The sequence below is a fragment of the Streptomyces sp. Ru71 genome, from assembly GCF_002920535.1.
In the GTDB taxonomy this organism is placed as follows: domain Bacteria; phylum Actinomycetota; class Actinomycetes; order Streptomycetales; family Streptomycetaceae; genus Streptomyces.
In genome coordinates this window covers 1-57,671 of record NZ_PQSS01000023.1, presented here as the reverse complement: position 1 = coordinate 57,671, position 57,671 = coordinate 1, and the positions used below count along the sequence as shown (strand labels likewise).

General features: G+C 73.2%; 42 protein-coding genes and 1 pseudogene (1 of these 43 running past the window's edge). 14 read left to right on the top strand and 29 right to left on the bottom strand.

What is annotated here, in order from left to right; genetic code table 11:
• The 3 genes from C3489_RS16420 to lysX form a co-directional block, all read right to left on the bottom strand.
• Window positions 1-4,636 carry the 5' portion of a DNRLRE domain-containing protein gene (locus C3489_RS16420; protein WP_181139696.1) on the bottom strand. Its footprint begins 1,631 nt before the window's first position, so the window shows 4,636 of its 6,267 coding nt (coding positions 1-4,636); it begins with the start codon at window positions 4,634-4,636; its stop codon lies beyond the left edge, outside the window.
• Window positions 4,637-5,434: 798 nt separating this feature from the next.
• Window positions 5,435-6,271 carry a polysaccharide deacetylase family protein gene (locus tag C3489_RS16410; protein WP_103782571.1) on the bottom strand — a complete coding sequence of 279 codons (837 nt, stop codon included), beginning with the start codon at window positions 6,269-6,271 and terminating at the stop codon, window positions 5,435-5,437.
• Between the two features lie 114 nt (window positions 6,272-6,385).
• Entirely contained in the window at window positions 6,386-9,667 is a 3,282-nt protein-coding gene (gene lysX, locus C3489_RS16405) for a bifunctional lysylphosphatidylglycerol synthetase/lysine--tRNA ligase LysX (RefSeq protein ID WP_103782570.1), read from the bottom strand.
• A 91-nt stretch (window positions 9,668-9,758) separates the two neighbouring features.
• Between lysX and C3489_RS16400 the strand changes: the two genes are divergently transcribed.
• Window positions 9,759-10,235: a universal stress protein gene (locus tag C3489_RS16400; RefSeq protein WP_103782569.1), complete on the top strand. Its 477-nt coding sequence runs from the start codon at window positions 9,759-9,761 to the stop codon at window positions 10,233-10,235.
• Here C3489_RS16400 and C3489_RS16395 read toward each other — a convergent pair.
• The 3 genes from C3489_RS16395 to C3489_RS16385 form a co-directional block, all read right to left on the bottom strand.
• Window positions 10,171-11,364, bottom strand: coding sequence for a YncE family protein (locus C3489_RS16395; RefSeq protein ID WP_258054715.1), 1,194 nt, complete (start codon window positions 11,362-11,364; stop codon window positions 10,171-10,173). The genes C3489_RS16400 and C3489_RS16395 overlap by 65 nt on opposite strands.
• Window positions 11,361-11,984 (bottom strand): ankyrin repeat domain-containing protein, encoded by a 624-nt coding sequence (locus C3489_RS16390; protein WP_103782609.1) that lies wholly within the window; start codon window positions 11,982-11,984, stop codon window positions 11,361-11,363. The genes C3489_RS16395 and C3489_RS16390 overlap by 4 nt, the downstream gene beginning before the upstream one ends.
• Before the next feature lie 149 nt (window positions 11,985-12,133).
• Window positions 12,134-12,694: a heme-binding protein gene (locus C3489_RS16385; protein WP_103782568.1), complete on the bottom strand. Its 561-nt coding sequence runs from the start codon at window positions 12,692-12,694 to the stop codon at window positions 12,134-12,136.
• 280 nt (window positions 12,695-12,974) lie between these two features.
• On the opposite strand from C3489_RS16385, the gene C3489_RS16380 reads away from it, so the two are divergent.
• Window positions 12,975-14,387, top strand: coding sequence for an amino acid permease (locus C3489_RS16380; protein ID WP_103782567.1), 1,413 nt, complete (start codon window positions 12,975-12,977; stop codon window positions 14,385-14,387).
• Here C3489_RS16380 and C3489_RS16375 read toward each other — a convergent pair.
• Complete coding sequence (locus C3489_RS16375; protein WP_103782566.1) at window positions 14,384-15,214, bottom strand: alpha/beta fold hydrolase; 831 nt, start codon at window positions 15,212-15,214, stop codon at window positions 14,384-14,386. The two genes, C3489_RS16380 and C3489_RS16375, sit on opposite strands and share 4 nt — an antisense overlap.
• An 89-nt stretch (window positions 15,215-15,303) precedes the next feature.
• Between C3489_RS16375 and C3489_RS16370 the strand changes: the two genes are divergently transcribed.
• On the top strand, window positions 15,304-15,777 hold the full coding sequence (locus C3489_RS16370) for a MarR family winged helix-turn-helix transcriptional regulator (protein WP_103782565.1): 474 nt from the start codon (window positions 15,304-15,306) through the stop codon (window positions 15,775-15,777).
• A 15-nt stretch (window positions 15,778-15,792) separates the two neighbouring features.
• On the opposite strand, the gene C3489_RS16365 is transcribed toward C3489_RS16370, so the two are convergent.
• Window positions 15,793-16,944 (bottom strand): CapA family protein, encoded by a 1,152-nt coding sequence (locus tag C3489_RS16365; protein WP_103782564.1) that lies wholly within the window; start codon window positions 16,942-16,944, stop codon window positions 15,793-15,795.
• 392 nt (window positions 16,945-17,336) lie between these two features.
• Between C3489_RS16365 and C3489_RS16360 the strand changes: the two genes are divergently transcribed.
• Window positions 17,337-17,840, top strand: coding sequence for a hypothetical protein (locus tag C3489_RS16360; protein ID WP_103782563.1), 504 nt, complete (start codon window positions 17,337-17,339; stop codon window positions 17,838-17,840).
• Window positions 17,841-18,024: 184 nt separating this feature from the next.
• Window positions 18,025-18,675 carry a zf-HC2 domain-containing protein gene (locus tag C3489_RS16355; protein ID WP_103782562.1) on the top strand — a complete coding sequence of 217 codons (651 nt, stop codon included), beginning with the start codon at window positions 18,025-18,027 and terminating at the stop codon, window positions 18,673-18,675.
• A 19-nt stretch (window positions 18,676-18,694) separates the two neighbouring features.
• Here C3489_RS16355 and C3489_RS16350 read toward each other — a convergent pair whose 3' ends face one another.
• The 4 genes from C3489_RS16350 to C3489_RS16335 are packed head-to-tail and all read right to left on the bottom strand — an operon-like array spanning window position 18,695 to window position 23,448.
• Window positions 18,695-19,135, bottom strand: coding sequence for a universal stress protein (locus C3489_RS16350; protein ID WP_103782561.1), 441 nt, complete (start codon window positions 19,133-19,135; stop codon window positions 18,695-18,697).
• Window positions 19,136-19,151: 16 nt separating this feature from the next.
• The gene (locus C3489_RS16345; protein ID WP_103782560.1) at window positions 19,152-20,408 is read right to left on the bottom strand and encodes an SLC13 family permease; all 1,257 of its coding nucleotides are present in this window, start codon (window positions 20,406-20,408) and stop codon (window positions 19,152-19,154) included.
• A gap of 57 nt (window positions 20,409-20,465) precedes the next feature.
• On the bottom strand, window positions 20,466-21,329 hold the full coding sequence (locus tag C3489_RS16340) for an Fpg/Nei family DNA glycosylase (RefSeq protein WP_103782559.1): 864 nt from the start codon (window positions 21,327-21,329) through the stop codon (window positions 20,466-20,468).
• 31 nt (window positions 21,330-21,360) lie between these two features.
• Window positions 21,361-23,448, bottom strand: coding sequence for a SpoIIE family protein phosphatase (locus C3489_RS16335; protein ID WP_103782558.1), 2,088 nt, complete (start codon window positions 23,446-23,448; stop codon window positions 21,361-21,363).
• Between the two features lie 187 nt (window positions 23,449-23,635).
• Between C3489_RS16335 and C3489_RS16330 the strand changes: the two genes are divergently transcribed.
• Complete coding sequence (locus C3489_RS16330; protein WP_103782557.1) at window positions 23,636-25,066, top strand: lipase maturation factor family protein; 1,431 nt, start codon at window positions 23,636-23,638, stop codon at window positions 25,064-25,066.
• A gap of 135 nt (window positions 25,067-25,201) precedes the next feature.
• Window positions 25,202-26,548 (top strand): serine/threonine-protein kinase, encoded by a 1,347-nt coding sequence (locus C3489_RS16325; protein ID WP_103782556.1) that lies wholly within the window; start codon window positions 25,202-25,204, stop codon window positions 26,546-26,548.
• 42 nt (window positions 26,549-26,590) lie between these two features.
• Here the strand turns inward: C3489_RS16325 and C3489_RS16320 are convergent, their stop codons facing one another.
• The 6 genes and pseudogenes from C3489_RS16320 to C3489_RS16295 form a co-directional block, all read right to left on the bottom strand.
• Window positions 26,591-29,611, bottom strand: coding sequence for a glycoside hydrolase family 38 C-terminal domain-containing protein (locus tag C3489_RS16320; protein WP_103782555.1), 3,021 nt, complete (start codon window positions 29,609-29,611; stop codon window positions 26,591-26,593).
• Window positions 29,612-29,639: 28 nt separating this feature from the next.
• A complete protein-coding gene (locus C3489_RS16315) occupies window positions 29,640-31,652 on the bottom strand; it encodes an endo-beta-N-acetylglucosaminidase (protein WP_103782554.1) in 2,013 nt (670 codons plus the stop codon).
• Window positions 31,649-32,904, bottom strand: a pseudogene (locus C3489_RS16310) (glycosyl hydrolase). Before C3489_RS16310 ends, C3489_RS16315 begins: the two are co-directional and overlap by 4 nt.
• A 38-nt stretch (window positions 32,905-32,942) precedes the next feature.
• A complete protein-coding gene (locus C3489_RS16305; RefSeq protein WP_103782553.1) occupies window positions 32,943-33,848 on the bottom strand; it encodes a carbohydrate ABC transporter permease in 906 nt (301 codons plus the stop codon).
• Window positions 33,845-34,738, bottom strand: coding sequence for a carbohydrate ABC transporter permease (locus C3489_RS16300; protein WP_103782552.1), 894 nt, complete (start codon window positions 34,736-34,738; stop codon window positions 33,845-33,847). The genes C3489_RS16305 and C3489_RS16300 overlap by 4 nt, the downstream gene beginning before the upstream one ends.
• A 6-nt stretch (window positions 34,739-34,744) precedes the next feature.
• On the bottom strand, window positions 34,745-36,037 hold the full coding sequence (locus tag C3489_RS16295) for an ABC transporter substrate-binding protein (protein WP_103782551.1): 1,293 nt from the start codon (window positions 36,035-36,037) through the stop codon (window positions 34,745-34,747).
• A gap of 281 nt (window positions 36,038-36,318) precedes the next feature.
• Between C3489_RS16295 and C3489_RS16290 the strand changes: the two genes are divergently transcribed.
• Together C3489_RS16290 and C3489_RS16285 are read left to right on the top strand one after the other, a co-directional pair.
• Window positions 36,319-37,329 (top strand): LacI family DNA-binding transcriptional regulator, encoded by a 1,011-nt coding sequence (locus C3489_RS16290; protein ID WP_103782608.1) that lies wholly within the window; start codon window positions 36,319-36,321, stop codon window positions 37,327-37,329.
• 89 nt (window positions 37,330-37,418) lie between these two features.
• Entirely contained in the window at window positions 37,419-38,762 is a 1,344-nt protein-coding gene (locus C3489_RS16285) for an amidase (RefSeq protein WP_103782550.1), read from the top strand.
• Window positions 38,763-38,770: 8 nt separating this feature from the next.
• Here the strand turns inward: C3489_RS16285 and C3489_RS16280 are convergent, their stop codons facing one another.
• Window positions 38,771-39,190 carry a DUF4440 domain-containing protein gene (locus tag C3489_RS16280; protein WP_103782549.1) on the bottom strand — a complete coding sequence of 140 codons (420 nt, stop codon included), beginning with the start codon at window positions 39,188-39,190 and terminating at the stop codon, window positions 38,771-38,773.
• A gap of 24 nt (window positions 39,191-39,214) precedes the next feature.
• On the opposite strand from C3489_RS16280, the gene C3489_RS16275 reads away from it, so the two are divergent.
• Complete coding sequence (locus C3489_RS16275) at window positions 39,215-39,661, top strand: helix-turn-helix domain-containing protein (RefSeq protein WP_258054714.1); 447 nt, start codon at window positions 39,215-39,217, stop codon at window positions 39,659-39,661.
• Here the strand turns inward: C3489_RS16275 and C3489_RS16270 are convergent.
• Window positions 39,658-40,644 carry a helix-turn-helix domain-containing protein gene (locus tag C3489_RS16270; RefSeq protein ID WP_219821956.1) on the bottom strand — a complete coding sequence of 329 codons (987 nt, stop codon included), beginning with the start codon at window positions 40,642-40,644 and terminating at the stop codon, window positions 39,658-39,660. The two genes, C3489_RS16275 and C3489_RS16270, sit on opposite strands and share 4 nt — an antisense overlap.
• A gap of 57 nt (window positions 40,645-40,701) precedes the next feature.
• Between C3489_RS16270 and C3489_RS16265 the strand changes: the two genes are divergently transcribed.
• A complete protein-coding gene (locus C3489_RS16265; protein WP_103782547.1) occupies window positions 40,702-42,006 on the top strand; it encodes an MFS transporter in 1,305 nt (434 codons plus the stop codon).
• Between the two features lie 40 nt (window positions 42,007-42,046).
• On the opposite strand, the gene C3489_RS16260 is transcribed toward C3489_RS16265, so the two are convergent.
• On the bottom strand, window positions 42,047-42,529 hold the full coding sequence (locus C3489_RS16260) for a GNAT family N-acetyltransferase (protein ID WP_103782546.1): 483 nt from the start codon (window positions 42,527-42,529) through the stop codon (window positions 42,047-42,049).
• Between the two features lie 56 nt (window positions 42,530-42,585).
• Window positions 42,586-42,759 (bottom strand): hypothetical protein, encoded by a 174-nt coding sequence (locus C3489_RS16255; RefSeq protein ID WP_103782545.1) that lies wholly within the window; start codon window positions 42,757-42,759, stop codon window positions 42,586-42,588.
• 460 nt (window positions 42,760-43,219) lie between these two features.
• Between C3489_RS16255 and C3489_RS16250 the strand changes: the two genes are divergently transcribed.
• Window positions 43,220-43,699, top strand: a complete 480-nt coding sequence (locus C3489_RS16250; protein WP_103782544.1) for a hypothetical protein — start codon at window positions 43,220-43,222, stop codon at window positions 43,697-43,699.
• Window positions 43,700-43,733: 34 nt separating this feature from the next.
• Here the strand turns inward: C3489_RS16250 and C3489_RS16245 are convergent, their stop codons facing one another.
• The 6 genes from C3489_RS16245 to C3489_RS16220 form a co-directional block, all read right to left on the bottom strand.
• The gene (locus C3489_RS16245; RefSeq protein ID WP_103782543.1) at window positions 43,734-45,227 is read right to left on the bottom strand and encodes an SDR family NAD(P)-dependent oxidoreductase; all 1,494 of its coding nucleotides are present in this window, start codon (window positions 45,225-45,227) and stop codon (window positions 43,734-43,736) included.
• A gap of 103 nt (window positions 45,228-45,330) precedes the next feature.
• Window positions 45,331-46,680 carry a wax ester/triacylglycerol synthase family O-acyltransferase gene (locus tag C3489_RS16240; protein ID WP_103782542.1) on the bottom strand — a complete coding sequence of 450 codons (1,350 nt, stop codon included), beginning with the start codon at window positions 46,678-46,680 and terminating at the stop codon, window positions 45,331-45,333.
• 201 nt (window positions 46,681-46,881) lie between these two features.
• Complete coding sequence (locus C3489_RS16235; RefSeq protein ID WP_103782541.1) at window positions 46,882-49,503, bottom strand: PA14 domain-containing protein; 2,622 nt, start codon at window positions 49,501-49,503, stop codon at window positions 46,882-46,884.
• 201 nt (window positions 49,504-49,704) lie between these two features.
• Complete coding sequence (glgC, locus tag C3489_RS16230) at window positions 49,705-50,925, bottom strand: glucose-1-phosphate adenylyltransferase (RefSeq protein ID WP_103782540.1); 1,221 nt, start codon at window positions 50,923-50,925, stop codon at window positions 49,705-49,707.
• 51 nt (window positions 50,926-50,976) lie between these two features.
• Window positions 50,977-52,149: a glycogen synthase gene (gene glgA, locus C3489_RS16225; RefSeq protein WP_103782539.1), complete on the bottom strand. Its 1,173-nt coding sequence runs from the start codon at window positions 52,147-52,149 to the stop codon at window positions 50,977-50,979.
• A gap of 41 nt (window positions 52,150-52,190) precedes the next feature.
• On the bottom strand, window positions 52,191-53,045 hold the full coding sequence (locus C3489_RS16220; RefSeq protein ID WP_103782538.1) for a (2Fe-2S)-binding protein: 855 nt from the start codon (window positions 53,043-53,045) through the stop codon (window positions 52,191-52,193).
• A 229-nt stretch (window positions 53,046-53,274) separates the two neighbouring features.
• Between C3489_RS16220 and C3489_RS16215 the strand changes: the two genes are divergently transcribed.
• Window positions 53,275-54,501 (top strand): DMT family transporter, encoded by a 1,227-nt coding sequence (locus C3489_RS16215; RefSeq protein WP_103782537.1) that lies wholly within the window; start codon window positions 53,275-53,277, stop codon window positions 54,499-54,501.
• On the opposite strand, the gene C3489_RS16210 is transcribed toward C3489_RS16215, so the two are convergent.
• Window positions 54,491-55,684: a transglycosylase family protein gene (locus C3489_RS16210; RefSeq protein WP_103782536.1), complete on the bottom strand. Its 1,194-nt coding sequence runs from the start codon at window positions 55,682-55,684 to the stop codon at window positions 54,491-54,493. The genes C3489_RS16215 and C3489_RS16210 overlap by 11 nt on opposite strands.
• A 333-nt stretch (window positions 55,685-56,017) precedes the next feature.
• Between C3489_RS16210 and gndA the strand changes: the two genes are divergently transcribed.
• Window positions 56,018-57,457 (top strand): NADP-dependent phosphogluconate dehydrogenase, encoded by a 1,440-nt coding sequence (gndA, locus tag C3489_RS16205; protein ID WP_103782535.1) that lies wholly within the window; start codon window positions 56,018-56,020, stop codon window positions 57,455-57,457.
• The last annotated feature ends 214 nt before the right edge of the window (window positions 57,458-57,671 follow it).

Here is a 57,671-nt window from a genome sequence, read left to right as displayed (position 1 = left end):
TGTAGGTGGTGGTGGAGGGGGCCGAGTCGGAGGTCTTCACCGGCCTGCCGAGAGCGTCGTACTCGGTCGTGGTGGTGTTGCCCTGGCCGTCGTCGTACGAGATCTGCCGGCCCAGCTTGTCCTGGACGTAGGTGAGGGTCTGTCCTGCCGAAGTGACCGTCGCCACCTCGCCCGTGTCCGGGTCGTAGGTGGTGGTGGTCGGCGGGACTGGCGTGCCGATTCCGCCGGTCGTCTCGACCGCCGTCACACGGCCGGCGGCGTCCCTCGTGTTGACCGTCGTACGGGTGACACCGTTGGCGGTCACCGTGACGGTCGCCGGGTCGCCCCAGCGGTCGTACTCGGTGGTCGCGGACGGCAGGGAGGCAGGGTTGCTTCCACCCCCGGTGATGGCTCCGGCCGGGCCCACGGAACAGGTCAGGTCGGCCCATTCGGGGCGGCCCGAGCACGGTCCGGTTCCCGTCGCGGTCCAGTACGAGGTGAGCGTGGTGCCCGCGTCCGCTCCGTTCGACATGGGAGCGGTGACCTTCTTGATGCGGCCTTCCGCGTCATAGGCCATGGTCTTGACGATGTTCTTCCCACCCGGGTCGTCGATCGTCTTCACGGGGAGACCCGTCGCCCAGTCGTACTCCATCTTGGACGTCCGCACGTCCGCGTCGGAGGGAAACCCGCTCAGCCGCGCCCCGACCTTCACGGTCGTGGGCAGGTCGGAGACCGCGGCATCCGCCGGACGGCCCTCGTCGAAGCTGGTCACGGTGTGCTCGCGCACCGGAGCCGGCGTCCCGGCCGGCACGGCGATCGATCCGTCGGCCGCTCGGACGTCGGCGGTCACGACGGCCATGTGGAGGGGCTCAAGGGACTCCAGTTCACGCTGCCCGTCCGCGCTGTACACCGTGACCGTGGCGAGCTGCTGGGCCCGGTCCGCGGTGGCCAGGCCCCCGATGCCGAGCTGGTTCAGCCGGGTCAGCGCACTGCCCGAGGAGGCCAGCGCCAAGGACCTGTTGGCCGCGGTGAGTTCCCGCACCTCGTTGCCGTACCGGTCGTACTCGGTGGCGTCGATGTGGCCACCCGGGTCGGCGCTGTTGACCTCGCGTCCGGAGGCGTCCGCATAGGTGATCGAGGCCCGGGCATAGCCGGTCGCCGGGACGGCGGTGCCGTCGTGCGAGGCGGGAACGGAGTCGGCCGGGAAGACGGCGGTGGCATCGGTGGGAGCGTCGACCTGGCCCCACTTGGCCACATCCGTCGCGCCCATCTGGTACGGAGCCCCGGATCCGGCGAGCGGCACGTCGTAGACGATCGTGGCGCTGGCCGTGCCGCCATCGGTCTCCGTGGCGGAACCCTGCTTCAGGGTCGGCCGGGAGACGGACAGCAGCATGCCGTCGCCGGCGGTGGCGGCGTTCCCCGCCTTGCCGTAGCTGAACGTCCACGGCAGCTCTCCGGGCGGAGTGAGCGTGGTGACCCGGCCCGCGCTGTCGTAGCCATAGCTCGTCTTCAGCGCCGGAGTGATCCGCGGGTCCCAGGTCTCCCTGAGCCGGCCCTCGCTGTCGTAGGAGTACTGGGCGACGGCCACCGCGGTCGCCGCGGAGGCTCCCGGATCGGTGGCCCACACGCGGACCTGCTTCACCTGGTTGGCGAAGTCGCCCAGGGTGGTGGCGGTGGCCGTGGTGGAGGTGGCGTACACGTACTCCAGGACCCGGCAGCCCTTGGTGACCGGTGCCGTCTCGCAGGTCGTGCTCGCGACGGCGGAGGTCGGGGCGATCATGTACTTGGGCCGGGCGAGCAGCTTGCCGCCGACCGTCACCTGCTCGTACTTGATCCTCGTCGTCGAGTCACCGGTGGGCAGCGCCGTGCTGACCACCTGCCACGTCGTCGCCGACGGGTCGATCTTGGCGAACGTGGCAGTGGTGCCCTCGGTGTCCTTGAGGGTGAACGATCCGCTCAGTGATCCGGTGAGCGTCAGGTCCTCGGCGCCCGGCTCGGGCTTCCAGCCGCCGGACGCGGTGGCGGTGAAGCCGGTCTGGTCACCGTCGATGTCCACCACGGCGACCGAGCTGGAGGAGATCTTGCGCAGATACGCCCAGTCGCTGTCGGAGACGTCCGCGGTGCTCGCGTTGGTCCACTGGGGACCGAAGATCGCCGCCTGCCCCTCCTGCGCGCTGCCGTTCGTCGGGCGACGGGAGGAGGCGGTGCGGGAGACCGACAGCTCGAACTCCGACGCGTCGTCCTCCGCCAGCGTGTAGTCACCGGTGAGGAGATTCACCTCGCCGGGCCCGACGTCCTCGGAGGGCGCGGTTCCGGCACTGCGGTCGACCAGGACGGTGTTCGTCTGGGAGTGCCCCGTGACCGTGCCGGCGGTGAACGTGGCCCGCACGTCCACGGGTCCGTCCTCGCTGAGCGAGGTGGTGATGTTCCACGTCAGATCGGGCGGAAAGCCGTTGCTGACCGGTACCGGCCAGGTCACAGCGGACCCGTCCGAGGCCTTGGTGACGTCGCTCTGCGGCACGGTGTGCCAGGTGTCGGTCTCGCCCCGCCGGTACTCGTAGGTGACCCCCGTGTAGGAGGACTTGGACTGCGCCGACAGGCGGAGCCGGCGAGCGGTGTTGGCCCCGGACTCCGGGGCGATCAGTGCGGCGCCGTCCGCTCCGACGGCGAAGCTGTAGACGGTCGTCGTGGTGGAGACGTTGCCACCCGAGTCGACGGTCTTGGCGTACAGCGTGTGCTTGCCCTCGTCGGGATCGATCGTGACGCTGAGGGCGTCACCGCCGGTGCCGTCGGTGGAGTCCTCCACGAGCTTCGGGGTGTTCGGGTCGTCCAGACCCCAGGAGAAGCCCCTGCCGTCGGTGGAGGAGGTGTCGAAGGTGCACTTGGCCCCGCCCGAGGCCTTCGCCGACCACGCGTCCTTCGCGTAGGCGTCACAGGTGACGGTCGGTGCCGCCGGAGCGGCCGTGTTCAGGACGAAAGGCTGGTAGCCCGACCAGGCTCCGTACGCTCTGCCGTTGTACCCGCGCACGCGGAACCTGAGATGCGAGCCGGCCGGGAAGGCGTTGGCCGAGGGCACCGGGAGCGAGGCCGTCTCGCCGGAGGTCACCGATGCCGAGGTGCCGGTCCAGGTGTACGAACCGGCGTCGTTGTAGGCCGGGTCGGGGGTCACCTCGAACTGCCCCTGCACCTCCGCGCCGCCCGGGTCCCCCACCTGCGCCGAGAGAGTCGGGGTCAGGGAGGTGACGTACCGCTTGCCGTTGTAGGCGTTGACCGACGACGGCGCGACGGCCTGCGCCGAGGCCCACGGGAGGCTGTTGTAGGTCACCGAGAGGTAGGGCGTGTTCGAGGCCGCGTTGCCGGAGTTGAAACGCTTCCAGCCGTACGCATCGGTCTCGTCCGACGCGCGGATGCCCAGGGTGTTCGAGGTCGTCGTGCCATCGGCCCACTTCTGCGCCAGCGCGGTCACGTCCGCGGAGACCCAGCCGGCCGCGCAGGAGGACGAGTATCCCTTGGTCTGCGTGGAGGTGGCCCACTTCTTGTTCCAGGCGGGCTGAGCGGTCCATCGCGTCGCGGTGGTGGCCTTCCCGGTCTCCCACACGTCCCACGATCTCGCCGCGCACGACCACGAATGCGTCTCGTACAGCTTCAGGGAAGCGGAGTCGATCTTCGCTCCGGTGATCGCGGAGGTGTTGAACTCCAGGAACGAACGGGCCACCTGCGAGGAACCGTTGTTGCCGAGCTTCAGCTCGGTACTGGTCGACTCGTCGACTCCGTAGCCCTGCTGGACGAAGGTGTCGAAGGTGCTGGAGAGGTCGACCGCCGGGTCGACCGTGACCGGGAACCTGGTCCCCGGATCGTCCAGGAAGCTCCGATCGGGTATCAGGGACAGGTCGATGGAGCTCCCGTGCTGGGAGACCTGGGTGGCGACCTTCGCCCGGTGCGGATGCTCTCCCGTACGGGCGTTCACTGCCGCGTCCCACATCACGGGTGCCGGCAGTGTCCCCGCGCTCCTGCCCGACTTGGCGTCGGTGAAGACGACCGAGCCGTCGGGCCGGGCGGATGCTTTCAGGCCCTTGGCCCGCAGGGTCAGGGTCACCCGGCCGGAGGCGTCCACGGCGGCCCGGTTCTTCAGCACCAGGAACTGCTCGAACCCGGTGCGGGTCGCCTCCACGACCAGGTCACCGCCGGTCAGCACGTCCCGGTAGGTCGCGCGGGTGCCGTCCAGGGACGGTGAGGGCAGTACACCCCGCCACGACATGGCCAGTTGCCGGTCACCACGTCCCAGCGTCACCAGCGACGACTCCGGGGCCTGCACGTCCCCCGGCTTGGCGTGGGACGACTTCAGCCGCGCCGCCACGGAGGCGGGAGACCGTCCGCCCAGTTCCAGGCCCAGTGGATGCGCCCGGGCCGCGGGCGTGCCGTCCGCCCCGAGGACCAGCGTGGGATCGACGCCCACCCAGGCACCGTTCTGCTTGAAGCGCACGGGCCCCGACGCCACGTCGGTGGTGAGGGTGCCGTCAGGGTTCACCCAGGTCGTCGACGACTCCGTCCGTGCCGACTCGACCTCGACCCGTCGATGCCGCAACCGCGCCGTCAGACGCGCCGACGCCAGGTCGGCCGCGGACGCCGGGGTCTGGGTCTGGGTCTTCGTGCCCACGGACGTCTCTTCCGGCAGAACCTGTGCCCCGGCGACGCCCTCCCCGGCGACGCCCAGGCACTCCGCGGCCATGAACAATGCCACGGCCCCCGCTATTCGGCGCACAGCGCGCCGACGTTTCCGTCTTGTCAGCAATCTCTCCAACTTTCCTTGCCGAATGGGTACAGGAAATGACCTGTTCCGGGGATGCCAACAGCCGGATCAGGGTCAGAGGTGAAAGGGAATCAACGCATGGGAAACGGCCGGAAGAGTGCGCGCGATGAAGGAGGCCTTGAGGGCATGTGCGTTCTGATGTGAACGTCACCGGGGGCGTGAATCCGACGCCGACAACCGCGTAGACACAACGCCACCCCTCACGAGATTCCGAGTTGAGCACTCAGCCTGTTTCTCCGGTGGGCCACCTTAACCCCGGCCGACCCCAATCCACCATGGACTTCGGTCAGTTATCCGGCCGAGCTGCTCGGAGGTATGGCAGGGCGCGAGGGCACAATAGACATGTGGAGCAACTCACACCATTACAGGAGGGCATATTGCAAGGGGAGTTGAGGCATAACAAATACAGCGGGCAGGACGGATGGACTCCGCCCTGCCCGCTGATCCGGGCGAGACCGCCTAGGCCCTGGCGTTTGGATCAGGCCGGCTGTGAGAAACGGCGCCTCTCGGCCGGCCCGAGCGGGGTCTGGTGCATGCAGCTGCAAGGCGGAGGAGGGCGACAACGCGGTGGGGGTGCCCCCTGCTCGCAGAGCTCGGGGGAGCGTGCCAGGCCCCGCGACGCCGGGATGATCCAAACGACAGGGCCTACGCGTACGGCCGGCTCGGCACGGTGAGGTGGTAGCCGGAGTCCAGCAGTTGCGGCAGGTAGCTGCGCAGCGCGCGCACGCTCTGGGAGCGGTCGCCGCCGGCGTCGTGCGAGAGCACCACGACACCGGGGCCGGCGCCGTCCTCGACGGCGCGGACGATGGCCCTGGTGCCGGGGGTGGTCCAGTCCTCGGTGTCGACCGTCCAGGCCAGCGGCTCCATCCCCATCGCGGCGCCCAGTTGGAAGGCGGCGCGGTTCCAGGCGCCGTACGGGGCGCGGAACCAGCGCGGGCGCTCGCCGTAGGTGTCCTCGATGATGTCGCTGGTGCGCTCCATCTCGTCGCGGATCTCCGCCCGGTCGAGCTGGGTGAGCAGCGGGTGGGTCCAGGTGTGGTTGCCGACGACATGGCCCTCGTCGGCCATGCGCGCCAGCAGGTCCCTGTTGTACGAGGCCATCTCGCCGCACACGAAGAAGGTGGCCCGCACGTCGTACTCGCGCAGGGTGTCGAGGATGTCCGGGGTGTAGCGCGGGTCGGGTCCGTCGTCGAAGGTCAGGTACATGGTGCGGCCGCGTGCGGGCATGCTGAGCAGCGGTTCGCTCCGCACGGGCGTGCGCGGCGGCAGGGCGCGCGGCGGCTCGTCTCCGGTCAGGGGCTGCAGCCGGTAGGCGGACGGCTTGCGCGACGGCTGCACCGGGGCGCCGGCGGCGGGGGCGGCCGAGGGGGCCGGCTCGTCGGCGCCGCCCAGGGCGAACAGCCCGGCGGTGCCGGCCGCCCCCAGTGCGGCGGCGCCGGCGAGCAGCACCCGGCGCCGGGTGAGGAACTGATCCTTCTTCATGACCAATCAGTCGCCCGGCAGGCGGGCGGCGCACCACGGTGACACCGGAGCGGCGGCAGAAAAACACCCGCTCAGCGCAAGCAGCCGGGTGGGGGCCCGCAGCGGCCCCGGCCGTCAGCGGCGGCGGACCAGCGGGAAGGGAAGGGTCTCGCGGATGGTCAGACCGGTCAGGAACATCACCAGGCGGTCCACACCGATGCCGAGCCCGCCGGTGGGCGGCATGGCGTACTCCAGGGCGTCCAGGAAGTCCTCGTCGAGCTCCATGGCCTCCGGGTCGCCGCCCGCCGCCAGCAGGGACTGCTCGGTCAGCCGGCGGCGCTGCTCCACCGGGTCGGTCAGCTCGGAGTAGGCGGTGCCCAGCTCGGTGCCGAAGGCGACCAGGTCCCAGCGCTCGGCCAGGCGCGGGTCGGCGCGGTGCTGCCGGGTGAGCGGGGAGACGTCGGTCGGGAAGTCCTTGTAGAAGGTGGGCAGCTCGGTGCGCTCCTCCACCAGCCGCTCGTACATCTCCAGCACGACGTCGCCTCGGCCGTCGTCCTGGGTGTACGGCACGCCCGCGCGGTCGCACAGCCGGTGCAGCCGGGCCAGGTCGGTGCCGGCGTCGATCTCCTCGCCGAGCGCCTCCGAGATCGCGCCGTGGACGGTCTTGACCGGCCACCGGCCCGAGATGTCGTACTCGCGGCCGTCCTTGCGGGCGACGGGCGTTCCGAAGGCGGCCGTGGCCGCGCCCTGGATCAGCTCGCGGACCAGGTCGAGCATCACGTCGTAGTCGGCGAACGCCTGGTAGGCCTCCAGCATCGTGAACTCGGGGTTGTGCTTGTAGGAGACGCCCTCGTTGCGGAAGGTGCGGCCCAGTTCGAAGACCTTCTCCAGGCCGCCCACGCACAGCCGCTTCAGATACAGCTCGGGCGCGATGCGCAGGTACAGGTCGAGGTCGTAGGCGTTGATGTGGGTGGTGAAGGGGCGGGCGTTGGCGCCGCCGTGGATCTGCTGCAGCATCGGCGTCTCGACCTCCAGGTAGCCGCGCTCCAGCAGGCCCTGGCGCAGCGCCTGGACGGCGGTGGAGCGGGCGCGGACCACCTCGCGTGCGGCGGGGCTGGTGGCCAGGTCGAGGTAGCGCATGCGCACCCTGGTCTCCGGGTCGGCCAGGCCGCGGCGCTTGTCGGGCAGCGGGCGCAGGCACTTGCCGGTGAGCTGCCAGGCGGTGACGAAGACGGTCGGTTCGCCCTTGTCGCTGACGCCGGCCCGGCCGCTGGCGGTGATGTGGTCGCCGATGTCGGTGTCGGCGCGGAAGCGCCGCAGCGCGGCGCCGGTCCGCTCGCGGGTGAGGGCGAGCTGGTGGTCGCCGGACCAGTCGCGCAGGACGACGAAGACGATGCCGCCGAAGTCGCGCACCAGCATGATCCGCCCGGCGACGGTGACCTCCTCGCCGTCGCGGACCTCGGCGAGGGTGTGGGTGCGGGCCGGGACGCCGACCGGGTAGGGGTCGGTGCCCTCGGCGCGCAGCCGCTGAAGGGTGCGGTGCCGGACGCGGACCTGCTCGGGCAGGCCCGCGTCCGGGCCGCCGGCCCCGGTCTCGCCCCCTCCGTCGAGACCGAGTGCCGCCAGCGGCGGCAGGCCCTCGGTGGTGGCGGGCCGCCGCACCCCCCTCGGGTGCGCCTTGCCCCAGAGCTTGCGCAGCGACGGCACGGGGACGAAGCCCTCGGCGATGCCTGAGGCGAGGCCGATCCGGGCGAGGGCGGCGGCGTCGCCGTAGCACAGGAAGCGCGGGTACCACTCGGGGTGGTACTTGGCGTTGGAGCGGTACAGGGCCTCCAGCTGCCACCAGCGGGAGAAGAACAGCAGCAGGCGGCGCCACAGCCGCAGGACGGGTCCGGCGCCGATGCGGGCGCCCTCCTCGAAGACCGAGCGGAAGACGGCGAAGTTCAGCGAGATGCGGCGCACGCCCAGCTTGGGGGCGGCGGCGCACAGCTCGGCGACCATGAACTCCATGACGCCGTTGGGGGCGGTGTCGCGGTCGCGGCGCATCAGGTCCAGGGAGATGCCGTCGCGGCCCCAGGGCACGAAGGAGAGCAGGGCGATCAGCCGGCCGTCCTCGCCGAACGCCTCCACCAGCAGGCAGTCGCCGTCGGCGGGGTCGCCGAGGCGGTCCAGGGCCATGGAGAAGCCGCGTTCGGTCTCGGTGTCGCGCCAGGCGTCGGCCTTGCCGACGATCTCCTCCATCTCGGCTTCGGTGAGCGCTTCGTGGCGGCGGATGCGGCAGGTGGCGCCGGTGCGGCGGACCCGGTGCACGGCCTGCCGGGTGACCCGCATGTCGCGGCCGTCCAGGTCGAAGCAGGACACCTGCACGATGGCCTCGTCGCCGAGCTGGAGGGCGCCGAGGCCGGCGCGGGCGTAGGCGGTGGCGCCCTCCTCGGAGGCGCCCATCACCGCGGGCGCCCAGCCGTAGCGGCGGGCCACGTCGAGCCAGGCGGCGATGGCGTGCGGCCAGGCCTCGCGGTCGCCGACGGGGTCGCCGCTGGCCAGGCAGACGCCTGCTTCGACGCGGTAGGTGACGGCGGCCTTGCCGCTGGGCGAGAAGACGACGGCCTTGTCGCGCCGGGTGGCGAAGTAGCCGAGCGAGTCCTGGTCGCCGTAGCGGCCGAGCAGGGCGCGGATGCGTTCCTCCTCGTCGTCGTGGAGGGCGGCTTCCAGGCGCTGGGAGCGGAAGAGGGTGGCGGCGGCGTTCAGCAGGGCGAGCGCGCCGAACAGGCCGAGCAGGAAGAACAGGGCGCGGGGCGGGCGCCCGTCGAAGGAGCCGGCCGAGACCAGCCCGCCCAGGACCCGGTTGGCGGCCCAGGACAGCCGCTGGCCGTGCGGCAGTGTGCCGGGGAAGGCCTCGACCAGGCCCCAGCCGACGAGGATCGCCACGGCCAGCCCGGCCAGCAGGACGGCGAGGGCGCGGCGTACGGCGGCCTTGCGGGAGGCGGCGTAGAACTCGCGGCGGGCGACGACCAGCAGCGCCAGGGCGAGGGCGCACACCACCAGGGAGGGCACGGACTCGGCGTACAGGCCGACGGCGAGGCCCAGGACGTCGGTGAGGACCACCAGGCCCAGGTAGACGACGACCAGCCACCAGGCGATCCTTTTGCGGGCGGCGGTGGCGGCGGCCAGCAGGAACAGGAAGACGGCGTAGGCGAGGTTGGCGCTGATGGGGACCAGCAGGAGGTCCAGAAAGCGCACGACGGGGCGCAGCAGGCGCCGCAGGGGCGGTATGAGGGCCAGCAGCACGCACAGCAGGCCGAGGGCGCCGAAGAAGGTCGCGAAGCCCTCGGGCACCCGGCTGAGCAAGCGGCTCCCGGAGGGCCGTGCCGGCCCAGGGGTGTCCCGTCGGGCGGCGGCCTCCGCGGTGGCACTCATACCATCCGACTGTAGGAAGGCCGCGGCTCGTTCGCCCGTCGAGCGGTCCCCGGCCGGCTTGCGGAGCGGGCGGCTCCGATAGCCTCGGGTCGTGACGGAACAGCACTCGCACCAGTTCGACCCCCACCAGTTCGAACGGGGCACCGACGGGCCGAAGGTCATCGTGGCCGGGGTGGACGGCTCCGAGTCCTCGCTGCGCGCCGCGGCCTACGCGGGCGGTCTGGCCAGGCGGCAGCGGGCGCTGCTGGCGGTGGTCTACGTGCAGCCGGTGCTGGCGGGGGGCGCGGCCCTCGGCGCCCCGGTGGCGGACACCACCGACGAGATCGCCGAGGACATCGTGGCGCAGATCCGGGAGGCGACCGAGCGGGTCAGGGGGATATTCGACGTGCGCTGGGAGTTCCACACCTTCCGCGGCGACCCCTACAACGGCCTGGTGAAGGCCGCCGACGAGCTGAAGGCGGACGCGGTGGTGGTGGGCGCCTCCGAGCAGGCCGGCCACCGGATCATCGGCTCGGTCGCGGTGCGCCTGGTGAAGGCGGGGCGGTGGCCGGTGACGGTGGTGCCGTAGCCGCCGGCAGGACCGCGATCCCCAGCGGGCGCCGGCCGGCCGGGACGCGGGTCACCGCTCCGGTGCGGGTGTCGACGACGCTGAGGCCGTTCCAGTACCCGTCGCGGGTGAAGCCGCCCGAGACGTAGGCGGTGCGGCCGTCGGCGGACAGGGCGGCACTCTCGTGCGGGCCGTCCAGCGGGATGACCCGTTCGGTTCCGGCCGGGGTGCGCACGGTCAGCGAGGGTCCCTCGTCCCGCGCGGGGTCGGCGGGGCCGGTGCCGACGGCGTAGAGGGTGCCGTCGGCGGCGACGGTGACGCCGTGCTGGTGCGTGTCGGCGGTCATGCGCTCGATGCGGACGTGGCCGGTGGTGGGGTCGACGACCGCGAGGCGCTCGCCCTCGAAGGGCAGCAGCAGGGCGCCGTCCGTGGGGCGTACGGCGGTGTAGTGCGGCTTCAGCCAGGAGCCCAGGCCGCCTTCGGTGCCGTACGGGGCGACCTCGATGCGGCGGGCGGCGAGGGTGCGCGGGTCGACGACGGTGACGTCGAAGGAGTCGTGGCCGGTGACGTACACCTGGCGGCCGTCGCGGGAGACGTCGACGTCGAAGGGGCGGCGTCCCACGGGCACGGTCGCGACGACCTCGGCGTTTCGGGTGTCGACGATCTCCAGGACGCCGTCGCCGCCGGGCACGTTCACGCCGACGTACGCGCGCGTGCCGTCCGGGGACAGGGCGATGCCCATGCCGCCGCCCCGGTACTCCCCCGTCGTCACGGGCCCCGTGTCGGTGGTGTACGGGATCAGCGCGGTGCGCCGGCGGGCCGCGGTGTCCACGGCGGCCACGCCCTCGGCGGTCGCCACCCAGGCGGTGCCGCGGGCGTCGACGGCGACGCCGTAGGGGGCGGTGCCGACCTTCACCGAGCCGAGGGTGCGGCGGTGGGCGGGGTCGAGGAAGGTGACCGTGTCGGCGCCGAAGTCGGTGAGCAGGAGGGTCTCACCGGGGGTGGTGGCCGGGGGCGCCGGTGCTGAGGCCGAGGTCTGTGGGGCGGAGGGGGTGACGCTGGGGTTGCCGGGGCCCGCGGTGCAGGCGGTCAGGGCCACGGCGGCGGCCAGCGCGGCGAGCGGACCGGCCGCCGCTGTACGACGGCTCATCGGCGTCCGCCCTCGGCCCGGCGCAGCACCGCCGCGATGCCCGTGAAGCCGCGGCGCTCGGCGTGTGCGAGGGCCGTGGTGCCCTCACCGTCGGGCAGCGACGGGTCGGCGCCCGCGGCGAGCAGGACCTCGACGACCTCCTGGTGGACGCGGCCGCCGTCGCCGAGGATCACGGCCTCCAGCAGCGCCGTCCAGCCGAGCCGGTTGACGTGGTCGACGTCGGTGCCGGTCTCGGCCAGTACCGCCCGCACGTAGTCGACGTGGCCGCGTTCGCTCGCCGGGATGACCGACACGCCGCCGAAGCGGTTGGTCAGCGTCACGTCCGGGCCGCCGGGCAGCAGCGCGCGCATCATGGCGACGCTGCCGGTGACACCGGTGACCAGCCACGGGCTGTCCTGCCGGTCGTCGCGGGCGTCGACGTCGGCGCCGGCGGCGACCAGCGCGCGGGCCGCCTGGACATGGTCGGCGAGGGCGGCGCGCAGCAGGGGCGTACGGCCGTCGGCGTCGCGGGTCTCCAGGCGGGCACCCCGGGCCAGCGCGGCCCGGACGGCGTCGGCGTCACCGCGGCCGGCGGCCCGGAGCAGGGCGAGATCGGCGGCGGACGGTTCCTCTCGGGGCACGGCGCGACTCCTCCACAGGGCGGCGACGGACGACAGTACGGCGGTCAGGCGGGTGCGCCGGCGGCGCGCGGCCGGGGGGAGGCCGCGCGCCGCCGGTTCGGGAGCGTGCCGCCCGGTCAGGGTGGCGCTCACGCGGGTGGCCCGGGCGGTCAGCGGCCGTTGCTGATCGCGTCGACGCCGGCCTGCGCGAACTTCTCGTCCAGGTCGCCGGACGGGGCGCCCGCGACGCCGATGCCCGCGATCGGCGCGCTGTTGTACGCGACCGGGGCGCCGCCGGCGAGGAACAGGGTGCCCGGGATGTCCTTCAGGTTGGGGGCCTTCTCCAGGCGCTTGGCCAGCTCCGAGGTGGGCGCGTTCCAGGAGACCGAGGTGTACGCCTTCTTGATCGCGCTCTCGTAGGACTGCGGGCCGGCGCCGTCGCCGCGCAGGGTCACGATCGTGTTGCCGTTGCGGTCGACGACGGCCACGGTGACCCGCTGGCCGTCCTTCTCGGCGGCGTCCAGGGCGGCCCGGGCGGCGTCGGTGGCGGCGTCGACCGTGAGGTGGGTGGAGGTCGTGGTGGTCTTCTCCTTCAGCGCGGCGGGGGCGGCGGCCGGGGTGTCGGCGGAGGCGGACACCGCGCCGGCCGCACCGGCGCCGACGGCGGCGAGGAGGGCGGCGGAGGTGACGACCTTGGCGCGGGTGGAGAACTTCTTTGCCTTGTGCTGCATGCCGGACGGCTCCCTGTCGTGTCGCACAGGCGCGGACCGCGGCCTGGTGCCGGGTCCACGCTCAGCGCTTGGTGCGCTGTGCCTCCAGCCTCCGCCCGGAACCGGCCCGCTCCCCTCGACGGCCCGGCTCGTCCCGCGGCGCGCATCGGATGACGGTCGTGTCGTCCGATCGGACGACCCTCGCCGTGCCGGGCTCGTGCGTGGCGTCTTCCCAGGGCGAGGGGACTGGGACATCATGATCCGCCGTCAGCCGTTTGCCGATCGCGAAGAGGTGAGACGCGTGGCCGGGCTCCGGATGGGCGAGGGCATTCTCCGTCGCAAACCGATCGAGCACATCGAGGAGACGGAAGTCGCGGAGGGCCCGAGGCTGGAGAGATCGCTCGGGCTGTGGCAGCTGACCGCGATCGGCGTGGGCGGCATCATCGGCGCGGGCATCTTCACCCTGGCCGGCACGGTGGCCAACGGCACGGCGGGTCCGGCGGTGGTGGTGTCCTTCCTCATCGCCGGCGTGGCCAGCGCCTGCGCCGCGCTGTCGTACGCCGAGTTCGCGGGGCTGATCCCGAAGGCGGGCTCGGCGTACACCTACGGCTACGCGGTGCTCGGCGAGTTCGCCGGCTGGTTCATCGGCTGGGACCTGCTGCTGGAGTACACGGCGATCGTGGCGGTGGTCGCCATCGGCATCTCCGGCTACTTCAGCTTCCTGGTGGAGGAGATGGGCGCCGATCTGCCGCAGTGGATGCTCGGCGCCCCGGGCACCGGTCACGGCCACCGGGTCGACCTGTTCGCGGCGCTGCTGTGCCTGCTGATCGCCTATCTGCTCAACCTGGGCATCAGGAACGCCGCCCGGTTCGAGACGGTCGTGGTGGTCCTGAAGGTGCTGGTGGTCCTGCTGGTCATCGGCGTCGGCGTGTTCCACATCGACACGGACAACTACCACCCGTTCTTCCCGTACGGAATCAGCGGGGCGTTCACGGGCGCGGCGACGGTGTTCTTCGCGGTCTTCGGCTACGACGCCATGTCGACGGCGGCGGAGGAGTCCAAGGACGCCCAGCGGCACATGCCGAAGGCGATCCTGTACTCGCTGGCGATCTCCATGGTGCTGTACGTGGCGGCGTGCCTGGTGCTGACGGGCATGCAGAACTACAAGGACATCGACAAGGAGAGCGGCTTCTCCACGGCGTTCAAGTCGGTCGGGCTGAGCGGGCTCGCGGACGTCATCGCGGTGGGCGCCATCATCGGCATCCTCACGGTGATGTTCACCTTCATGCTGGGCGTCACCCGGGTGTGGTTCTCCATGTCCCGGGACGGCCTGCTGCCCCGCTGGTTCGCCAAGACGCACCCGACGCGGCACGTGCCGACGCGCGTGACGTGGATCGTCGGGGTGGCGTCGGCCGCCATCGCGGGATTCGTCCCCATCGGCGAGGCGGCCGAGTTGACCAACATCGGCATCCTGCTGGCGTTCGTGGTGGTGTGCACGGCGGTGATCGTGCTGCGCTACCGGCAGCCGGAGCTGCCGCGCACCTTCCGCACGCCCTGGATGCCGTTCGTGCCGGCGCTGGGCGTGGTGTTCTCGATCTGGCTGATCACCTTCCTCCAGTGGCAGACCTGGGTGCGGTTCGCGGTGTGGTTCGTGATCGGTCTGGTGATCTACTTCGGCTACTCGTACAAGCGGTCGGCGCTGGCGGGGCGTTAGAGCGTGCCGAGGAAGCCGGTGAGCAGCGTCAGATAGGCCTCGGGCCGCTCCATGTTCGGGTAGTGGGCGGTGCCGTCGACGGTGGCGGCCCGCCCGTCGCGCACCGTGGCCACCAGCCGGTCGGCCATGCGCAGGTGGTCGTCGGCGTCGATGCCGCCGTGGATCGCCAGCACCGGCACCTCGATGCCGGCGGCCCGCTTCCAGGTGTCCGTCACCGGGACCCGCCAGTCGGGCTCGTCGGCGGTGTGCTTGGTGATGGTGCCGAGCTGCATCTCGCGCAGCCGGCGTACGACGTCGGGGTCGATCCGGTCGAGGGTGCGGTGCGGGCCCGCCACCCAGCGCAGGGTCGCCTCCAGCCAGCCCTCGATGTCGCCGGCGGCCAGGGCGCCCGTCCATTCCGCAAGCAACGCGGTGCTCCAGGGGTCCTGGAAGTCGGGTTCGCTGGTGCCCGCGCCGGTGACCACCAGGGCGCGCACCAGGTCCGGGTGTTCCAGCGCGGTGTCGACGGCGATGCCGGCGCCCATGGACAGACCGATGAGCACGGCCGGTCCGGTGTCCAGCCGGCGCAGCAGTTCGGCGACGTCGTCGGTCTGCCGGAACGGCCCGGTGGCGTTGGACGAGGCGCCGTGGCCGCGGGCGTCCGGGGCGAGGACGCGGTGTCCGGCGGCCAGGGCCGGGATCTGGGCGTGCCACATGCGGTGGTCCAGGAAGCCGCCGTGCAGCAGCACCAGGGGCGGGCCGGAGCCGGTGTCGCGGTAGGCCAGGCGGCCGCCGTCGGCGAGGTCGAGGAAGGACAGGCCGGAGAGGTCCCGCTCATTCGTCGTCATGACAATCAAGGTGTCATGAGGGGCGCCATGATGACAACCCAGGTGTCATTCTCAGGGCGCTATGACACCTCGGGTGTCATGATGGGCGGGTGAATCCCGCCGACGAACCCCTCGCCCCCGACGTGCTCGCCCACCGCCTCACCGAGGTCTTCGACGTGGTCGGCCCCCTCTACCGGCGCGTCCAGCGGGCCGTCGAACAGGGGGAGGCCGTCGAAGGGCTCTCCGTGGGCGTGCGCGCCGTACTGGACCTGCTGCACCGGCACGGCCCGCTGACCGTGCCGCAGATGGGCCGCGCCCAGGCGCTCAGCCGGCAGTTCGTGCAGCGGATGGTGAACGACGCCGCCGCCCGGGACCTGGTCGAGAGCATCCCCAACCCGGCGCACCAGCGCTCCTCGCTGATCCGCCTGACCGCGCGGGGCCGGGAGGCGATCACCGCCGTGCTCGCCCGTGAGCAGGCGTTGCTGCGTGAGGTCGGCGGCGGCCTCACCGACGCCGACGTCTCGGCCTGTCTGCGCGTGCTCGGCGAGATGCTGAGGATGTTCGAGCACGTGGACGTGAACTGACCCGCGCCCGCCGCCCTACTGCCCCATCACCAGCCCGGCCGTGGCCGCGCCCCGGCTCTCCACCACCTGGCGGATGCGGTCGCGGACCCCGCGCACCCCGGCGCCCTCGGCCAGGGCCCGGTTGAGGTTCACCACCCGGCCCGCGTCCACGTCGAACAGCAGCGGGACGAATTCCGCCCTGACCACCTCCCACCGCCCGCCCGGCCGCCGCGGCGGCGCGAAGGTGAAGCGGCTCAGGGTGGACTGGTTGCCGCGCGGGTCCTCGGCGCCTTCGAGGTTGTACATCTCGCCGGCCACCTCGTCGCCCATGCCGTAGACCACCCAGGTGCCGTTGACCTTCTCGTACGGCTGCGGGACATGGGCGTGGGTGCCGAGGATCAGGTCGATGTCGGGGCGGCCGCCGTCCCGGGAGGCGGTCAGCCGGCGGGCCAGGTCGAGCTGCCTGTCGTCGGGCCCGTCCTGCCACTCGGTGCCCCAGCGCAGGGACACCACGACCACGTCCGCCCCGGCCTTCCGGGCGGCCCGGGCATCCGCGATGATCTTGCCCTCGTCGATGAGGCCGACGGCCCACGGCTGCCCCGACGGCAGCGGGACGCCGTCGGTGTCGAAGGTGTAGGCGAGGTGGGCGACCTTGGCCCGGCCGGCGCGCAGGAGCGTCACGGAGTTCGCCTCCGCCACGGTGCGCGCCGTGCCGGCGTGCCGCACGCCGGCCCTGTCGAGGGTCTCCAGGGTGCGCCGCACGCCGTCCGCGCCGCTGTCGAGGGCGTGGTCGGAGGCGGTGGCGCAGCTGTCGTAGCCGGTGGCGGCGAGTCCCTCGACGACCTCGGGCGGCGCGGCGAAGGGAGGGCTGCCGGCGTCGTCGCCGTCCGTGCCGCGCACGCCCTCCATGTGGCACAGGGCCACGTCGGCGGGCGCCACCAGGGGTTTGACGCCGGCGAACAGGGGGCGGAAGTCGTAGCCGATGCCGCCGGAGTCGAACTGCGCCCGCTCGATGACCGAGCTGTGCGGCAGGACGTCCCCGGAGGCGACGAGGGTGAAGCCGCGCGGGCCGGCCGGCGGGGCGGCACGCCCGGCCTGCTCGCGCTCGTGGGCCTGGCAGGCGGCCCCCGCGGCGAGGACGGCCGTGAGAGCCAGGGCCAGCAGTCGTCTGCGTGCGCGTGCGTTCATCACTCACCCCTGCCATGGTCACATTTACCTACGAATAGGTATGTGGGGTCCGGCTCTCGCAAACGGCCCGGGCGCCGCATTGACCCGTCCGGTGTCCGCCGACCGGGCGGGCTGTGAACACACTCACTCCATGCCGGCATGACGTCCGGGCACTGATGCGTCTCCCGGGGCCAGTGGGGCGAAAGCGGCGTCGGCGCCCCGCCCGGCGCCCGGTACCGTGAATTCCCGCGTCCTCGTGCCGCTCGCCGACCTGCGGTGAAACCGGCCACTGGGTCAAGGCTTCGCAAAGCGCCTTGCTGCTGACCATGGTTGAGTAATCGGCTGTCTTCATCCGTGTTCCGGACGGGGGCCCGCACCGGGCGACGCGCGACACCGGAGGAAGGCAGGAAGGAATGCTGCACAGAGGTCACCAGGGCACGGACGGCGCCGACGGCGGAGAACTCACCGTCCCCATGGCCTGGCTGTACGCCGAATACATCGCGGACGAGCTGCTGCGCACCGGCGATCTGATGCCGCCGACGTCGTTCGAGTTCCGCGCCGGGCGCGACGCGCTCGCCCTGACCATCTTCCTCTCCGACACCGAGGGCGAGCTGTCCGGCATCCGGGTCGTCACCCAGCTGGAGACCTGGCTGTCACTGACGGCGTACGACCAGCCGTGGCAGGACTGGGTGCGCGAGCGGCTGGCGGCGCTGGACGCCGAGGGCTGCGCCACACCGGACCTGGAGCTGGCGCGGGCGGCGTGGCGCTGGCTGGAGGAGACCGAGTTGCTCGCGCCCGACCTGAACGCGGTGCCGGGCGGGGCCGGGGTGTTCGGCGAGGACGACGGGCCCCAGGTGTGGACGCCGGCGTGGCAGCTCGGGCTGCCGCTCGGTCACCTGGCCATCCACCTCTTCTGAGCCGGCCCGGCGGACCCACCGGCCGCTCCGGCGGAAATTTCCCCGACCGGACCAATCCGCGGGCCCTGCCGCTCCGAATCCCCGGCGGCGATTTGTGTGCGTGGCTTGAGTCAATCGGTGCCGTGGTCCGTACCGATGGGTGCAAGGAGTGACCCCACCCGCACCCTACGGCACGAGGATTCGCATGAGGTCCCTGGAACGGCATCGCGACGTCGCCGCTTACGCGCTCGGCGTGCTGGACGAGGCGGAGGCCTTCCGCTTCGAGGACCACCTCATGGAGTGCGCCGGCTGCTCGGCGCGGGTGACCGAATTCGGTCCGGTGACCCGGCAGTTGATGCTGTACCGGCGGGCCACGCCGCGCTCCGTGCACCCGATGGCGACCGCGGGCCCCGGGCCGCTGGACCGGCTGCTCGCCGAGATCGGCCGCCGCCGGCGGGCCGGGCGCCGCCGGCTGCTGTACGCCGTCGCCGCGGCGGTCGTCGTCGCGCTGACCGGGCCGGCGGTGGCGGTCCTCGCGACCGGCGACGACGGGGCCGCGCCGCTCGCCGCGACGGACCCGCGCTCGGGGGTGTGGGCCGAGGTCACCACGCACGACGAGGACTGGGGCAGCGAGGTCCGGCTGAAGGTCCGGGACGCGGCCGGGGCCCGCTCCTGTCGCCTGGTCGTGATCGGCCGCGACGGCTCGGAGCAGACCGTCACCACCTGGACCGCGCCCGGCTCCGACGACCGCGCGGCCACCGTCGAGGGCAGCGCCGCCTTCCACCCCGGCCAGATCGCCCGCTACGAGGTCCGTACGGCGGACGGCCGGCCCCTGGTGACCCTGCGCCCCCGGTAGCGGCCGCCCAACCGCCGTCCTACGGCCACACCAGCAGCACGGGGCACGGGGCGTGGTCGACGACGAAGCGGGACGGCGGGGCGAGGCTCTTCGGTCCCGGGTGGGTGCGGTCGCCGTCGCGGGCGAGGATCAGCAGGTCGGCGTCGCGGGCGGCGACGACCACCTCCCGCTCGGGCCGGCCTTTGCGTTCCATCCGGGTGCAGGGACGGCCGAGCCTGTCGGCGGCGGCGTCGAGGAGGCGCTGCGCGGAGTCGGCGGCCATCCGCTCCAGCCGGGTGCCGGGGTCGTGCCCCGGGTCGGCGCGGCCCAGCAGTCCGGCGAACGCGCCGTGTGCGGCGTCGGGCACATCGTGGCCGCTGATGTGCAGCAGCACGATGTCGGCGGCGTCCGCGGCATGGGTGCGCGCGGCATCCACGCACGCACGCCAGGTGCCCTCGGCGATCCAGACGACGACGGCCATGGCGACCGGCCTCCGCTCATGCTCCGATCATCAGCAGGGAACCCCACAGTGCCACCACGGCGGCGCCCAGGGACAGGGGCACGGCGAGAAGACCGAGCTTGGTGAACTCCTTCAGCTCCACCGGGTGGTCGTGCTGGTGCACGATCCGCCGCCACAGCAGCGTGGCCAGCGAGCCGGCGTAGGTGAGGTTGGGCCCGAGGTTCACGCCGAGCAGCACGGCGAGGACCGCGCCGGCGCCGGAGGGCGCGGCGAGGGGCAGCAGCACGAGCACGGCGGGAAGGTTGTTGATCAGGTTCGCCAGGACGGCGGCCAGCGCGGCGACGGCCAGCAGGGCCGGCAGGGAGGTGCCGTCCGGGACCAGGTGGCCGAGGGCGCCGGCGAGTCCGTTGTCGACGACCGCGCGGACCACGATGCCCAGGGACAGCACGAAGGCCAGGAACGGCACGGAGGCGGCCCGGACGATCTCGGCCGGCCGCTTCCGCCGCCGGGCCAGCGCCCGTACCGCCAGCACCAGCGCGCCCGCGCACGCCGCCCACGCCGGGTCCAGGCCGACCGCGGAGGCGAGCAGGAACCCGGCCAGCGTGCCCGCGACCGTCAGCAGCGCGAACACCGGCACCCGGGGCGGCTCGCCGGTGTCGGGGGTCTCGGCGCCGGCGCCCAGGTCGGAGGCGAAGAACCGCCGGAACACCGCGAACTCCACGGCGATGGCGGCCAGCCACGGCAGCGCCATCAGAGAGGCGAACCGGGCGAAGCTCAGCCCGCTGACCGAGAAGGCCAGCAGGTTGGTCAGGTTGGACACCGGCAGCAGCAGCGAGGCGGTGTTCGACAGGTGGGTGCAGGCGTAGACGTGCGGCTTGGGCCGGGCGCCGAGGCGGGCCGCGGTGGCGAACACGACCGGGGTCAGCAGCACCACCGTGGCGTCCAGGCTGAGCACGGCCGTGATCGCCGAGGCGGTGACGAAGACGTACAGCAGCAGCCGGGTCGGACTGCCCGCCGCCGCCCGCGCCATCCACGCCCCGCACGCCTGGAACAGCCCCTCGTCGTCGCAGAGCTCGGCCAGGACCAGCACCGCCGCGAGGAACCCGATCACCGGGCCCAGGCGGGCGGCCTCCTCGCGGGCGTGGTCCAGGGAGATCGCCCCGGTGCCGACGACGACTGCGGCGGCCGGCACCGCTACGACGGCCTCCGGCCACCCCCAGGGACGGACGACCGCGCAAGCCAGGACGAGGGCGAGCAGGACGGCGGACAGCGACTCGGCGAGCATGGTGTTCAGGGGTGGGTCCTCTCAGAGGGCGGGGATCACCGAGAGTCCATCACAGGGCCGTGGGCCTCACTTCAGCAGGCGGGACAGCCGGCGGTCGGCGAGCGGCTTGCCGCCGGTCTGGCAGGTCGGACAGTACTGCAGCGAGGAGTCGCTGAAGGAGACCTCGCGGATGGTGTCGCCGCACACCGGGCAGGGCTCGCCGGTGCGGCCGTGGACGCGCAGGCCGCTCTTCTTCTCCGCCTTCAGCCGGCCCGCGGCCACGCCCCGGGAGCGCTCGACGGCCTCGGTCAGCGTGGTGCGCAGGGCCTCGTACAGGCGAGCGGTCTCCTCGGGGGTGAGGGAGGCGGCCAGTTTGAACGGGGACATCTTCGCCGCGTGCAGGATCTCGTCGCTGTAGGCGTTGCCGACCCCGGCGATCAGGCTCTGGTCGCGCAGGGCGCCCTTGAGCTGCCGGCGCTCACCGGAGAGGAGGGCGGCGAAGCGCGCCTCGTCGAAGTCGTCGGCGAGCGGGTCGGGGCCGAGCCGGGCGACGCCCTCGACCCGCGCCGGGTCGTCGACGACGTACACCGCGAGGCGTTTTTGCGTGCCGGCCTCGGTGAGGTCGAAGCCGGCGCCGGTCTCCAGCGCGACGCGCAGGGCGAGCGGGCCCTTGCCGGGGCGGGGCGGGCCGTCGGGCAGGCGGTCCTTCCACTGCAGCCAGCCCGCCCGGGCCAGATGGGTGACCAGGTGCGGGCCGCCGCCGGTGACGAGGTCGAGGAACTTGCCGTACCGCCGCACCGCGGTGACCTCGTGTCCCTCCAGGGCGCTCAGGGGCGGGTCGTAGGTCTTCAGGACGCTGATCGCGACCGGCAGCACGCGGACGATCTCGTGGCCGACCAGGTGCTCGGACAGGAAGTCCTTGAGCGCTTCCACCTCGGGCAGTTCCGGCATACGTCCAGGGTGCCACCGGGGCGGCGGGTGCTCAGGTCGGGGCGGGCACCACGAACTCGCACCACACGCACTTGCCGCCGCCGCGTGCCTCCACGCCCCACACGTCGGTCAGCAGGTCGACCAGCATCAGGCCGCGCCCGGACACGCCCGACATGCCGGCCTCGCGGCGGCGCGGCAGGGCGCTGGAGGTGTCCTCGACGTCGACCCGCAGCCGGCGGTCGGCGCCGGTGAGCTGCCGCAGGGTGACGATGGCGGCTCCCTCGGTGTGCATGAGGGCGTTGGTGATCAGTTCGTCGGCGACCAGTTCGATCTCGTCGGCGCGCTCGCGGGCGCCCCAGGCGCGCACGGCGGCGCGAATCATGTGCCGGGCCTGGGTGAGCGCCTCCGCGTCGCCGGGGGCGACGTGCTGCTGCAGGCGCCCCGCGGTGCGCGGGCTGTCCGGGGGGCGGCGGCGCAGCAGGAGCAGGGCGACGTCGTCGTCGCCGCCGCGTTCCTCGGCGACCTCGATCAGCCGGTCGGCGAGGGCCCATACGTCGTCGGGGCCGGCGTCGACGAGCTCGGCGAGGGCCCGCATGCCGTCGTCCAGGTCGTCGCCGGGCTGCTCGACCAGGCCGTCGGTGGTCAGCAGCAGGGTGCACCCGGGATCGAGTTCGACGGTGGTGACCGGGTACTCCAGGCTGCGGAACTCGGCGGACAGGCCGAGCGGCAGCCCGCCGGGGACGGGGACGCGGCGGCAGCTTCCGTCGGCGGCCCGCAGCAGCAGGTCGATGTGGCCGGCCCGCACCACCTGGACGACCCCGGTGCCGAGGTCGGCCTCGGCGTACAGGCAGGTGGCGAAGCGGTCGGTGTCCAGCTCGTGCAGGAAGACCGAGGCGCGGGCCATCACGGTGGCCGGGGTGTGGCCCTCGGCGGCGTAGGCGCGCAGCACGATGCGCAGCTGGCCCATGACGGCGGCGGCGTGCGTGTCGTGGCCCTGGACGTCGCCGATGACGGCGCCGACCCGGCCGCCGGGCAGCGGGATCAGGTCGTACCAGTCGCCGCCGATGTCCCGGCCGAGCACGCCGCCGGCGCTGCCCGCGCGGTAGCGCACCGCGACGTCGGCGCCGGGCACGCTGGGGATGGTGCGCGGCAGCATGGCCTGCTGCAGGCCCTGCGCGATGTCCTTCTCCTCCTCGTAGAACATCGCGCGCTGCAGGCTCTGGGCGATGCTGCTGCCGAGGGCGACGAGGATGTTGCGTTCCTCGGGGGTGAAGCCGTGCCGGTCGTTGTAGAGCAGGCCCATCGCGCCGATGGGGCGGGCCTGGACGATGAGCGGCAGATAGGCGGCCGCGGTGATGTTGAGGTCGGTGAGGTGCGGCCACAGGATCGGGTAGTCGGCGGCGAACTCCTCGGGTGACTCGATGAACCGGGGGCTGAGGGTGCGCACCACCTCGCCCATCGGGTACGGCTCGTCGATGCGGGTGATCCGCGTGCCGGGGACGGAGGCACCGGCGGGGCCCTCCGCGATCAGCCGGATGCGGCCTGCCTCGACCAGGCCCATGACGAGGCTTGCGGCACCGAGGTGGATCAGGCCGTGGGTGTCCTTGAGGACGTCGATGACGTCCTGCACGGTGCGGGCGTGGGCGAGGGCGGCGGTGGTGAGCTGGACGACGTTGGTCTGCCTGCGGCGGGCCTCGTCCAGGGAGGCCTGCTGGCGGTGGGCGGCGAACTCGTCGAGTTCCGCGGTGGCGTCGCGGACGATGCCGACGATCCGGCGCGGGCGGCCGCTCTCGTCGCGCCGGATGTAGCCCTGGGTGTGGGTCCAGCGCAGCTCGCCGGTGCGGCAGCGGACGCGGAAGTAGGCGCCGTAGTTCTCGCTGCCGTCCTTGATCGCCTGGGCGACCAGGGCGTCCAGGCGGCGGGCCTCGCCGGGCGGCACCCGGCCGGCGAGGGTCTCGGGCCGGCCGTCGTATTCGTCGGGGCGCACGTCGAAGGCCTCGTGGGCCTGGGCGTCCATGTTCATCAGGCCGGTGTCCAGGTCCCAGTCGAAGCTGCCCATGCGGTTGAGCGCCAGGATCGGATCCGGGTGGGCGGGCCAGTCGTCCGGGAGGGACAGCGCGCTCGCTCCCCGATCAACCATGCGCCCACCTTGCCAGGGTTTGCCCGATTATTCGAACTGGATCAGCGGCCCCTCGACCACGGGCTCGCGGTGCTCCGACCGCCGGGCGGGGCCGGTTTTCACCCCTTCGGGTTACCCGGGCGGAGCCGTGGCACACGGAGAGTGACGATCGAGCGGGCGGAGAATGGCAGGAGAGGAGCGCGGCAGCGTGGACTGGTTCATCGCACCCGACTACTGGCTGAGCCGGCTGGTCTTCCAGCGGGCCCTGGCCGGCGTCTACCTGGTCGCGTTCCTCACGGCGGCCCTGCAGTTCCGCGCGCTGCTGGGCGAGCGCGGCATGCTGCCGATCCCGCGCTTCACCGCCCGGGTGTCCTTCCGGCGGGCGCCGAGCCTGTTCCAGCTGCACTACTCCGACCGCTTCTTCGCGGGGTGCGCGTGGGCGGGCTGTGCGGTGTCGGCGGCGCTGCTGGCGGGGGTGGACGGGTATCTGCCCCTGTGGGCGGGGATCGTGCTGTGGCTGGTGCCGTGGGCGCTGTACCTGTCGATCGTCAACGTGGGGCAGACCTGGTACTCGTTCGGCTGGGAGTCGCTGCTGCTGGAGACCGGGTTCCTGGCGGCGTTCCTGGGCAACGACGAGGTGGCGCCGCCGGTCGTGGTGCTGTTCCTGCTGCGCTGGATCCTGTTCCGGGTGGAGTTCGGGGCGGGACTGATCAAGATGCGCGGGGACGAGTGCTGGCGGAAGCTGACCTGCCTGGACCACCATCACGAGACCCAGCCGATGCCGGGCCCGCTGAGCTGGTTCTTCCACCACCTGCCCAGGCCGCTGCACCGGGTGGAGGTGGCCGCCAACCACGTCACCCAGCTGATCGTGCCGTTCCTGCTGTTCACCCCGCAGCCGGTCGCGACGGCCGCGGCCTCGCTGATGATCCTCACCCAGCTGTGGCTGGTGCTGTCGGGCAACTTCTCCTGGCTGAACTGGATCACGATCGTGCTGGCCGTGCCGGCGCTGCGCTTCCCGGACGGCGGCGCTCCGGCGTCGGCGCCCGGCTCGGCGCCCCTGTGGTACGAGGTGGTCGTCCTGGCGGTGGCGGCGGGACTGGTGTTCCTCAGCTATCACCCGGTGGTCAACATGATCTCCCGCCGCCAGGTGATGAACCGCTCCTTCGACCCGCTGCACCTGGTCAACACCTACGGCGCGTTCGGCAGCGTCAGCCGGGTCCGCTACGAGGTGGTGGTCGAGGGCACCCTCGACGACGTGCCGCGCGAGGACTCCGACTGGCGGGAGTACGAGTTCAAGGGCAAGCCCGGCGACCCCCGGCACTGGCCCCGCCAGTTCGCGCCGTACCACCTGCGCCTGGACTGGCTGATGTGGTTCGCGGCGCTGTCCCCGGCGTACGCGGGCGCGTGGTTCCAGGGCCTGGTGGAGCGGCTGCTGGAGAACGACCGCGACACCCTGCGCCTGCTGCGCCGCTCCCCTTTCCCGCCGGGCGCTCCCCCGCGGTTCGTCCGCGCCCGCCTCTTCCGCTACCGCTACACGACCTGGCGGGAGCTGCGCGAGACGGGCGCCTGCTGGGAACGGACGTACGTACGCGAGTACCTGCCCCCGACCCGGCTGGCCGGGGTCAGCGAGCGGGCCTGAACGAAGGCTCGCCGAAGGGGCCCCGGCGCTCCGGGCCGCCGTGGGGGTAGCCCGGTCTGTCAGGGGTACGCGTGTCCGGCGCCCGTCGGGGACGAGCGCACCGTACGCAGCAGCCCGACAGCAGTGGGAGATGAGATGCGGCTTCGCCGGCCGGCTTCGGCACCGTCCCGGTGCTTCGCGGACGTTCTCGCCGGACGGTACCGCCTGGACGGGCTCATCGGCTCGGGCGGCGCCGCCGACGTGCACCGCGGCCTCGACCTGCGCCTGCGACGAGCGGTGGCCGTCAAGGTGTTCCGCGCCGGCGCCGACGCCGACATGGAGGAACGCTTCCACAACGAGGCGGTGATCCTGGCCCGGCTGCGGCATCCCGGCCTGGTCACCGTGTACGACGCCGGCCGGCACGACGGCCGCCCCTACCTGGTCATGGAGCTGATCGACGGCCCGACCCTGAAGCGGCGCATCGCCGAGGGCCCGCTGTCCCCGGGCGTGACGGCCGCGCTCGGGGCCGGCCTCGCCCGGGCGCTGGCCCACGCGCACGAGGCGGGGATCGTGCACCGTGACGTCAAGCCGTCGAACATCCTCCTGGACTCCTCCGGCCGGCCCCACCTGACCGACTTCGGCATCTCCCGGCTGGTCGACGCCACCACCCGCACGGCGCCCGGCGCCCTCATCGGCACGGCCGCCTACCTGGCCCCCGAGCAGGTCCTCGGCCGGCCCGTCGGCCCGGCCGCCGACGTCCACGCCCTCGGACTGGTGCTCCTGGAATGCCTGACGGCCCGGCTGGAGTACGGCGGTGTCCCCCTGGAGGCCGCGATCGCGCGACTGCACCGCCGGCCGGTGCTGCCGGGGTTCATTCCGCACGAACTCGCCGAGCTGCTACGGAAGATGACCGCCCTGGACGAGCGGGACCGCCCGTCGGCGCACGGCTGCGCCCAGGTGCTGAGCACACTGGCCCGCTCCCCCGGGAGGGCGGCCGAGGCGTGGCAGGCGGAGGCGGAGGCCCAGCAGGGGCAGCCGGAGGCGACTGAGCCCCGCCTCACGCTGCCCGGTCCGTCCGCCGCCCCGCGCGGGGTGGTCCGGGGCGCACCCGCACGCCGGCGCGTCCTGGTCGCCGGCGGGGCCGCCGCGCTCGTCACGGCCCTGGCCACCACGCTCGCCGTCCCGGACGGCTCCTCGGACGCGAAGGGCCGCGCCACCACGCCCCGGTCGGTCACGGCCCCGCCTTCGGCCACGAAGGACGGGGAGTCCGAACGCCCTGCCGCACCTCCGTCGTCCGGGCCCACCTCCCGTGAACGGCTCGGCGACACCGCCCTCCAGGACAGCCCGCAACCCGCTCCGCCCCGCCCGACCCGGGAGGCGGCGGGCGCCCCGGCGGGACACGGCGGCGCCACCGGCGTCCCGCCGCGCTCCGGCCGGGGCGGCACGCCGAAGAAGGCCAAGGAGAAGGCCCAGCGGATGCCCGGCGGCAAGGGCAGGCACTGACCGGCCGCCCAGTCCGGGCTCACCGGCCGCAGCGCCCCGCGCTCACCCCCGGCGCAGCCGCAGCGTCACCAGCTCGAACGGCCGCAGCCGTACGCCGATCCGCTCGCCGTCGGCCGGCGGCGCCGGGGCGTCGGGCAGCGGGCGCTCCAGCAGGTCGGTGACCGTGACCCCGGCGACGGGGAAGCCGGCCGTCAGGGTGGCGCGGGCCCGGCCGCCGTGGGCCTCGTGGAAGCGGACGACCACGTCGCCGCTGCCGTCGTCGGCGAGCTTCACCGCCGTGACCACGACCGCGTCCTGGTCGACGGTCACCAGCGGGGCGACCTCGCCGCCGCCCGTCAGCCGCCGCTCGGGCAGGTTGATCCGCCAGCCCTCGCGCACCGCGTCCCCGATCGACGCACCGGGCACGAGCGCGTGCCGGAAGCGGTGCACGCCCTGGTCGGTCTCGGGGTCGGGGAAGCGCGGGGCGCGCAGCAGCGAGACGCGCACGGTCGTGGTCGTACCGCCGTCGCCGCCGGTGCGGACGGTACGGGTGACGTCGTGGCCGTAGGTGGAGTCGTTGACGATCGCCACCCCCCAGCCGGGCTCCTCCAGGTGGACGAAGCGGTGGTTGCAGGCCTCGAACTTGGCCGCCTCCCAGGAGGTGTTGGTGTGCGTGGGGCGGTGGAAGTGCCCGAACTGGGTCTCCGAGGCGTACCGTTCGGCGTGCACGTCCAGCGGGAAGGCCAGCTTCAGGAACTTCTCCGTCTCGTGCCAGTCGACCTCGGTGTCGATGACCAGCCTGCGCTCCCCCGGCGCCAGCGACAGTACCTGGGTGACCGTGGAGGAGCCGAAGGAACGCGTGATCCGCACGGAGCGCCCGTCCTCGCCGGCCGTGACCGAGTCGGCGTCGGTGAGGTCGGTGACGGTGTTGCGGTAGAACTTGTCGACGTCCCAGGCGTCCCACATGTTCGGGAAGTCGGGGTGCAGCTGGAGCAGGTTGGCGCACCGGCCCGGCGCGAGGGTCTCGCGGTCGGCCTCGACGTCGTACACGGAGACGACCAGGCCGCGCTCGTCGACCTCGACCCGCAGATGGCCGTTGCTCAGGACGTGCCCGCCGCCGGTGCGGTCCTCCCGCGTCGTCTGCCCCTCGGTCACGGGGCTGCCGGCGCCGCCGGCCGGGATGCCGGAGCGGGTGTGCGGGGCGGCGTTGAACACCAGCGGCACCTCGCCCGCGCCGGCCAGGGCGCGCTGGGCCGCGTCGATGATCGCGTTCAGCTCGGCGGCGACGCGCTCGTAGGTGGCGCGGGCCTCGCGGTGCACCCAGGCGATGGACGAGCCGGGCAGGATGTCGTGGAACTGGTGCAGCAGGACCGTCTTCCAGATCCGGTCCAGCTCCTCGTACGGGTAGGGGAATCCGGCCCGTACGGCGGCGGTGGCCGCCCACAGCTCCGCCTCGCGCAGCAGGTGCTCGCTGCGCCGGTTGCCCTGCTTGGTCTTGGCCTGGCTGGTGAGGGTCGCGCGGTGCAGTTCGAGGTACAGCTCACCGACCCAGACGGGCGGCTCGGGGTACTCGGCCTCGGCCTGGGTGAAGAAGGCGTGCGGGGTCTCCCACCGCACGGTGGGCGAGCCCTCCAGGTTCCTGACCCGGGCCGCCTTGGCGACCATCTCGCGGGTGGTGCCGCCGCCCCCGTCGCCCCAGCCGGTCGGGGCGAGCGAGTGGCGGGCGACGCCCTTGTCCTTGAAGTTGCGCTCGGCGTGGGCGAGTTCACTGCCCCTCATGGAGCAGTTGTAGGTGTCGACGGGCGGGAAGTGGGTGAAGATCCGGGTGCCGTCGATGCCCTCCCAGCGGAAGGTGTGGTGCGGGAACTTGTTGGTCTGCGACCAGGAGATCTTCTGCGTCAGCAGGTACTTGGCGCCGGCCGCCTTGATGATCTGCGGCAGGCCGGCGGCGAACCCGAAGGTGTCCGGCAGCCAGGCCTCGTCGTTCTCGATGCCGAACTCGTCGAGGAAGAACCGCTTGCCGTGCACGAACTGCCGGGCCATCGCCTCCGAGCCGGGCATGTTGGTGTCCGACTCCACCCACATCCCGCCGGCCGGCACGAACCGGCCGTCCGCGACCGCCTTCTTCACCCTCGCCCACACCTCGGGCCGGTGGTCGCGCACCCACGCCCACTGCTGGGCCTGCGACATGGCGAAGACGAACTCCGGCTCGTCCTCCAGCAGCGCGGTCATGTTGGAGGTGGTCCGGGCGACCTTGCGGACGGTCTCGCGCAGCGGCCACAGCCACGCGGAGTCGATGTGCGCGTGCCCGACGGCGCTGATGCGGTGCGCGGAGGGGACGGCCGGGGCGGCGAGGACGCCGGTGAGCTCGGCGCGGGCGGCGGCCGCGGTGCCGTTCACGTCCTGCAGGTCGACCGCGTCCAGGGCCCGCTCCACCGCGCGCAGCACGTCCCAGCGGCGCTGGGCGTCCGCCGGCAGCTCGGCCATCAGCTCGCCGAGCACCTCCAGGTCGATCACCAGCTGCCAGACCTCCTCGTCGAAGACGGCGAGGTCCATGCGGGCCAGCCGGTACTGCGGCTCGCTGCCGGCGGTCTCCTTGTCGCCGAGCGGTGTCGGCACGAAGGGGTGGTAGTCGAGGATGACCGGGTTGGAGGCGGCCTCGATGTGCAGCCGCACCTCTTCGCCGCCCTCGGCGGGCGCACCGATCCGTACCCACTGGTTGCGCGGGTTGAGGCCCTTCACGGGGGTGCCGTCGGGCCGGTAGACCAGTCCCTCGCACTGGAAGCCGGGCATGTTCTCGTCGAAGCCGAGGTCGAGCAGGGCCTCCACGGTCTTCCCGGCCCACGCGGCGGGGACGGTGCCGGTGACCCGGAACCAGCTGGTGCCCCAGGGAGCACCCCAGCGGGCGCCGACCGCGATCGGCTCGGGCTCGGCGGCCAGGCCCTCTTCGACCGGCACCGGCTCGCCGGGCGCGTGCCACACCGCCACGTCCAGCGGCACGGACTCGGGGTACACGGCGGGGCGGATGCGCTCGTCGAGGACGCGCTTGAGGCGGGCTTCGACCAGGCTGCGGTCGTCATGCATCGGGTGCTCCGTAATCGTCCGCGGGTGGTTACCAGGGGTGGGTCAAAGTCGCGGGGGCCGACGAGGTGTACAGCTCCCCCACCGCGCGCACTTCGAACCGTGCGGCGCGCTCGCCCTGCTCGGGCAGCAGGCCCGCGGCGTGGAAGGCGTACTGTCCGGTGGCGCCGAGGAACCGGCGGGTGCCGTCGGGCAGCACGCGGTGCAGGGTGTACTGGCGTACCCCGGCGGCGGGGCGGTTCCAGGCCAGGCGGACTTCCCCGCCGGAGGCGGCGGTGACGCGGAAGCCGGTGGGCGTGGCCGGGGTGTCGTGCGCGGTGCGCACGGCGAGAGCGCCGAGCCGCCAGCGCACGGGGCCGCCGCCGGGCGCGGTGAGCCGGACGCCGAGGGCGCGCACGGTGCCGGAGAGGCCGGTGAGCGGCACGGTCTCGGTCTGCCAGCCGCCGGAGACCGCGACCGGCCGGAAGGTGTACGGCGGTGGGGTGCCCGGCGTGCCCGGTTCGGCGGTGGCCACCGCCAGCTCCACGGTGACGGGGCCGGCGTCGGCGCGGTGCGTCAGCTCGACCACCGTGTCCGCGGTGACCGGCAGCCGTGTCGCGTACAGCTCGATCACGACCGGGGCGTCGGCGTCCCCGTCGACGAGCACACTGCTGCCGCCCCGCCAGGCGTCGGCGAAGTCGAAGGAGACGGCCGGCCGCCGCCCGGCCGTGTGCACCGCCCATCGCCGCGACGGCAGCCGGTCCTGGAGGCCGAGGTGGTTCCACGGCGTGCCGGAGACGACTTCGCCGTCCTCGTACCAGCGCAGTCCGTGCCCGGTGTTGAAGACGCTCGCGAACGGCACGGACGTCACCGTGGACCGGTCGGCCACGGACACCGCGGGTGCCCGCCACGGGTCGGCGGGATCGGGGCGCGTCGGGTCCAGCGAGCGTCCGGTCCAGAACCGGTCGTCGGCCGCGTGGAACGCGGCCGGTTCGCGCTGCCCGTCGGGCAGGTGGTTGCGGGTCCACTCCGGCCGGTAGAACCCGATCGAGGTGACGTGGTCCGAGCCGCTCGGCACGACCGCGTCCCAGTTCACGGACGTGTTCCAGCCGCCCGCCTCCACGTCCACGCCGGCCCACAGCTCGTAGCGGTCGCGGCCGAGCCGCTCGGCGGTGGCGCCGGAGGAGGCGAGAGAGGCCGTGCTCCAGCCGAAGTTGACGAACATGTCGTCGGCGGCCTGGAAGAACGCCTGGTTGCGGCTGGTGAGCGCGTTCTGCCAGTTGACGGTGCCGTCCACGGTCATCGCGTCGTACCAGGTCACGCGCTGTCCCCGGGCGGTGGCCAGCGCCGTGAGCTCCCGCACGAAGCCGAGCATGTCGGCGCCGAGCGCGCGGTCTCCGCCGCCGGTCTCGGCGTTCACGAACCATCCGTCGAAGCCGTACGCGGCGGCGACCGCGACGAGCTGCGCGGCGAGGGGGTAGTGCCCGGCGGCGTCCTTGCGCACCAGGTCACGGGTCCAGCGCAGTTGCCCGCCGTAGGCGACGGGCGGCAGGAAGACGTTCCCGAGGACGGGCACCCCGTGCCGGTGGGCGGCGTCCACGACCGGCGCGTTCGGCGCCAGGATCAGCCCCTCCCCCGACGAGCCGCCCCAGAAGACCAGCTCGTCGATGTACGCCCAGTGGGTGAGGGCGTAGTAGTCGGCGGTGGCCGAGCCCTGCGAGGGGTTGCCCGACGTCGGCCCGAAGGAGACCAGGGCCTGGATGCGGGCCTGCCCGGAGCGGGCCGTGGCGTTGGCCGGGGCGGGGGTGAAGCGGGGCGCGAGCGGGACGGAGGCCGCGTTGAAGGCGAGGTCGGGGTCGGTCGCCGCCCGCCAGGCCTTCAGGCTGCGCCAGGTGATACCGGGGCCGGGACTGCCGGAGGGCAGCGAGTCGGGGTACCAGTAGGAGGCGTACGGCTGGAGCGAGGCGGCGGCGCGGGGGGCGGCCTGGGCGGGCGTCGAGGGCAGTGAGGGCAGCAGTGCCGCCGCGCCGGCGGCCCGCAGGACGGTGCGTCTGGTGGGGTTCACGAGCGGGTTCCTCCTGGCGGGGTGGGGAGTACCTGTTCGGGAGCGACGACCTCGGTGATGCCGCGCGCGGCCAGGTGGGCGGTGTCCTGGGCGCGGGTGTCGAGGACGGTGGTGGGGCGGGCGCCGTCGGCGACCAGCCGGAAGAAGGCGTCGAAGACGGGCCCGCCGGGGGCGCAGCGCGAGCGTGTCCCGGGGTCGGCCGGGACGACGAGGGCGGTGGTGCGCGGGGCGGGGGTGGGCCGGGGGGTGCCGGCGGCCCGGGCCAGCACGCGCGCGGTGTCCTTGGGGCGCCGGTCGTTGGTGAGCAGCCCGAGGCCGTATTCGAGGTCGGGGAAGTCGGCGAGGGAGCGGGAGACGTCGTGGGAGCACCACCAGGTGACGCCCCACAGGTCGGGGCAGTCCAGGGCGGCGGCGATGGTGGCCTCGGTGAAGGCGGCGGCGTGCTCGGGCGGGATCAGGGGCGCGGGGGCGCCGACCTCCTGCAGCCACACCGGGCGCCCGGGGTCGTCGGCCCAGGCCTTGCTCAGCTCGATCAGATACGCGGCGTGGTGCTCGGTGGGGACGCCGGTGCGGCCGTGGCGCTGGGCGGTGCCGTTGAAGACCCAGGAGTGGACGGCGGTGACGGCGCCGTGCCGGGCGGCCTGGGCGGGGGTGAAGGGCTGGTCGTCCTGGTACCAGGTGGCGTCGTACTCGGCGTGCAGGTGCAGCCGGCCGGGGGCGCCCTTCTCGCAGGCGGCGAGCATGCGTTCCAGCCAGGTGTCGATCTGGTCCGCGCTCGCCCGGTCGGGGTCGGGGTGGGGCCGGCGGAGAACTGGTTGACCTCGTTGCCGAGGGTCATGCCGAGGAAGTTGGGCCGGTCGGCGAGCGCGGCGGCCAGGGCGTGCAGATAGGCGGCTTGGCCGTCGAGGACCTCGGGGTCGGTGAAGAGGTTGCGCCGGTGCCAGGTGCGGGTCCAGGCGGGCAGGAAGTCGAAGCTGCTGAGGTGGCCCTGGAGGCCGTCGACGTTGACGTCGAGGCCGCGTTCGGCGGCGGCGTCGACCAGGTCGAGGAGCTGCTCGATCGCCCGGGGCCGGATCAGGGCGCGGTCGGGCTGGAAGTAGGGCCACAGCGGGAAGACGCGGACGTGGTCCACGCCGAGCGCGGCGATCGAGTCGAGGTCGGCGCGCACGGCGCCCGGGTCGTAGTCGAGCCAGTGGTGGAACCACCCTTCGCTGGGGGTGTAGTTGACGCCGAAGCGCGGGGCAGGGGGCATGTGCGAGGTCCTTGGGAGGGGGGTGGCCTGGAGCGGGGTCAGCCCTTCACCGCGCCCTCGCCGACCCCGCGGAAGAAGTACCGCTGGAGGCAGGCGAAGAGGACGATGAGCGGGGCGACGGCGATGACGGTGCCCGCGGCGACGAGCCGCTCGTCGTTGGCGAAGGTGCCGTGCAGGTAGTTGAGGCCGATGGTGAGGGTGAACCGGGACGGGTCGCTCAGCACGATCAGCGGCCACAGGAAGTCGTCCCAGGCGCCCATGAAGGAGAAGATCGCGACGACGGCGAGGGTGCCCTTGACCGCGGGCAGCGCGATGCGGGTGAAGCGCTGCCAGACGTTCGCGCCGTCGACGAACGCCGCCTCCTCGATCTCGTAGGGCAGGTTGAGGAAGGCGTTGCGCATCAGCAGCACGTTCATCGCGCCGATCGAACCGGGCAGCACGACACCGATCAGGGTGTTGTTCAGGCCGAGTTCGCGCATCGTGGTGAACTGGGCGATGACGATGCCCTCCACCGGCACCAGCATGGCCAGGATGAAGGCGAGGGTGGCGGCGCGGCGGCCCCGGTAGCGCAGCCGGGCGAGCGCGTAGCCGGCGAGGGCGGAGCCGGCGCAGTTGGTGACGACGTTGGCGGTGGCGACCTTGAGCGAGTTCAGGACGTAGTCCCAGACGGGGATGGTGTCCGCGACCCGCTCGTAGTTGTGCAGGGTGGGATGCTCGGGCAGGAAGCGGGGCGGGGAGCTGAAGATGTCCTCGGTCGGCCCCTTGAGGGAGGTCGACAGCTGCCACAGGAACGGGCCGACGGTCAGCGCCAGTACGGCGAGCAGCAGCAGGTACCGCCAGGCCAGCTCCCAGACCCGGATGCGCCGGCCGTGTTCGTCGGTGAGGCGGGGTTCGGGGGCCGCCTCCGCGTGCGGCGCGGGCCGCGTCTTGTCGATGACGCTCACCGGTCCTCCTTCCGGTCGGCGCGCAGCACGAGCAGCATCAGGGCGACGGTGACGACGAAGACGACCAGGGAGATGGCGGAGGCGTAGCCGACCCGGCCGGTCAGGCCGGTGCCGGTGCGCTGGACCAGCATGACGAGGGTGGTGTCCTCGCCGGCCGGGCCGCCGCTGGGGCCGGCCATCAGATACACCTCGGAGAACACCTTGAACGCGGCGACCGAGGACAGCGCGCCGACCAGCACCATCGTGGAGCGGACGGCGGGCATGGTGACGGTGAGGAAGCGGCGGACCGCGCCCGCGCCGTCCACGGCGGCGGCCTCGTGCAGCTCGCGCGGCACGTTCGCCAGTGCCGCCAGATAGATGATCATGTAGTAGCCGAGGCCCTTCCACACCGTGACGGCCATGGCGCTCAGCAGGAGCAGCCACTGGTCGCTGAGGAAGCCGATCCGGCCCACCCCGACCGCCTCCAGCAGGGAGTTCACCAGTCCGCGCTCGTCCAGCAGCCACACCCAGATCAGGCCGACCACGACGATCGAGGCGACGACCGGGGTGTAGAAGGCGGAGCGGAAGAAGGCGATGCCGGGGATGTTCTTCTGCACCAGCAGGGCCAGCAGCAGCGGCAGCACGACGAGGGCGGGGACGACGCCGACGACGTAGAGCGCGCTGTTGCGCAGTCCGATCCAGAACATGTCGTCGTGCAGGAGTTCGCGGAAGTTGGCGAGCCCGACGAACTGTCCGGGGACCAGGGTGCGGCGGTCGGTGAAGGCGTTGATCACCGTGGAGACGAACGGCCACAGGATGAACGCGCCGATGATCAGCAGTCCCGGTGCGGCGAACAGCCAGGGGCTGGTGGGCAGTTGGCGCCGCACCCGGGAGGCGGTGGAGCCGGCCATGGTGCGTCAGCCCTGCTGCTTCAGCAGCGTGTCGCACTGCTTGACAGCGTTGTCGAGAGCGTCCTGGGGGCTCTCCTTGCCCTGCAGCGCCCGGGCGACCTCGTTGCGCAGCGCGGTCTTCATCTGGTCGCTGAACAGCACCGGCGTGTAGTTGACGGCGGTCTTCAGCGACTTGGCGGCGGCGATGCGCACCCGGGTGACGTCGGTGCCGTCCTCCTTGGTGAAGTAGGGGTCGTCGAGCGAGCCGGCGGTGGACGGGAAGATCGCGACCTGCTTGGCGAACGACATCTGGTGGGCGGCGTCGGTGACGAAGTGCGCGAAGGCGATCGCGGCGGGCTTCTTCCTGGTCTGCGCGTTGACCATCACGCCCATCACGTACATGTTGGCGTGCCCGGTGCTGGTGATCTGGTCGGTGATGCCGATGTTCCGGTACAGGTTCGGCGCGTTCTTCTTGAAGTTCTCCAGGTCCAGTGCGCTGCCGGGGTTCATGGCGACGGCCTCGGTGAGGAACTTCTTGCCGGAGGACTCCGGGGTCGCGGTCAGCGCCTGCGGGTCGAGCGCCTTGGCGTCGTACAACTCCTTGTACCTGGTGAGGAGTTCGACACCCTTGGCGTCGTTGAAGGCGAAGCCGGTGCCCTCCTTGTTCATCAGCTCCACTCCGTAGCGGCCGAAGTCCTCGATGGTGGGCACGTTGGCGAGGGTGGCGACCTTGCCGTCGCTCTTGCGGGCCAGCTGCAGCGCGTCCGCGAAGAGTTCGTCGTACGTCTTCGGCGGCTTGCTGGGGTCGAGTCCGGCCTTGGTGAACAGGGCCTTGTTGTAGAACAGCGGCCCGGTGTTGAGGTACCAGGGGAAGGCGTAGGTGCCGCCGAGGCCCGGGACCCGGTGGCTCGCCCAGGCGCCGTCCAGGTACTCCTTCTTGTACTGCCCGGCCGCCTTGTCCAGGTCGAGCGCGAGGCCGGCCTTGGCGAGCGGCGCGACCAGGTCCGGGGAGACGTTGACGACGTCGGGCAGGGTGCCGCCGGCCGCGTCGGCGCTGATCTTGTCGGGGTAGCCCTCGGCGGGCTGGTCGATCCACTTGACGTGCGTGCCCGGGTACTTCTTCTCGAACTCGGCGACGACGCCCTCGAAGTAGTCCTTGAAGTTGGCCTTGAGGTTCCAGGTCTGGAAGGTGATGTCGCCCTGGACCTTGCCCGAGGCGTCGTCCGAGCCGCTGTCGTCCCCGCCGCTGCCGCAGGCGCTCAGCGGCAACAGGACGACGGCGGCGGCAGCGGCGGCGAAGGTTCTGCGGGAGATGCGCACGACGGTGTGCTCCTTCTTTCAGGACGGTGTGCGAGGGGGGACGGCCCGGCCGATGGCGCCGGGGCAGACCTTGCCCGCCGATTCCCGATTACGTCAATGGATTCACTCGAACTAAAGTCTTTAGTTGGCCATTTGGCCAGGTCAGCGACTTTGACAACGATCTCTTGCGGCAGATCGCTAATGCGCTTTAGCCTGAGCTGACTCAAGCGCATTAGTCACTCGGAACGTTCAGGGGGGAGCACGGGTTGTCGGGCAAGCGGGTGCCGGCACGCCGGCCGACGATGAAGGACATCGCGCGGCGTGCCGGTGTCTCCGAGAGCGCGGTCTCCTTCGCGCTCAACGGCCGTCCCGGTGTCTCGGAGGTCACCCGGGACCGGGTGCGCCGGGTCGCCGAGCAGCTGGGCTGGCGGCCCAGCACGGCGGCGCGCGCCCTGTCCGGCGAGGGCGCGGCGACAGTCGGTTTCGTGCTGGCCCGCCCCGCCGACACCCTCGGCGTGGACTCCTTCTTCCTCCAGCTGGTCTCCGGTATCCAGGAGGTGCTGGCCGAACGCCATCTGGGGCTGCTGTTCCAGGTGGCCCGGGACGTCACCGAGGAGTGCGCGGTCTACCGGCGCTGGTGGGCCGAGCACCGGGTGGACGGCGTGCTGGTGGTCGACCCGCGCAGCGACGATCCCCGGCCCGACCTGCTGGACGAACTCGGCCTGCCGGCCGTGGTGATCGGCGGTGCGCCGGACGCGCGCCACCCGGGGCTGTCCTCGGTGTGGGCGGACGACGCCGGCGCGATGGCGGCGGTGGTGGACCGGCTGTGCGCGCTGGGCCACCGGCGGATCGTGCACATCGCCGGGCTGCCGGGCCTCGCGCACACGGAGCGCAGGATGCGCGCCCTGCGGGCCGAGGCGCTGCGGCGGGGCCTGGCCGAGGTCGAGTCGGTGACCACCGACTACTCCGACGCCCAGGGCGCCGCGGTGACCCGCCGGGTGCTGGAGCGCTCCCCCGCGCCGACCGCGCTCGTCTACGACAACGATGTGATGGCCGTCGCCGGGATCGCCGCCGCGACCGGGCTGGGCTGGGCGGTGCCGGCCGAGGTGTCGGTGGTGTCCTGGGAGGACTCGGCGCTGTGCCGGCTGGTCGAGCCGTGGCTGTCGGCGCTGTCCAGGGACAGCGTGGAGTTCGGCCGCACGGCGGCCCGCGAGCTGCTCGCGCTGCTGGACGGGGGCCCGGCGCGCACCGTGCGGGTGCCGGTGCCGAAGCTGATCGAGCGGGACAGCACGGGGAGGGCGCGCGGCCGCTGAGGGGCAGGCGTGCTCTCGACGCGGCGGGGGTGGGCGCGGCACAGTTCTCCCATCGCACTACTCACCGGTAATCGCCCCGAGGAGCGCCCGTGACCACCTGGGTCGGTCTGTCCGCCGCCGAGATAGCCGCCGCCGTCCGCGAGAAGCGGGCCACGCCCCGGGAGGTGGTGGCGGAACATCTGGCCCGGATCGAGCGGCTGGACGGGCGGATCGGTGCCTTCCGCACGGTGCGCGCGCGGGCGGCGCTGGCCGAGGCCGACGAGGTCGGCGCCCGGGGCGACCTCGGTGAACTCCCGCTCGCCGGGGTGCCGGTGGCGGTCAAGGACAACCTCGCCGTGCGCGGCGAGTCGACGCGGATCGGCACCGCCGCGACCCCGGACACACCCGCCGGGGACGACCATGTGACCGTGGCCCGGCTGCGCGCGGCGGGCGCGGTGGTCGTGGGCCTGACCAACGTGCCCGAACTGTGCGTCTTCGGTACGACGGAGGGGGTGCACGGCACCTCCCGCAACCCGTGGGACACCTCCCGCACGGCGGGCGGTTCCTCCGGAGGCAGCGCCGCCGCGGTCGCCGCCGGCTTCGTGCCGCTCGCGCTCGGCAACGACGGCATGGGCTCGCTGCGCATCCCGGCCGCCAACTGCGGCCTGGTCACCATCAAGCCGGGCAGCGGCGTGGTCCCGGCGGGCATCGGCGAGGGCGACTGGTTCGGCATGGCGGAGAACGGCCCGCTCGCCACCACCGTCGAGGACGTCCGCCTGGCCCTGTCGGTCCTGGCCGGCGCCGACGCCCTACGCGCCCCGGCGCCCGGGACCCGCAGAATCGCCGTCTCACTGCGCAGCCCGCTGGCCGGGGTGGCGGTGACGGCGCCCTACAGGTCCGCGGCGCGCGCGGCGGCCGGGCTGCTGGCGCGGGCCGGCCACACGGTACGGCGGGCCGACCCGCCGTACCCGCTGTCGCTGGGCGTGACCGCGCTGGCCCACTGGACGGCCGGCACCGCCGTCGACGCGGCCGGCCTGGACGCCCGCCTGCTGACCCGGCGCACCCGGGTCCACGCGGCCCTCGGCCGCCGCTTCCTGAACACCGTGCGCACCGGACGGGCCCGCGAGCAGCTGCGCGAGCGGCTGGAGCCGTTCTTCGAGACGTACGACGTGCTGCTCACCCCGGCGCTGGCCCGCCGCTCCCCCGAGGCCGGGCCCTGGCACGAGCGGGGCTGGCTGCGCAACATCGCCGCCAACACCGCCTACTCGCCGTTCACCCCGCCGTGGAACCTCACCGGCCTGCCGGCCGCGGCCGTGCCGCTCGGCACGCTGCCCTCCGGCGCCCCGTGCGCCGTGCAGCTGGTGGGGCGCCCCGGGTCGGAGCCCGAACTGCTGCAGCTCGCGGAGCAGTTGGAGCGGCTGCGCCCGTGGGAGCGCACGGCGGGTCTGTCCTAGTCAAGCGCTCACCGCGCGGTGCCGAACGGGTTGTCGATGACGTAGCGCCACAGGCCGTCGCCGCCCCGGCGGGCCACGTCCGTGGCGGTGCCCTCCAGGTGGACGGGGCGGCCGTCCGCGCCCGGGCCGTCGAGGACCCAGTCGACGACCAGCAGCGCGAGGTCGCCCGCGACGTAGGCGTGCCGGGTGCGGACCGTGATCGGCACGCCGAGGGACTGGAAGGCGGCGTTGGCGGCTCGCAGGTCCGCCCCGGTCACGGCCGTGCCGGGGCGGGGCGCGAACACCGCGCCCGTCTCGTAGACGGCGGCCAGCGCCCGCGGGTCGCCGGAGTTGAACGCGGCGGCGAACACCCGGGGGTGTTGCGCGGCGTCGGAGGTGAGGGTGACAGTGGGGGCATGATCGCGCGCGGGGTTCACGGGAAGGCTCATGACGGCAGCCAAGCCGGTGGCGGCGTGGCTCACCAAACGGAAACCCACGTGTGGGACCCGGAGTTGGTGCCGTCCGCGGCGGGCCGCACGGACCGGCCCGAGCCCGGCTGCCCGGTCGAGGTCGCCCTGGCGGCGGTGGCGGGCCGCTGGACCACGCTCGTCCTGCGCGAGCTGATGCACGGCCCGCACTCCTTCGGCGAGCTGCGCGCCCGGCTCCCGCGGATCAGCCCCAAGGTGCTCACCGAGCGGCTGGACACCCTGCGCGAGCGCGGCCTGGTGGAGCGACAGCGGCTGCCCGGCTTCCCGGTCCGCACCCGCTACACCCTCACCGCGGCCGGACGCGCGCTGCGGCCCCTGCTGGTGGAGCTCTACCGCACGGGCACGGCGCTCGGCGCGTCGCGGGCCCAGGGCGGTCCGCAAAGTCGCCTCGTTCGCCCGCAGGGCAGGCGGGACTTTGCAGACACCCTCTAACGGCACAGGTCGTCGCCCAGTTCGGTGCGGGCGTAGCGGACGATGCGGCCGGTGCGGGTGCGGGAGAGCAGGCCCGCGTCGTAGAGGACCGCGAGGTGCTGGCTGACCGCGCCCGGGGTGACGTCCAGGCGGTGGGCCAGTTCCGTGGTGGAGGCCGGTTCGGCGAGCAGGAGCAGCAGGCGGGCGCGGGGGCGGCCGAGGAGGCGGACGAGCGCGTCGCGGGTGACCGGCGGGGGCTCCTCGGACAGGGTGGCCCGGCCGCGGGCGGGATAGACCAGCACGGGCGGGCGGGACGGATCGATCAGGGGCTGGGCGCCCCGGGCGAACAGCGTGGGCAGCAGGACCATGCCGCGCCCGGCGATGCCCACCGCGTCGCTCCACGGTGCCGCGACCGTGAAGTCCCGGGTGGACAGCAGCAGTCGGCCCTCGCTCCAGGTGAGCCGGTCGTCCAGCCCGGCCAGCATCGCGGCGGCGCCCTGCTCGGCGAGCATCCGCCCCCGGTGGGCGAGATCGCCCTCCAGGATGGCCTGCACACGCGGCCACCAGTCGTCGCGCAGGCAGGTGTGCCAGTAGGCGTCGAGGGCGTCCGTGAGCCGGGCCAGCAGGGCCGGCGGGTCGGCCAGTCCCCGCGCTATGACGGGCGGCAGCGCGTCCTCGGTGCGGTAGGTGGCGCGGAAGCCGTCGGCGACGACGTCCGGCGGGGTGCGGCGGAGCGTGTCGAGTTCGTCGGCGAAGACGGGACGGGCCCGACGGGGGCGCGGGGTGAGGAAGTCCGGCACCCACAGCCACGGCGCGGACAGGGCGGTCAGCACCTCGTGGTCGAGGCCGGCCAGGTGCGGCCGGATGCGGCGCAGCCACGGCCGGTGGTGCGGATAGCGGGCCGGGTCGTGCAGACAGCGCAGCGAGAACACCGTCTCCTGGAGCGCGGAGTAGGCGAAGGAGGTGGTGGCGAGGTCGCCGACGCCGAAACGGAACTCGATCATTGAGCGCCACGCTAAATCAATGCCGGACCGGCCCGCCGACCGGGTTGCCTGATCCGCATGACCACGACACCCGTCTCACCGGCCCCGGGCCAGGACGACGCCCCCGCGCCCGCCCGCGCCACCCGGGCCGGCGGGCTGCTGCCGGCCGACCCGGCGCTGCGCCTGGCCACCGTGCTGACCGCCGTCAACTCCCTCGGCAACGGACTGTACTTCCCCCTCGGCGTCCTGTACTTCACCCGCATCGTCGGTCTGGACGCGACCGCGGTCGGCGTGGGCATGACGGTCGCGGGACTGGTCGGCGTGGTGGCCGGGGTGCCGGCAGGCCGGGCCGCGGACCGCTGGGGCGCGCGGCGGGTGGGCGCGTTGCTGTGGGGCGGCACGGGCCTGGCGACGGCCGCCTACACACTGGTGCACTCCTACGCCGCGTTCCTCGTCACGGTGATCGTCGCGACGGGACTGCAGATGGCGAGCCGCGGGGTGCAGGGGGCGCTGTACGCCGACGTGCTGCCGGCCGCGACGCGCGTGGAGGCGCGGGCCTATCTGCGGATGGTGACGAACGTCGGCATGGGCCTGGGCGGCGCGCTGGGCGCGGTCGCGCTGCAACTGGACACCCGGTCCGCCTATGTGACGGTGATCCTGCTCGACGCGCTGTCGTTCGCGGGGCCGGCCCTGCTGGTGCCCCGGCTGCCGCTGGCGCCGCACGCCGTCGAGCGGCAGGGCCTGGACGCCGGCGCCCCGGCCGCCGACCGCTGGCGCGCGGTGCGCGATCTGCCGTTCCTGGCGGTCACCGTGCTGAACGCGGTGCTGGTCGTGCAGTTCTCGCTGTCCGAGGTGGGGCTGCCGCTGTGGATCGTGGAACGGACCGAGGCACCCCGCTGGACCGCGGCCCTGCTGATGATCGTCAACTGCGTCCTGGTGGCGCTGCTGCAGGTGCGGGCGGCCCGCCGCGCCTCACAGGTACCGGCCGCGGTGCGGGCGATGGCCTTCTCGGGCCTGCTGCTGGCCGCCGCCTGCGCGGTGTACGCCCTCTCCGCGGGTCTGTCCCCCCTGTGGGCGGTGCTGGCGCTGACCGCCGGTGCGGTGGTGCAGGTCTTCGCCGAGGTGCTCTCCGCGGCCGGCGGCTGGACCCTCGGCTACGAACTCGCCGACGCCCGCGCCCACGGCGTCTACCAGGGCGTCTTCGGGGCCGGCATGTCCGCGGGCATGATGGCGGGCCCGGCCCTGGTCACGGTCACCGCGATCGGTCACGGCGCCCTCGGCTGGGCCCTGCTGGGCGCCCTGTTCGCCGTGGCGGGTCTCGCGGTGCCCCCCGCGGTCCGCTGGGCGGCCCGGGACGGTGCGTGGCGGGGGGAACCGGGGTGAGCGAGGCTGTCCACGGCCAGGCTCGGAGCCGCTGGTGCGTTCAGAGCCGCTTGTGCATGACGTGCAGGCCCACCAGGCCGTGCCGGGGGTGGGCGAAGGCGTCCGGGATCGTGCCGACGATCGTGAAGCCGAGGGAGATCCACAGGGCCACGGCCGGGTTGGTCTCCACCACGGAGTTGAAGACCATGCCGCGGTAGCCCTGGGCCTTGGCCTCGATCAGGATGTGTTCGGCGAGGGCGCGGCCGATGCCGCGGCCGCCACGCTCGGGGTCGACCATGAAACCGGCGTTGGCGATGCCGGCGGCCGGGCCGCCGTAGTTGGGCGTCAGGTAGGCGGAGCCGACGACGGTTCCGGTCTCGTCCTCGGCGACGTAGACGCGCTTGGCCGGGCTCATCCACAGGGCGCGGGCCGCTTCCTCGGTGGTGTCCGGGTCCCAGGCGTAGGTCTCGGCGGCGGCGACGATGCGGTGCCAGAACGGCCAGATCTGCGGCCAGTCCTCGGCCGCGGCTTGTCTGATCAGCATGGGCGTGAGTCTGGCACGCCCATGCGGTCGGCGATCGCGATGCTCCTGCCCGGGACTCAGTCCACGCTGGGCAGGATGTGCGGCTCGGCCAGGTCTTCCTCGTATCCGGCGAGGCGGATGGGGGCGGACCGCGCCCACACGTCGAGGCTGCCGATCTCTCCGGGCCGGCGGCCGGCGCGCTCCGTGCGTTCCTTGGGGCGCTGCTCGCGATTCGTCTTCTCTGGTGTCACCGCGCACTCCTTATGTGTCGGTCACCCGGGGACGTCGTATCGGCCCATGCTGCGGCCTGTTCCTCGACGCCCGCTCGGGTCTGTCTCAAGGCGTTCGGACGCGGTGGCGTCGGCAATTCACAGTGGTTCAGGCCGTGGTGGACCGGCTTGTCCCGTGACGGACGGTGGGTGTGGGTGGGACCCCGTTCTGCTGTCCGTCGGCTACAGATTAACCAAATGAGCGGGGCCCCGCTCGATGGGGCTGAAAATTTGGGGTAACCATGGCAAGTCACGCACATGTCCCCACTAGGGAATTGAACCCTTTGCCCGGTTTGGCGCCTTTTGTCCATCACTCGATCGGCCTATGTTCCCGCGCGGGTCTTCGACTTCGGTCCGCTGTTCAAGTGCCGTTGGTGGTGCGACAAGCCGGCCGTGATCTGCTGTCGTGCCGGCACCGGCTGACTCGCGGGAGGACTGACGCATGGAACTGCGCGGCGTCGAGGAGCTGATGGATCTGCTGTACGCCTGCCGGGGCGTGCGGGACCTGCCGTCCCGCGCCGCCGCCCCGGCCGATCTGCACGACCACGCCCTGCGCACCGCCGCGCTGCTGCGCCGCCGCCACCCCGCCGACAAGGAGCTCCAGGTGGCCGGGCTGGTGCTCGCGGTGGGGCGGCTGCTGCGTCCCGGGGACGCCGCCCAGGGCGCCGAACGCGCGGCCGGCGCGGTGCGCTCACTGCTCGGGGAACGGGTCCACCGGCTCGTGCGCGCGGCCCCACGCGAGAGCGCGACGGCGGACGACGCGCTGGTCGCCCTGCGCCTGGCGGACGAGGAGGCGCGCACCGACGCCCTCGACGGCGGGGTGCTGGAGGACTGGCGCACGGTGCTGGAACTGCTCGCCGCGCGCAACTCCCGCCCCACCGCCGCCGACCGGGCGGACCGGGCGGACCGGGCCGACCGGTAGGCCCGTAAGGTCTACGGCGCCGGGGGGCGGGCCCTCACCACTTGCCGGGGGCGTAGTCCTTCAGGAAGACGCCGTACAGGTCCTCGCCGGCCTCGCCGCGCACGATCGGGTCGTAGACGCGGGCGGCGCCGTCGACCAGGTCGAGCGGGGCGTGGAAACCGGCCTCGGCCAGCCGCAGCTTGTCGTAGTGCGGCCGCTCGTCGGTGATCCAGCCCGTGTCCACGGACGTCATGAGGATGCCGTCGGTGTCGAACATCTCCTGGGCGCTGGTCCGCGTGACCATGTTCATGGCCGCCTTCGCCGCGTTGGTGTTCGGGTGCCCGGCGCCCTTGTAGCCGCGGTTGAACACGCCTTCCATCGCCGAGACGTTGACGACGTACGCGCGACCGCTGGCGGCCTTCTTCGCGGCGTCCGCCATCGCCGGGCGCAGCGCGCTGATCAGGATGAACGGCGACGTGTAGTTGCACAGCTGGGTCTCCAGCAGCTCGACCGGCGAGATCTGGTCGATGGTCTGCACCCAGGTGTTGCTCTCCACGACGTCCGGCACGAGACCGCCGGCGTCGATGGCGGTGCCCTCGATGTGCCGGGCGATGCTGGCGTTGCCGGCGACCAGCGCGAGGTCGGCGACCTTCTGCGCGTCCAGGCCGCTGGTGCCGACCGGCAGCGCGGCGATGCCGTCGACCGCGCCGGAGTTGAACGCGCCGATCACATGGTGGGCGGGCAGTTCACCGGCGGGCAGCGGGGCGCTCTCGCCCTCGACCAGGGCCGCGTAGGCGGAGGGCAGACGGCGGACGGTCTGCGTCGCGTTGTTGATCAGGATGTCGAGCGGACCGGCCTCGGTGACCTGCTCGGCCAGGGCCACCGCCTGCGCGGGGTCGCGCAGGTCGATACCGACGACCTCCAGGCGGTGCAGCCAGTCCGCCGAGTCCTCCATCGCCTTGAAGCGGCGGATGGCGTCCTTCGGGAAGCGGGTGGTGATCGTCGTGTGGGCGCCGTCGCGCAGCAGCCGCAGCGCGATGTACATGCCGATCTTGGCGCGGCCGCCGGTGAGCAGGGCACGCCTGCCGGAGAGGTCGGCGCGGGCGTCGCGCTTGGCGCGGTTCAGCTCGGCGCACTCCTGGCACAGCTGGTGGTAGAAGTAGTCGACCTCGACGTAGCGCTTCTTGCAGGTGTAGCAGGAGCGGGGGCGCTGCAGTATGCCCGCGATCCGGCCGGGCTCGACCTTGGAGGAGGGCAGGATGCCCTCGGTCTCGTCGTCGATGCGCTCGGCGGAGCCGGTCGCGGTGGCCTCGGTGACCGCGCGGTCGTGGGCGGTCTTGGCGGCGCGGCGCTCCTGGCGGCGGCGCTGCTTGACCGTGCGGTAGATGTGCGAGGTGGCCCGCCGCACCTTGATCGCGTCGGGGTGGTCGACGTCGAGCCGGTCGAGTTCCTCCAGCACGCTCAGGCACACGGCCAGGCGCTCGGGGTCGATGCCGGGCCCGTACGCCACCTCGTCCGTGGTCGCCGAGCCGTCCTCTGTCACCGTCATCGCGCTGCCGATCCCTGGTCTGGTCCCGCGGCGCTCCGACCGCGCCCGCTTTCGAACGCGGAATTCTACGGAGCGCCGCACCCCGGAACCAAACGCGCGGGCCTCAGTCCACGCACGCTGTGAGCAGTGTCTCCACCTCCTGGGACAGGGCAGCGGCGAACCGGTCGAGATCCGGTACGGCCTCGGCGTCGGCGACCAGGCCGTAGTGGACCCGGCCCTGGTACGTCGAGACCGCGACCGCCAGGGACTGGCCGCGGGCCAGCGGGGCGAGCGGGAAGACGGCGGTGAGCGGGTTCCCGCCGAGCCTCAGGCTCAGGCTGGGCAGCGGCACGCTGGTGACGAGGATGTCGAACCACAGCCGGGCCGCCTGGCTGACCAGCGGCCCGCCGAGCCGGTGGCCGAGCGCCGGCACATGGTCGGCGAGCAGCGCGACCGCGCCGGCGCCCCGGCCCGGTCCGGCGTCCTTGTTGCGGTCCATCGCCACGCGCACCTGCGCCAGCCGGCCGAGCGGGTCGCTCTCGCCGACCGGGAGCCGTATCAGGTACCCGGAGAGCCGGTTGCCCTGGGGGTGGGCGGTGCGCGGGCGGCGCTTGGAGACCGGGATCAGGGCGCGCGGCGCGACGCCCTCGCTGCCGTCGCCGCGCTCGTCGAGCCAGGTGCGCAGCGCGCCGGCGACGACCGCGATCAGCACGTCGTTGACGGTGCCGCCGACGGTCTTGCGGATGCGGTGCACATCGTCGAGGTCGAGGACCACGCCGGCGGTGCGGCGGGTGCCCGACGGCTCGGCGGTCAGCGCCGGCGTGCTGCGCACACCGAGGGTGGAGACGGCCACGGAGGCGCCGATGTCGAGGGCGCGGCCGACGTCGGACAGGGCGCCCGCCACGGCCCCGCGCACCAGGCCCGGCAGCCGCCGCACATCGGGCAGCAGACCGCGTGCGGGCTCGGCGGGCCTGGGCCGGGACGCGGGCATCTCGACGGGGTCGAGGACGGCGGCGGCCAGGCCGAGCGCCCGCAGCCCGTCGGCCAGGGCGTGGTGGAACTTGAACAGCACGGCGAAGGACACCCCGTCGGCGCCGGGCAGCACATGCGCCTCCCACGGTGGCCGCCCGCGCTCCAGCGGACGCTCCATGAGCCGGCCGGCCTCGTCGTGGAAGTCGGCCGTGGGGGCGTGCAGCCGGATGTGGTCGAGCGGGTCGAAGTCGGGCACGGGCTCGCGCACGGCCCCGCCGAAGGAGAACGGCGAGCGCGCCTCGCGGGGCTGCCAGACGTCACGGATGCGCATGCGCAGCCCGGGCACGGCCGCGGCGCGCGCGGCGAGCAGGTCGGCCGCGTGCGCGCCCGCGGTCGGCGAGTGGGCGGAGAAGATCCCGAGCGCGCCCAGGTGCATGGGGTGTTCGGGGGACTCGATGTTCCAGAACGCCAGGTCGAGAGGTGCGAGCAGATCAGAAGTCAAGGGCTTGCCTCGCGTCGACGGACCGATGAGTGTGCAGTCAAACCCCTGGAACCGATTACGGTCAAGTACGATCAGGCTACGCACAGTTAACAGCAGATTAAGTCCCGTCCCTCGTGTGAGGGACGGGACTCATGGGACTCAAGGGGTCGTTGAGGTCACTTCACCCGGACGGCCGCGAGCCGACCGGGCGGCGCGCACGGGTCAGGAAGCGGGGCAGCCTGCGACCCTCGCCTGCGACGCGTCCCGGATCAGCGCGCGATGGGCGGCGCGCAGCCGGCCGGCGTCCGGCTTGAGCACCCGGCGGTCGTAGGTGAGCAGGCCGTTCAGCTCGCCCTCGACGTCGCTGATCTGTGTGTAGACGGCGCCGTTGCCGCCCCGGCAGGCCAGCGCGCGCACCTCGCCGAGCTTCGCCAGGTAGTCGTCGGTGTACGTCGCCGGGTCGACGTCGACGTAACTCTGCTGCACCGGCCAGGCGTGCCCGGGCACCGCCAGGCCGAGGCCGCCGTACTCGCCGCTGAGCAGGGCGCGTTCCCCGTCCGGGTGGGGCGGCAGGGCGGGACTGGGGTAGCCGTGCTCGTCCATCACGTCGCCGGTGCCGCCGTCGCGGCCCAGGTTGAGCCCCGACATGCCGTTGACCAGCCGGGTGGGGTCCCAGGTCTTGGCCTGGTCGGCGATGCGGGCCTCGTCGTACTGGCCCCAGCCCTCGTTGAAGGTGACCCACATGATCACCGACGGGCTGGAGACGTGGTCCTCCATGATCTTCTTCATCTCCCGCTCGTACTCGGCGCGGGCGGCGGCGTCCGGGTTCACACCGGCGGTCGTCGCGGGCATGTCCTGCCACACCAGCAGGCCCAGCCGGTCGGTCCAGTAGAACCAGCGGTCGGGTTCGACCTTGATGTGCTTGCGCACGGAGTTGAAGCCGAGCCGCTTGTGCACCTTCAGGTCGTACGCGAGGGCGTCGTCGGTCGGCGCGGTGTACAGGCCGTCCGGCCAGAAGCCCTGGTCGAGGGTGGCCATCAGATAGACGGGCTTGCCGTTGAGGACCGTGCGGGGCACTCCGTCGATCTTCCGCACGCCGATGGAGCGCATCCCGAAGTAGCTGCCGACGCGGTCGGCGCCGACGGTCAGCCTCAGGTCGTACAGGAACGGGTCGTCGGGCGTCCACAGGTGCGGGTCACTGATCGTCAGGGTCAGCGGGGTGCCGGTGGTGCCGTGCGCCGTGGCCACGAGGCGGCCGTGCGCGTACGCCGTCGCCGTGACCGGTACGCCGGCGCGTACGCCCCGCGCCTCGACGGTGAGCGTGTCGCGGATGAGGTCGGGGGTGAGCTTGAGGGCCTCGACATGGTCGGCGGCGACCGGCTCCAGCCAGACCGTCTGCCAGATGCCGGAGGTCGGGGTGTACCAGATGCCGCTCGGGTCCAGGCGCTGCTTGCCCAGCGGCGGGTTCTCGCCGCCCGCCGCGTCGGTCGGGTCGTACACGCCGACGATCAGTTCCTGGGTACGGCCGGGCCTCAGCGCGTCGGTGATGTCGGCGCTGAACCTGTCGTAGCCGCCCTGGTGTTCGGTGACCTCGGTGCCGTTGACGTACACCTCGGCCCGCCAGTCGACGGCGCCGAAGTTGAGCTTCAGCCGCTTGCCGGAGCCGATGTGCCAGCCGGGCGGGACGGTGAAGGTGCGGCGGTACCACATACGGTCCTCGTGCCGCTCCAGGCCGGACAGCTGCGACTCGACCGGGTAGGGCACGGTGATCCGCTCGGGCAGGTCGCGGCCAGTGGGCGGCCGCTCCTGCGCCTCGGCGGCGGCGAACTGCCAGCGGCCGTTGAGGTTCTGCCAGGCGTCGCGGGTGAGCTGGGGCCTGGGGTAGTCGTCGAGCGGCCGCTCCGGATCGACCTGGTCGGCCCAGGGGGTGCGCAGTTCGTACGTCGAGCGGTTGGGGCCGCTGCTCCAGAAGGCTTTGACAACGTTGCCGTCGGTCCCCGTCAGGCCGCCGGCTCCGTCGTAGCGGACGTCGGCGGTGCCGCGGGCGGTACCGGCCTTGTTGCCCACGACGGGCTGGTCGAGGGCGACGAGCAGGGCCCTGGGGTCGGCGGGGTCGGGCCGGGCGCCGGCCAGCGGCCAGGAGGCGCCGCCGATGACGGCCCGGAGGTGGTCCGTGAAGGAGGCCGGGGGCGCGGCCAGGGTCTGCGCGAAGTCCAGCTTCAGGGTGCGGCCGTCGGCGAGGACGGTGGCGGCGGTGGCGCCGTCGTAGTCGAAGCCGTCGGGCAGGCGCAGCGCCGACTGCGGCACGGTCTCCTTGGCGCCGCCGGGCTCGGTCCAGCGCAGATGCAGGTTGGAGCCGCCGAAGTGCTCGAAGTACTCGACCTTGAGGTCGTAGGACTGTCCGGCGGTCAACTCGACGGGAGCGGAGGCCTGTTCGCGGTCCCAGTCGTCGACCCAGTGGTCGATGGCGAGCCGGCCGCCGACCCACAGGCGGAAGCCGTTGTCGCCGGTGATCGAGAAGGTGTGGGGGCCGGACCGCTCGGGGACGAGCTTGCCGGTCCAGCGGACGCTGACGTCGTCCGACTGTCCGGTGGTGAACTGCAGGCGCGGCTCCAGGGTGTCGAAGTCGAGGTCCGGGTCGAAGCCGGTGGCCTTCAGCTCGTGGAAGTCGAAGGCCCCGGGGGCGGACTGGGTGTAGTACTCGCCCTTGAGGCCGTGGACCTCGACGGCGTCCGCGGCCCGGGCGGTGCCGGCGCCGGCGGCCGGGGCCGCGGTCAGACCGGCGAGCCCTAGGGCCGTGGCGAGCAGGAGCGTGAGTTTCGTTCTGAGGCGTCCGGTGCGCATGGATCCTCCTTCGGGGGAAGGCGGGTGACGGCTCGTCGCCCGGGACGGGCGCGCTTTTACATCGTTGTAAACAGCGGCCCTCGGCATGACAGCACGGATTCCGGTTCCCGTCCAGGGCATGACAAGCGGACGGGCAGACGGGGGCGGACCGGGGCGGGGACGCCTGCCGCGCCCCCGCCGGACCCACGTCGGCGCCTACGGCTAGGAGACCCGCTGGTCCTTGCCCAGGGCGATCACTCCTGCCTTGGAGACCGTGTACAGCTCCGCGTCACGGCTAGGGTTGACGCCGATCGTCGCGCCCGGCGGCACCTCGACGTTCTTGTCCAGGATCGCGCCGCGCACGATCGCACCCCGGCCCACGTGGACGTTGTCGTGCAGCACCGAGCCCTGGACGACCGCACCCGGGTCCACCACCACGCCCGGGGACAGCACCGAGCGGGTGACCTGGCCGCGGATGAGGCACCCGGCGCTGATGATCGACTCGCTGGCGATGCCGCCGGCGTTGAAGCGGGCCGGGGACAGGTCGGTGGAGTGGGTGTAGATCGGCCAGTGCCGGTTGTAGAGGTTGAACGCGGGGCGCTCGGCGATGAGGTCCATGTGGGCCTCGTAGTACGCGTCGATGGTGCCCACGTCCCGCCAGTAGCCCTGGTCGCGGCTGGTCTCGCCGGGCACGTGGTTGGCGCTGAAGTCGTACAGCTGCGCCTCCCCGCGCTCGGTGAGCTGGGGCAGGATCGAGCCACCCATGTCGTGCACGGACTTCGTGTCCTCGGCGTCCCGGTGCAGGGCGTCGATCAGCGCCTTGGTGGTGAAGATGTAGTTGCCCATCGAGGCGAACACACAGGCCGGGTCGTCCGCGAGGCCCGGCGGGTCCGCGGGCTTCTCCAGGAAGCGCTCCACCGTCCGCCCGTCCGAGCCCGGCGTGATCACGCCGAAGGACGAGGACTCGGCGCGCGGCACCCGGATGCCGGCCACGGTGACGCCCGCGCCGCCCTCGATGTGCTGGGCCAGCATCTGGCGCGGGTCCATGCGGTACACGTGGTCGGCGCCGAAGACGGCCACGTACTCGGGCTGCTCGTCGTGGATCAGGTTCAGCGACTGCAGGATCGCGTCCGCGCTGCCCAGGTACCAGCGCGGGCCGAGGCGCTGCTGGGCCGGGACGGGGGTGACGTAGTTGCCGAGCAGGCTGGACATCCGCCAGGTGGTGGTGATGTGCCGGTCCAGCGAGTGCGACTTGTACTGGGTCAGCACGCAGATGCGCAGGATGTCGCCGTTGACGAGGTTGGACAGTACGAAGTCGACGAGCCGGTACGTCCCGCCGAAGGTGACCGCCGGTTTGGCGCGGTCGGCGGTCAGGGGCATCAGGCGCTTGCCCTCTCCGCCCGCGAGCACGATGCCGAGCACCGAAGGACCACCACGACGCATGGCCGCTCCCCTCACCACTGGTTGACCGATGCCTGCCCTTGGTCAGGGCGCTTACGCCTGCTTCCTGCCGCCGAGGATCTCCTCGTAGAGCTCGACCGTGCGCCGTGCGACCGCGTCCCAGCCGAACCGGGTGACCGCCCGCTCCTGTCCCGCCTCACCCATGCGCCGGGCGGCGACCGGGTCCCCGAGGACCCGGTCCAGCGCGCGGGCGAGACCCGCTTCGAAGTGGTCGTCCACATCGACGAGTACCCCGGTCACGCCGTCCTCGACGACCTCCGGGATGCCGCCGACCCGGGAGGCGACCACAGGGGTGCCGCAGGCCATCGCCTCCAGGTTCACGATGCCGAGCGGCTCGTACACCGACGGGCACACGAAGGCCGCCGCGTGCGTGAGCAGCTGGATCACCTCGGGACGCGGCAGCATGCGCGGAATCCAGCGCACCCCGTCGCGTACGGCGCTCAGCTCCTCGTACAGCGTGCGGAACTCGCGGTCGATCTCCGGGGTGTCGGGGGCGCCCGCGCACAGCACGACCTGGGCGGCCGGGTCGATGTCCCGCACGGCCCGCAGCAGGTGCGGGACGCCCTTCTGCCGGGTGATGCGCCCGACGAACAGCACGTACGGGCGGTCCGGGTCGACGCCGGCCCGGACGAGGGCGTCGGTGCCGGGATCGGGCCGGTACAGCGCGGTGTCGATGCCGTTGTGCACGACGTGCACCCGCTCCGGGTCGAGCGCCGGATAGCAGGCCAGGATGTCCTCGCGCATGGCACCGGAGACGGCGATGACCGCGTCGGCGGACTCGAAGGCGGTGCGCTCGGCCCAGCCGGACAGCTCGTAGCCGCCGCCCAGCTGCTCGGCCTTCCAGGGCCGCAGCGGCTCCAGCGAGTGCGCGGTCACCACGTGCGGGACGCCGTACAGCAGCTTGGCGAGGTGGCCGCCCAGGTTGGCGTACCAGGTGTGGGAGTGGACCAGGTCGCGGCCCTGCAGCGCGGCGGCCATCGACAGGTCCACGGAGAAGGTGCGCAGCGCGTCGTTGGCGTCGTCCAGGCGGGACCAGGGGCGGTGGCGCTGGATACCGGCCGCCCTGTCCGCGGCGGAGCCCTCGCCCCAGCAGTGCACGTCGAGATCGACCAGCGGCCCGAGCTCACGGGCCAGGAACTCGACATGGACGCCCGCGCCGCCGTACACGTCCGGGGGGAACTCCCGGGTCAGCAGTCCCACTCGCACCCGTCGACCCCCTGTGCTCAGCGGCTGTTGCCCCTTCATGGTCACTCAGACGGGGCCCGCGGGGAAGAGCGCGGTGGGCTCGGGAAGCAGCAGTCGCCACACACGCCCCCGCCGGGGACGCGGTAGTACAGGCAGCAACTGCGGCGCCGGAAGCCCCGGGCCGCGGTGAAGGTGCCCGCGCCGGCCAGCTCCGGGTGGGCGAGCAGGGCGGCGGTCAGCGCGCGGGCGCGGGCGGCGACCTCGGGGCGGCCGTGGGCCGTGGCCCAGCGCCCCAGCTGCCCGGCGGCGCCCACCAGCGCGGAGGCGGCGTTGCCGCGCAGCAGCCCGGGCGCGAGGCGGTAGCGGGCACGCAGCGCGGCGCCGAGGGGGCGCAGGTGGGCGGCCAGTACGGCGTCGGCGAGGGCGGCGGGGACCGGGTGCGCGGGGTCTTCCCAGGGGTGGGGTTCACCTGCGGCGGTGGCGACTGGGGGCGCGGGGTCTTCCCCCAGGCGGCGTTCCCCTGCGGTGTCGGCCAGGGCCGGCCGGAGGTCGTCGCGCGGACGCGCCTCGGTGAGCCACAGGTCGTCGGGGGCGCCCGCGTCCGGGTCCCAGTGCAGCAGCCGCGGGTCGAGGTCCAGGACCGTACCGTACAGCGCGGCACTGCCGAGGGCGACGGACCACAGCCTCGAAGCCAGCCCCTGGTGGGCGATGGACGCCGCGACCCGCGGCTCGGGGGCGCGGATGCTCCCCGCGACCTTCCGCACCCGGATGGCCAGGGGATCTCCGCCGGCCCGCGGCACATCGTCGCCGTAGGCGTCCGCGAGCGTGGGCAGCGGGCGGGGTGCCCGCGAAGTCACGTGCAGCAGGAAGAAGCCGCCGAGCGGCCGGAGGGCGGCGAGGCCGGGGTCGAGGTCCACGGGCAGCAGTAGTAGCAAGTCCGTGCCCCGCTGTGATCACCGGGTGGCCGCCCTGTGTCACCCCCCTGAGGTATGAGCGGGCTCCAGGCGTACTCCACCGGCAGTAGGAAGCATTCAGTGCTCAGGGACGACGACGTGGAACAGGGTGAAGAGGCATCGTGTTGGTCATGCGAGCCGACCGTTCGTCGCGCCGGGGCCGACGCCCCCGCCTCACGCAGAGGAGCAGCTCATGAGCGCCCTCGCGTTGTCCGTGCTGCTGTCACTCGTCTCGGCCGTCGCCTACGCGGCCGGGGCCATCGTGCAGGAGCGGGTCGCCGCGAGCGGCGCCGACGAGAGCTACGCGCCGCTGCGCCGGCCCGACTGGTGGGGGGCGCTGGCGCTGAACGGCCTCGGCGGTCTGCTGCACGTGGTGGCCCTCGCCTATGGCCCGCTCAGCCTGGTGCAGCCGCTGGGGGCGCTGACGATCGTGCTGGCGCTGCCCATGGCGGCCCTGTTCGTCGGCCGCCGGGCCGGGGCGACCGCCTGGCGCGGGGCGATCATGGCCACGGTGGGCCTCGCGGGGCTGCTGGCCCTGGTCGGCGCCTCCGAGGCGCAGTCGCTGGACACCGCCCAGCGTGTGGCGTCGGCGCTGGCCGCCGGCGGCGCGGTGGTGGCGCTGATGGTGGCGGGCCGGGCCGCGCACCGGCATCCGGCGGTGCGCAGTGTGCTGCTGGCCACCGGCTCGGGTGTCGCCTTCGGCATGTCCTCGGTGTTCACCAAGACCGTCGCGGTGGACCTCGCCGACGGTGTGGTGATGTCGGACGTGCCGTCGCTGGCCGTCATCGGCGTGTTCGCGTGCGCCGGTGTGCTGCTGTCGCAGGCCGCCTACCGTGGTGCCGGTCTGGCCGCTCCGCTGGCCACGCTGACCGTGGTGAACCCGGTGGTCGCGGCGGCGGTGGGCATCACGATGTTCGGCGAGACGTTCCGCTACGGGCCGACGGGCACGGTGCTGGCCCTGAGCTGCGGTGTCCTCGCCGCGGGCGGACTGATCCTGCTGACGACCGAGCGGCTCACGCGGACGCCGGACGCGGTGGAGCGGGACACGGTGGTGCCGGACGCGGTGGTGCCGGACGCGGTGGAACAGGGCGTCACGGAGCGGGACGCGGTCGCCCTCCCGGCGGGCGACGGGGCGGCGCTGCTCGGGAAGGTCCCGGAGCAGCCGGCGGGTGGCCCGGACCTGGCCGCGCGGGATACGGCACATGCCGTGGCGGCCGGCGGGCCGGGAGCCGTCCTGCTGGCGGCGCCGGACGCCGCCGAGGAGGAGCCGGTGGCGTACCTGGCGGCGGACACGGCGGGCTGGCCGGAGAACGCGCCGTACGACAGTGCCCCGGTCTTCTTCGGACCCTGTGGCCCGGTGCTCGCACCGGGCATCCAGCTGCTGGCGCCGGGCCGTCGCCGCGCCCGGGTCAGATCCTGACGCCGCCGGCCCGCAGATAGGCCAGCGGGTCCACGTCCGTGCCGAAACCGGGTCCGGTCCGCACCTCGAAGTGCAGGTGCGGGCCCGTGCTGTTGCCGGTGGAGCCGGAGCGGCCGATGCGCTGGCCGCCGCCCACGGACTGCCCGGCCCGCACGGAGATGGCCGACAGGTGCGCGTACTGGCTGTAGCGGCCGTCGGCGTGCCGGATCACCACCTGGTAGCCGAAGGACCCGCCCCACCCGGCGTCGACGACCTCACCGGGGCCCACGGCCCGCACGGAGGTGCCGGTCGGCACGGGGAAGTCGACGCCGGTGTGGTAGCCCTTCGACCAGGAGGAGCCGGCCCGGTGGTACGGGGTGCCGATGCCGCCGGCGACCGGGGCGACGAGGGTGTGGGGGCCGGACTTCCGGGCCGGCTGCGGTGAGGTCTTCTTCGGGGTGTCCGGCTCGTGCGTCCGGGGCCTGGTGCCGTGGCTCTTGTGGGCGGGCTCGGCCGTCCCGGCGTGCAGGCGCAGTCGCTGGCCGGGCACGATCAGGTCGGGGTCGGCGCCGACGGTGGCGCGGTTGGCCTGGTAGAGCCGCTGCCAGCCGCCGGGGACGTCGTGGGAGTCGGCGATGCCCGACAGGGTGTCACCGGGCACCACGGTGTACATCTCGGTGCGGCCCGCCCGCGACTGGGGCGTGGTCTGCGGCTGGACGTCGCGCACCGAACGCCCGGCGGACCGCTCGGGCGACCGGTGGGCGGAGCGCTCTGCGGAACGGGATGCGGTGCGGCCGGCGTCCGGGTGGACGTCGGGTGTGCCGCCGTCCCTGGCCAGCCCGGCGCGCGCCGAGCACACCGGCCAGGCGCCGGGGCCCTGTCCCTCCAGCACCTTCTCCGCGACGGCGATCTGCTGGTCGCGGGTGGCGAGGTCGGCACGCGGGGCGTACTTCGCGCCGCCGTACGCCGCCCAGGTGGACTGGGTGAACTGCAGCCCGCCGTAGAAGCCGTTGCCGGTGTTGATGCTCCAGTTGCCGCTGGACTCGCAGGCGGCGACCTTGTGCCAGGTGCCCACGTCGGCGGCGTGCGCCGCACCGGCACCGATGAGCGGGAGGGCGATGCCCGCGCCGCCCGCGGTGACCGTGAGCGAGGCGCGGTTGATCCTGTTCGGCTGGTACCGGCGGTGCCGGCCGCGTACGGCCATGCTGGGAGCCCCCCTCGACACAGGTCGGCGTCAGAGTTGGGAAAGTATGCGCCGCCCGACAGCCGTGGCAAGACGGCAATCGGCCGCCCGGCCGGTTCAAGTGGCCGGTAACCGCCCCCCGTTGGCCGGAGCGGCGGCGACCGGGCCGGTCCGGGCCTGAGACTCCGGGCCCCGCCGTACGTACCCAAGGTCCGACGCGGTCGCCGGTGCGGCCGGCGTACCGGCACGTCAGCATGGTCGAGGGGCGATACTGGCGGGCGAGAACGGCACGATCCACCACCAGCTGCATCTTCTACATCCTCTTTGCCTTCTATGTCTTTGGGAGCAGGCGGTATGAGCACTTCAGCCCAGATCGGCGTCACCGGACTCGCGGTGATGGGCCGCAATCTCGCCCGTAACTTCGCGCGCAACGGCTACACGGTGGCGCTGCACAACCGGACGGCGTCGCGGACGCACGCGCTGGTGGAGGAGTTCGGGCACGAGGGCGACTTCGTCGCGGCCGAGACCGCCAAGGAGTTCGTGGACGCGCTGGAGCGGCCGCGCCGACTGGTGATCATGGTGAAGGCCGGGGAGCCGACGGACGCGGTGATCCAGGAGTTCGCCCCGCTGCTGGAGCCGGGCGACATGATCATCGACGGCGGCAACGCGCACTTCGCGGACACCCGGCGCCGGGAGCGGGAGCTGCGCGAGCGGGGCATCCACTTCGTCGGCACGGGCATCTCCGGCGGCGAGGAGGGCGCGCTGAACGGCCCGAGCATCATGCCGGGCGGCTCGACCGAGTCGTACGACTCGCTCGGTCCGATGCTGGAGAAGATCTCCGCGAAGGCGGCGGACGGGGCGCCGTGCGTGACGCACGTCGGTCCGGACGGCGCCGGGCACTTCGTGAAGATGGTGCACAACGGCATCGAGTACGCCGACATGCAGCTGATCGGCGAGGCGTACCAGCTGCTGCGCGAGGTGGCCGGGTACACGCCCGCGGAGATCGCGGAGATCTTCCGCACCTGGAACACCGGCCGGCTCGACTCGTACCTGATCGAGATCACGGCGGAGGTGCTGGCGCACGTCGACGCGGCCACGGGCAAGCCGTTCGTGGACGTGGTGGTGGACCAGGCCGAGCAGAAGGGCACCGGCCGCTGGACGGTCCAGATCGCCCTCGACCTCGGTGTGCCGGTGTCGGGCATCGCGGAGGCGGTCTTCGCCCGCTCCCTGTCGGGCCACGCGGCCCTGCGGGAGGCGTCGCGTGGGCTGGCCGGCCCCAAGCCGTCCCCGCTCTCCGCCGCCGACGCGGCCACCTTCGCGGACCGGGTGGAACAGGCCCTGTACGCCTCGAAGATCGTGTCGTACACCCAGGGCTTCCACGAGATCGCCGCGGGCAGCGAGGAGTACGGCTGGGACATCGACCTGGGCGCGGTGTCGTCGATCTGGCGCGGCGGCTGCATCATCCGGGCGGCCTTCCTGGACCGGATCCGCGCCGCGTACGACGCCCGGCCGGACCTGCCGAGCCTGCTGAGCGACGAGACGTTCGCGCGGGAGATCGCGGCGGCGCAGGACAGCTGGCGCGAGGTTGTCGTCGCCGCGACCCTCCAGGGCGTGCCGACCCCCGGCTTCTCCGCGGCCCTCGCCTACTACGACGCCCTGCGCGCCGAACGCCTCCCGGCCGCCCTCACCCAGGGCCAGCGCGACTTCTTCGGCGCGCACACCTACCGCCGGGTGGACCGCGACGGCTCCTTCCACACCCTGTGGGGCGGCGACCGGACGGAGATCACGGCGTAAGGACCAGCCGTCCGGAAGGGCCGGGGCGGGCGACCGCCTCGGCCCTGCCGGCGTCGGGGGCCGGACACCGGCGGGGCGGCGGGGGCCGCACGTAGGCGGGGTCTGGCCGCCGGCCGGCCGGCCCGCCGCAGTCGCCAAGTCCTCAGCGCCGTCCGGCTAGGACAGCGGTGGGCCCGGTTCCGGGTTCGGGAGGGGTTCGGGGCCCGGGGGGATC

Coding starts and splice junctions, on each gene's coding strand:
- C3489_RS16385 (WP_103782568.1), bottom strand. CDS start 12,694: ATGCAGCACAAGGCAAAGAAGTTCTCCACCCGCGCCAAGGTCGTCACC.
- C3489_RS16270 (WP_219821956.1), bottom strand. CDS start 40,644: ATGATCGAGTTCCGTTTCGGCGTCGGCGACCTCGCCACCACCTCCTTC.
- C3489_RS16290 (WP_103782608.1), top strand. CDS start 36,319: ATGAAGGACATCGCGCGGCGTGCCGGTGTCTCCGAGAGCGCGGTCTCC.
- C3489_RS16365 (WP_103782564.1), bottom strand. CDS start 16,944: ATGAACGCACGCGCACGCAGACGACTGCTGGCCCTGGCTCTCACGGCC.
- C3489_RS16375 (WP_103782566.1), bottom strand. CDS start 15,214: ATGACGACGAATGAGCGGGACCTCTCCGGCCTGTCCTTCCTCGACCTC.
- C3489_RS16325 (WP_103782556.1), top strand. CDS start 25,202: ATGCGGCTTCGCCGGCCGGCTTCGGCACCGTCCCGGTGCTTCGCGGAC.
- C3489_RS16395 (WP_258054715.1), bottom strand. CDS start 11,364: ATGAGCCGTCGTACAGCGGCGGCCGGTCCGCTCGCCGCGCTGGCCGCC.
- C3489_RS16335 (WP_103782558.1), bottom strand. CDS start 23,448: ATGGTTGATCGGGGAGCGAGCGCGCTGTCCCTCCCGGACGACTGGCCC.
- C3489_RS16300 (WP_103782552.1), bottom strand. CDS start 34,738: ATGGCCGGCTCCACCGCCTCCCGGGTGCGGCGCCAACTGCCCACCAGC.
- C3489_RS16320 (WP_103782555.1), bottom strand. CDS start 29,611: ATGCATGACGACCGCAGCCTGGTCGAAGCCCGCCTCAAGCGCGTCCTC.
- C3489_RS16245 (WP_103782543.1), bottom strand. CDS start 45,227: ATGACGGTGACAGAGGACGGCTCGGCGACCACGGACGAGGTGGCGTAC.
- gndA (WP_103782535.1), top strand. CDS start 56,018: ATGAGCACTTCAGCCCAGATCGGCGTCACCGGACTCGCGGTGATGGGC.
- lysX (WP_103782570.1), bottom strand. CDS start 9,667: ATGAGTGCCACCGCGGAGGCCGCCGCCCGACGGGACACCCCTGGGCCG.
- C3489_RS16235 (WP_103782541.1), bottom strand. CDS start 49,503: ATGCGCACCGGACGCCTCAGAACGAAACTCACGCTCCTGCTCGCCACG.
- C3489_RS16340 (WP_103782559.1), bottom strand. CDS start 21,329: ATGCCGGAACTGCCCGAGGTGGAAGCGCTCAAGGACTTCCTGTCCGAG.
- C3489_RS16410 (WP_103782571.1), bottom strand. CDS start 6,271: ATGAAGAAGGATCAGTTCCTCACCCGGCGCCGGGTGCTGCTCGCCGGC.
- C3489_RS16360 (WP_103782563.1), top strand. CDS start 17,337: ATGCTGCACAGAGGTCACCAGGGCACGGACGGCGCCGACGGCGGAGAA.
- C3489_RS16350 (WP_103782561.1), bottom strand. CDS start 19,135: ATGGCCGTCGTCGTCTGGATCGCCGAGGGCACCTGGCGTGCGTGCGTG.
- C3489_RS16280 (WP_103782549.1), bottom strand. CDS start 39,190: ATGAGCCTTCCCGTGAACCCCGCGCGCGATCATGCCCCCACTGTCACC.
- C3489_RS16250 (WP_103782544.1), top strand. CDS start 43,220: ATGGAACTGCGCGGCGTCGAGGAGCTGATGGATCTGCTGTACGCCTGC.
- C3489_RS16260 (WP_103782546.1), bottom strand. CDS start 42,529: ATGCTGATCAGACAAGCCGCGGCCGAGGACTGGCCGCAGATCTGGCCG.
- C3489_RS16355 (WP_103782562.1), top strand. CDS start 18,025: ATGAGGTCCCTGGAACGGCATCGCGACGTCGCCGCTTACGCGCTCGGC.
- C3489_RS16265 (WP_103782547.1), top strand. CDS start 40,702: ATGACCACGACACCCGTCTCACCGGCCCCGGGCCAGGACGACGCCCCC.
- glgC (WP_103782540.1), bottom strand. CDS start 50,925: ATGCGTCGTGGTGGTCCTTCGGTGCTCGGCATCGTGCTCGCGGGCGGA.
- C3489_RS16210 (WP_103782536.1), bottom strand. CDS start 55,684: ATGGCCGTACGCGGCCGGCACCGCCGGTACCAGCCGAACAGGATCAAC.
- C3489_RS16215 (WP_103782537.1), top strand. CDS start 53,275: ATGAGCGCCCTCGCGTTGTCCGTGCTGCTGTCACTCGTCTCGGCCGTC.